53 protein-coding genes are annotated in these 52,487 nt (G+C 64.0%); 31 read left to right on the forward strand and 22 right to left on the reverse strand.

Annotated elements, in window-relative coordinates; genetic code table 11:
- Nucleotides 1-145 precede the first annotated feature (145 nt).
- The 4 genes from AC1VWL_RS09635 to thpR all read right to left on the reverse strand — a co-directional run bounded on the left by AC1VWL_RS09635 (nucleotide 146) and on the right by thpR (nucleotide 3,100).
- On the reverse strand, nucleotides 146-1,474 hold the full coding sequence (locus AC1VWL_RS09635) for a virulence factor family protein (protein ID WP_482986558.1): 1,329 nt from the start codon (nucleotides 1,472-1,474) through the stop codon (nucleotides 146-148).
- Between the two features lie 82 nt (nucleotides 1,475-1,556).
- The gene (locus AC1VWL_RS09640; protein ID WP_482986524.1) at nucleotides 1,557-1,754 is read right to left on the reverse strand and encodes an oxidoreductase-like domain-containing protein; all 198 of its coding nucleotides are present in this window, start codon (nucleotides 1,752-1,754) and stop codon (nucleotides 1,557-1,559) included.
- Between the two features lie 62 nt (nucleotides 1,755-1,816).
- Nucleotides 1,817-2,416, reverse strand: a complete 600-nt coding sequence (locus AC1VWL_RS09645; RefSeq protein ID WP_481533246.1) for an HD domain-containing protein — start codon at nucleotides 2,414-2,416, stop codon at nucleotides 1,817-1,819.
- A gap of 96 nt (nucleotides 2,417-2,512) precedes the next feature.
- Nucleotides 2,513-3,100 carry an RNA 2',3'-cyclic phosphodiesterase gene (gene thpR / locus AC1VWL_RS09650; protein ID WP_282265419.1) on the reverse strand — a complete coding sequence of 196 codons (588 nt, stop codon included), beginning with the start codon at nucleotides 3,098-3,100 and terminating at the stop codon, nucleotides 2,513-2,515.
- A 276-nt stretch (nucleotides 3,101-3,376) separates the two neighbouring features.
- Between thpR and AC1VWL_RS09655 the strand changes: the two genes are divergently transcribed.
- A complete protein-coding gene (locus AC1VWL_RS09655; RefSeq protein ID WP_482986525.1) occupies nucleotides 3,377-4,474 on the forward strand; it encodes a tetratricopeptide repeat protein in 1,098 nt (365 codons plus the stop codon).
- 34 nt (nucleotides 4,475-4,508) lie between these two features.
- Here the strand turns inward: AC1VWL_RS09655 and AC1VWL_RS09660 are convergent, their stop codons facing one another.
- On the reverse strand, nucleotides 4,509-4,841 hold the full coding sequence (locus AC1VWL_RS09660) for a zinc ribbon domain-containing protein YjdM (protein ID WP_481533244.1): 333 nt from the start codon (nucleotides 4,839-4,841) through the stop codon (nucleotides 4,509-4,511).
- Nucleotides 4,842-5,179: 338 nt separating this feature from the next.
- Here AC1VWL_RS09660 and AC1VWL_RS09665 point away from each other — a divergent pair, with 338 nt between their 5' ends.
- A complete protein-coding gene (locus AC1VWL_RS09665; RefSeq protein WP_482986526.1) occupies nucleotides 5,180-6,556 on the forward strand; it encodes an Hsp70 family protein in 1,377 nt (458 codons plus the stop codon).
- A 198-nt stretch (nucleotides 6,557-6,754) separates the two neighbouring features.
- On the opposite strand, the gene AC1VWL_RS09670 is transcribed toward AC1VWL_RS09665, so the two are convergent.
- Genes AC1VWL_RS09670 through AC1VWL_RS09680 form a run of 3 tightly spaced genes read right to left on the reverse strand, consistent with a single transcriptional unit; the run spans nucleotide 6,755 to nucleotide 8,780 of the window.
- Nucleotides 6,755-7,645 carry a DUF4097 family beta strand repeat-containing protein gene (locus tag AC1VWL_RS09670; RefSeq protein WP_482986527.1) on the reverse strand — a complete coding sequence of 297 codons (891 nt, stop codon included), beginning with the start codon at nucleotides 7,643-7,645 and terminating at the stop codon, nucleotides 6,755-6,757.
- An 11-nt stretch (nucleotides 7,646-7,656) separates the two neighbouring features.
- Nucleotides 7,657-8,208 carry a hypothetical protein gene (locus tag AC1VWL_RS09675; RefSeq protein WP_482986528.1) on the reverse strand — a complete coding sequence of 184 codons (552 nt, stop codon included), beginning with the start codon at nucleotides 8,206-8,208 and terminating at the stop codon, nucleotides 7,657-7,659.
- On the reverse strand, nucleotides 8,208-8,780 hold the full coding sequence (locus AC1VWL_RS09680) for an RNA polymerase sigma factor (protein WP_481533240.1): 573 nt from the start codon (nucleotides 8,778-8,780) through the stop codon (nucleotides 8,208-8,210). The genes AC1VWL_RS09675 and AC1VWL_RS09680 overlap by 1 nt, the downstream gene beginning before the upstream one ends.
- Nucleotides 8,781-8,917: 137 nt before the next feature.
- Between AC1VWL_RS09680 and AC1VWL_RS09685 the strand changes: the two genes are divergently transcribed.
- From AC1VWL_RS09685 to AC1VWL_RS09700, 4 genes are all read left to right on the forward strand, one after another.
- Nucleotides 8,918-10,183 (forward strand): alkaline phosphatase family protein, encoded by a 1,266-nt coding sequence (locus tag AC1VWL_RS09685; RefSeq protein WP_482986529.1) that lies wholly within the window; start codon nucleotides 8,918-8,920, stop codon nucleotides 10,181-10,183.
- 19 nt (nucleotides 10,184-10,202) lie between these two features.
- A complete protein-coding gene (locus tag AC1VWL_RS09690; RefSeq protein WP_482986530.1) occupies nucleotides 10,203-10,784 on the forward strand; it encodes a mechanosensitive ion channel domain-containing protein in 582 nt (193 codons plus the stop codon).
- A 163-nt stretch (nucleotides 10,785-10,947) separates the two neighbouring features.
- Entirely contained in the window at nucleotides 10,948-12,207 is a 1,260-nt protein-coding gene (locus AC1VWL_RS09695; RefSeq protein WP_482986531.1) for a sugar transporter, read from the forward strand.
- A gap of 91 nt (nucleotides 12,208-12,298) precedes the next feature.
- Nucleotides 12,299-12,817, forward strand: coding sequence for a GNAT family N-acetyltransferase (locus tag AC1VWL_RS09700; protein WP_482986532.1), 519 nt, complete (start codon nucleotides 12,299-12,301; stop codon nucleotides 12,815-12,817).
- Between the two features lie 249 nt (nucleotides 12,818-13,066).
- Here AC1VWL_RS09700 and AC1VWL_RS09705 read toward each other — a convergent pair whose 3' ends face one another.
- Entirely contained in the window at nucleotides 13,067-13,330 is a 264-nt protein-coding gene (locus AC1VWL_RS09705; RefSeq protein ID WP_282265397.1) for a DksA/TraR family C4-type zinc finger protein, read from the reverse strand.
- Nucleotides 13,331-13,491: 161 nt separating this feature from the next.
- A complete protein-coding gene (locus AC1VWL_RS09710) occupies nucleotides 13,492-14,046 on the reverse strand; it encodes a DUF2058 domain-containing protein (protein ID WP_481512592.1) in 555 nt (184 codons plus the stop codon).
- A gap of 69 nt (nucleotides 14,047-14,115) precedes the next feature.
- Between AC1VWL_RS09710 and AC1VWL_RS09715 the strand changes: the two genes are divergently transcribed.
- Entirely contained in the window at nucleotides 14,116-14,613 is a 498-nt protein-coding gene (locus tag AC1VWL_RS09715; protein WP_482986559.1) for a M48 metallopeptidase family protein, read from the forward strand.
- A 66-nt stretch (nucleotides 14,614-14,679) separates the two neighbouring features.
- Nucleotides 14,680-15,390 (forward strand): rRNA pseudouridine synthase, encoded by a 711-nt coding sequence (locus AC1VWL_RS09720; protein WP_482986533.1) that lies wholly within the window; start codon nucleotides 14,680-14,682, stop codon nucleotides 15,388-15,390.
- A gap of 200 nt (nucleotides 15,391-15,590) precedes the next feature.
- On the opposite strand, the gene AC1VWL_RS09725 is transcribed toward AC1VWL_RS09720, so the two are convergent.
- From AC1VWL_RS09725 to sstT, 3 genes are read right to left on the reverse strand one after another with little or no spacing between them, the layout of a single operon-like run.
- Nucleotides 15,591-15,893 carry an AzlD domain-containing protein gene (locus tag AC1VWL_RS09725; RefSeq protein WP_482986534.1) on the reverse strand — a complete coding sequence of 101 codons (303 nt, stop codon included), beginning with the start codon at nucleotides 15,891-15,893 and terminating at the stop codon, nucleotides 15,591-15,593.
- Complete coding sequence (locus AC1VWL_RS09730) at nucleotides 15,890-16,636, reverse strand: AzlC family ABC transporter permease (protein WP_482986535.1); 747 nt, start codon at nucleotides 16,634-16,636, stop codon at nucleotides 15,890-15,892. Before AC1VWL_RS09730 ends, AC1VWL_RS09725 begins: the two co-directional genes overlap by 4 nt.
- On the reverse strand, nucleotides 16,636-17,841 hold the full coding sequence (gene sstT / locus AC1VWL_RS09735) for a serine/threonine transporter SstT (protein WP_482986536.1): 1,206 nt from the start codon (nucleotides 17,839-17,841) through the stop codon (nucleotides 16,636-16,638). The genes AC1VWL_RS09730 and sstT overlap by 1 nt, the downstream gene beginning before the upstream one ends.
- A gap of 123 nt (nucleotides 17,842-17,964) precedes the next feature.
- Between sstT and AC1VWL_RS09740 the strand changes: the two genes are divergently transcribed.
- Nucleotides 17,965-19,536, forward strand: coding sequence for a phospholipase D family protein (locus AC1VWL_RS09740; protein WP_482986537.1), 1,572 nt, complete (start codon nucleotides 17,965-17,967; stop codon nucleotides 19,534-19,536).
- Nucleotides 19,537-19,771: 235 nt separating this feature from the next.
- Here the strand turns inward: AC1VWL_RS09740 and AC1VWL_RS09745 are convergent, their stop codons facing one another.
- Complete coding sequence (locus AC1VWL_RS09745; protein WP_482986538.1) at nucleotides 19,772-20,788, reverse strand: HDOD domain-containing protein; 1,017 nt, start codon at nucleotides 20,786-20,788, stop codon at nucleotides 19,772-19,774.
- Between the two features lie 711 nt (nucleotides 20,789-21,499).
- Here AC1VWL_RS09745 and AC1VWL_RS09750 point away from each other — a divergent pair.
- The 15 genes from AC1VWL_RS09750 (at nucleotide 21,500) to AC1VWL_RS09820 (ending at nucleotide 36,113) form a co-directional block, all read left to right on the forward strand.
- Nucleotides 21,500-21,838, forward strand: coding sequence for a non-heme iron oxygenase ferredoxin subunit (locus AC1VWL_RS09750; RefSeq protein ID WP_481534538.1), 339 nt, complete (start codon nucleotides 21,500-21,502; stop codon nucleotides 21,836-21,838).
- On the forward strand, nucleotides 21,835-22,143 hold the full coding sequence (locus AC1VWL_RS09755) for a recombinase-like helix-turn-helix domain-containing protein (RefSeq protein WP_481534537.1): 309 nt from the start codon (nucleotides 21,835-21,837) through the stop codon (nucleotides 22,141-22,143). The genes AC1VWL_RS09750 and AC1VWL_RS09755 overlap by 4 nt, the downstream gene beginning before the upstream one ends.
- 36 nt (nucleotides 22,144-22,179) lie before the next feature.
- Nucleotides 22,180-23,226, forward strand: coding sequence for a Rieske 2Fe-2S domain-containing protein (locus AC1VWL_RS09760; RefSeq protein ID WP_481534536.1), 1,047 nt, complete (start codon nucleotides 22,180-22,182; stop codon nucleotides 23,224-23,226).
- Nucleotides 23,223-23,993: an SDR family oxidoreductase gene (locus AC1VWL_RS09765; protein ID WP_481534535.1), complete on the forward strand. Its 771-nt coding sequence runs from the start codon at nucleotides 23,223-23,225 to the stop codon at nucleotides 23,991-23,993. The genes AC1VWL_RS09760 and AC1VWL_RS09765 overlap by 4 nt, the downstream gene beginning before the upstream one ends.
- Before the next feature lie 13 nt (nucleotides 23,994-24,006).
- Nucleotides 24,007-24,801 (forward strand): IclR family transcriptional regulator, encoded by a 795-nt coding sequence (locus AC1VWL_RS09770; RefSeq protein WP_482986539.1) that lies wholly within the window; start codon nucleotides 24,007-24,009, stop codon nucleotides 24,799-24,801.
- A 97-nt stretch (nucleotides 24,802-24,898) separates the two neighbouring features.
- Entirely contained in the window at nucleotides 24,899-25,852 is a 954-nt protein-coding gene (locus tag AC1VWL_RS09775; RefSeq protein WP_482986540.1) for a VOC family protein, read from the forward strand.
- Nucleotides 25,849-27,054: an NAD(P)/FAD-dependent oxidoreductase gene (locus tag AC1VWL_RS09780; protein WP_482986541.1), complete on the forward strand. Its 1,206-nt coding sequence runs from the start codon at nucleotides 25,849-25,851 to the stop codon at nucleotides 27,052-27,054. Before AC1VWL_RS09775 ends, AC1VWL_RS09780 begins: the two co-directional genes overlap by 4 nt.
- A 149-nt stretch (nucleotides 27,055-27,203) precedes the next feature.
- On the forward strand, nucleotides 27,204-27,725 hold the full coding sequence (locus AC1VWL_RS09785; protein ID WP_481534531.1) for a cupin domain-containing protein: 522 nt from the start codon (nucleotides 27,204-27,206) through the stop codon (nucleotides 27,723-27,725).
- An 11-nt stretch (nucleotides 27,726-27,736) separates the two neighbouring features.
- Nucleotides 27,737-28,600 (forward strand): alpha/beta fold hydrolase, encoded by an 864-nt coding sequence (locus AC1VWL_RS09790; RefSeq protein WP_482986542.1) that lies wholly within the window; start codon nucleotides 27,737-27,739, stop codon nucleotides 28,598-28,600.
- Nucleotides 28,597-29,391: an SDR family oxidoreductase gene (locus tag AC1VWL_RS09795; protein WP_482986543.1), complete on the forward strand. Its 795-nt coding sequence runs from the start codon at nucleotides 28,597-28,599 to the stop codon at nucleotides 29,389-29,391. The genes AC1VWL_RS09790 and AC1VWL_RS09795 overlap by 4 nt, the downstream gene beginning before the upstream one ends.
- Nucleotides 29,392-29,485: 94 nt before the next feature.
- A complete protein-coding gene (locus AC1VWL_RS09800) occupies nucleotides 29,486-30,292 on the forward strand; it encodes an aspartate dehydrogenase (protein ID WP_482986544.1) in 807 nt (268 codons plus the stop codon).
- The gene (locus AC1VWL_RS09805) at nucleotides 30,289-31,782 is read left to right on the forward strand and encodes an aldehyde dehydrogenase (protein ID WP_482986545.1); all 1,494 of its coding nucleotides are present in this window, start codon (nucleotides 30,289-30,291) and stop codon (nucleotides 31,780-31,782) included. The genes AC1VWL_RS09800 and AC1VWL_RS09805 overlap by 4 nt, the downstream gene beginning before the upstream one ends.
- 71 nt (nucleotides 31,783-31,853) lie before the next feature.
- Nucleotides 31,854-33,497 (forward strand): thiamine pyrophosphate-binding protein, encoded by a 1,644-nt coding sequence (locus AC1VWL_RS09810; RefSeq protein WP_482986546.1) that lies wholly within the window; start codon nucleotides 31,854-31,856, stop codon nucleotides 33,495-33,497.
- 285 nt (nucleotides 33,498-33,782) lie between these two features.
- Nucleotides 33,783-35,087 carry an MFS transporter gene (locus AC1VWL_RS09815; protein WP_482986547.1) on the forward strand — a complete coding sequence of 435 codons (1,305 nt, stop codon included), beginning with the start codon at nucleotides 33,783-33,785 and terminating at the stop codon, nucleotides 35,085-35,087.
- Nucleotides 35,088-35,174: 87 nt separating this feature from the next.
- Nucleotides 35,175-36,113 carry a SphA family protein gene (locus AC1VWL_RS09820; protein WP_481534524.1) on the forward strand — a complete coding sequence of 313 codons (939 nt, stop codon included), beginning with the start codon at nucleotides 35,175-35,177 and terminating at the stop codon, nucleotides 36,111-36,113.
- Nucleotides 36,114-36,200: 87 nt separating this feature from the next.
- On the opposite strand, the gene AC1VWL_RS09825 is transcribed toward AC1VWL_RS09820, so the two are convergent.
- Nucleotides 36,201-36,491 carry a hypothetical protein gene (locus AC1VWL_RS09825; protein ID WP_482986548.1) on the reverse strand — a complete coding sequence of 97 codons (291 nt, stop codon included), beginning with the start codon at nucleotides 36,489-36,491 and terminating at the stop codon, nucleotides 36,201-36,203.
- A gap of 104 nt (nucleotides 36,492-36,595) precedes the next feature.
- Between AC1VWL_RS09825 and AC1VWL_RS09830 the strand changes: the two genes are divergently transcribed.
- Both AC1VWL_RS09830 and AC1VWL_RS09835 read left to right on the forward strand, forming a co-directional pair.
- Nucleotides 36,596-37,405 carry a carboxylesterase family protein gene (locus AC1VWL_RS09830; protein ID WP_482986549.1) on the forward strand — a complete coding sequence of 270 codons (810 nt, stop codon included), beginning with the start codon at nucleotides 36,596-36,598 and terminating at the stop codon, nucleotides 37,403-37,405.
- Between the two features lie 298 nt (nucleotides 37,406-37,703).
- Entirely contained in the window at nucleotides 37,704-40,439 is a 2,736-nt protein-coding gene (locus AC1VWL_RS09835; RefSeq protein ID WP_482986550.1) for a bifunctional diguanylate cyclase/phosphodiesterase, read from the forward strand.
- A gap of 201 nt (nucleotides 40,440-40,640) precedes the next feature.
- Here the strand turns inward: AC1VWL_RS09835 and AC1VWL_RS09840 are convergent, their stop codons facing one another.
- On the reverse strand, nucleotides 40,641-41,276 hold the full coding sequence (locus AC1VWL_RS09840; protein WP_282265376.1) for a LysE/ArgO family amino acid transporter: 636 nt from the start codon (nucleotides 41,274-41,276) through the stop codon (nucleotides 40,641-40,643).
- Nucleotides 41,277-41,409: 133 nt separating this feature from the next.
- On the opposite strand from AC1VWL_RS09840, the gene AC1VWL_RS09845 reads away from it, so the two are divergent.
- Both AC1VWL_RS09845 and phaZ7 read left to right on the forward strand, forming a co-directional pair.
- Nucleotides 41,410-42,315, forward strand: coding sequence for a LysR family transcriptional regulator ArgP (locus tag AC1VWL_RS09845; RefSeq protein ID WP_282265371.1), 906 nt, complete (start codon nucleotides 41,410-41,412; stop codon nucleotides 42,313-42,315).
- Between the two features lie 106 nt (nucleotides 42,316-42,421).
- Nucleotides 42,422-43,561 (forward strand): extracellular native short-chain-length polyhydroxyalkanoate depolymerase PhaZ7, encoded by a 1,140-nt coding sequence (gene phaZ7 / locus AC1VWL_RS09850; protein ID WP_482986551.1) that lies wholly within the window; start codon nucleotides 42,422-42,424, stop codon nucleotides 43,559-43,561.
- Nucleotides 43,562-43,570: 9 nt separating this feature from the next.
- Here phaZ7 and AC1VWL_RS09855 read toward each other — a convergent pair whose 3' ends face one another.
- Nucleotides 43,571-44,323 (reverse strand): transporter, encoded by a 753-nt coding sequence (locus tag AC1VWL_RS09855; RefSeq protein ID WP_481534520.1) that lies wholly within the window; start codon nucleotides 44,321-44,323, stop codon nucleotides 43,571-43,573.
- Nucleotides 44,324-44,571: 248 nt separating this feature from the next.
- Complete coding sequence (locus AC1VWL_RS09860; RefSeq protein WP_482986552.1) at nucleotides 44,572-45,495, reverse strand: M14 family metallopeptidase; 924 nt, start codon at nucleotides 45,493-45,495, stop codon at nucleotides 44,572-44,574.
- A gap of 239 nt (nucleotides 45,496-45,734) precedes the next feature.
- Between AC1VWL_RS09860 and AC1VWL_RS09865 the strand changes: the two genes are divergently transcribed.
- Complete coding sequence (locus AC1VWL_RS09865; protein WP_405051683.1) at nucleotides 45,735-46,058, forward strand: glycine zipper 2TM domain-containing protein; 324 nt, start codon at nucleotides 45,735-45,737, stop codon at nucleotides 46,056-46,058.
- A gap of 67 nt (nucleotides 46,059-46,125) precedes the next feature.
- On the opposite strand, the gene AC1VWL_RS09870 is transcribed toward AC1VWL_RS09865, so the two are convergent.
- A complete protein-coding gene (locus AC1VWL_RS09870; RefSeq protein ID WP_482986553.1) occupies nucleotides 46,126-47,010 on the reverse strand; it encodes an acyltransferase in 885 nt (294 codons plus the stop codon).
- Nucleotides 47,011-47,605: 595 nt separating this feature from the next.
- On the opposite strand from AC1VWL_RS09870, the gene AC1VWL_RS09875 reads away from it, so the two are divergent.
- Complete coding sequence (locus tag AC1VWL_RS09875) at nucleotides 47,606-48,496, forward strand: diguanylate cyclase domain-containing protein (protein ID WP_481534517.1); 891 nt, start codon at nucleotides 47,606-47,608, stop codon at nucleotides 48,494-48,496.
- A gap of 169 nt (nucleotides 48,497-48,665) precedes the next feature.
- On the opposite strand, the gene AC1VWL_RS09880 is transcribed toward AC1VWL_RS09875, so the two are convergent.
- Nucleotides 48,666-49,016, reverse strand: a complete 351-nt coding sequence (locus AC1VWL_RS09880; RefSeq protein ID WP_482986554.1) for a hypothetical protein — start codon at nucleotides 49,014-49,016, stop codon at nucleotides 48,666-48,668.
- A 48-nt stretch (nucleotides 49,017-49,064) separates the two neighbouring features.
- On the reverse strand, nucleotides 49,065-50,024 hold the full coding sequence (locus AC1VWL_RS09885; protein ID WP_482986555.1) for an MBL fold metallo-hydrolase: 960 nt from the start codon (nucleotides 50,022-50,024) through the stop codon (nucleotides 49,065-49,067).
- A gap of 205 nt (nucleotides 50,025-50,229) precedes the next feature.
- Between AC1VWL_RS09885 and AC1VWL_RS09890 the strand changes: the two genes are divergently transcribed.
- Nucleotides 50,230-51,210, forward strand: a complete 981-nt coding sequence (locus AC1VWL_RS09890; protein ID WP_482986556.1) for a tetratricopeptide repeat protein — start codon at nucleotides 50,230-50,232, stop codon at nucleotides 51,208-51,210.
- Between the two features lie 49 nt (nucleotides 51,211-51,259).
- Here the strand turns inward: AC1VWL_RS09890 and AC1VWL_RS09895 are convergent, their stop codons facing one another.
- Nucleotides 51,260-52,300 carry a S66 peptidase family protein gene (locus tag AC1VWL_RS09895; protein ID WP_482986557.1) on the reverse strand — a complete coding sequence of 347 codons (1,041 nt, stop codon included), beginning with the start codon at nucleotides 52,298-52,300 and terminating at the stop codon, nucleotides 51,260-51,262.
- Between the last annotated feature and the right edge of the window lie 187 nt (nucleotides 52,301-52,487).

Genomic DNA, 52,487 nt, shown 5'->3' on the forward strand with positions numbered 1-52,487 from the left:
GGGGGGTTGGTCCCCCCGTTTTTTTTCCCTGTCCCACTTTTTTTTTTTTTGGTGTGGGGTGGGGGGGCCGGCTCCCCCCGCGTTCGGGTGCTTTGTTTCCCAACCCGCGTGGGGGCCTCCCCCCCCGCCCCCACAACAGCCCGCATCAAGGCCGCTGCACGTGCTGCAAGATCGCCTTGGCCAGGCCTTCGTAATCGCCTTCAAAATGATGATCGCCAGGCAGCTTGATCAACTGCGCGCTTCCCGCAGGCAACTTCGGGCACAGTGCATCATCGTCGTCGGCGCCATAGATGCACAGCGTGCGATCGGCGGCCATGCGGCGTACTTCAGGCGCGATCGGCAGGCCGTCATCGCCGCCGCTGGAGATCCAGTTGCTGACATGGAATTCATAGTCGGCACGCTCGCCCATCGACATCAGCGCGCTCATGCGCAGCATCTGCGCGGTGGCTGGCGGCAGCTTGTTGATGGCCGCAGGCAGCACATCCGCGCCCTGCGAGAAACCGATCAACAGCAGCTTCGGTCGCTGCCAGTGATTGGCGTAATAGCGGGCGATGCGGTCCAGGTCCGCCGCAAACCCCGCCGGGGTACGTTCGCTCCAGAAGTACCGCAGCGAGTCCACGCCGACCACCGGAATACCTGCCTGTGCCAACGCACCCGCCACCTCCTTGTCCAAACCGGCCCAGCCACCATCACCGGAGACGAACACCGCGAAGGTGTCGCCCTGCCCGCTGGCTGGCACTTCCACCAGCGGCAGGCCGTCCAGATCCTGCGGCACCGCAGGCAGGCTGACGCCGTGCTGCGCACCCAGTACCCGGGCCGCGGCGACTTCGCCGGGTATGGCACTGCCAGCGCGGGTTCGCGCGAACTCGCGCGCCAAGGGCACGCCAGCGCCGAAAGCCGCTACAGCCGCTTCGGGACAGGCCTGGCCCTTGCCTGCAGCTGCGTTCAGCCAAGGAAAGCGCAACGGCTGCGGCAACAGTGCGCGGCCATTGATGGCATCGCCGCAGGTCATCGTCGCGTTGCGCAGCTGCGGGCAAAAGCCTTCGGTCAGCAAACCAGCGAATACATCCGGTTCGGCCTGGGTGGCCACCGCATACGCCAATGCCGCGCCGGCACCATCACCGCCAAGGATCGGCAAGCGATAGGTGGGCACGTGGTAATACGCCTGCACGTAGCGCGAAAAATTCTCCACATCGCCTGCCGAGAAGCCGCACTTGCCCCCTTCCTTGGCGAGCACCTGATAGAGATGGCGGGTGTCGATGTCGACCACCATCGCCCCGTCATCGCGCAAGGCCTGCAGCCGCGCCAGATGCTCAGTAGAGGCCCCGCCATCACCGAACCACAGCACCACGCGTTGCGCCGGCCCACTGGGCAGCAGCACCGGCACCTGTTCGAATCGGCCATGGCTGACCTGCTCCGCTGCAATGGCAGGCATCGCCAGCAGGCCCAGCACCAACACCCCCATCCCCCACATCACACGTGCCATGTACAGGTCTCGATAACGGTGCCGCAAAGCCTACGCCCATGACAGGCGGAAAGATGTCGAAAGCGCCGACTCAGGGCTGCGCTTCGGGGTGGCGTGCAATCCATTCGGCCAACCTCTGCCGGTAAAGCAGCAGCTCGTCGGTATACAGATCCAGCACGCAGAGCGGGCAGCCGCTGCCACAGCACTCGTTCGGACCCGGTGCTTCCGGCGGTTGCGGGCGCGGATCGGGGTCTGGCGTTGCAGGAACTTGGGCAGGTAATTCGTTCATTACAGGGGCCGGTTCGGCCCTATCAGCAGCAGGACAACCCGCATTTTAGCCAAAGCGCCGACTCAGGCCGTGACTCGGCGCAGATTGGCCCGCGCCGCCGCATCGTAGCGTTCATGGAAGAAATCGCTGAAGAAGATACGCGGCTGCGCCAGCACCTTTTTCAGGAAACGTCGCCGGTTGAGCCGGAACAGGAAGCCCGGCACCTTGCCCCGGTACTCCTCGGCAATGCCAAGGTCATAGGCATCAAACACCGCATCCGGCGCCCCCAGGATCGCCATGTCACTGTCCAGGAACAGCGCGGCATCCGCATCCAGCCCGTCTCCGCTGAGGCTGCCATGACGCGCCGTCAGTTCGATCAGCGCCATCACCCGTGCCACATCCACTTCGGCATCCGGCAGCCAACGTTCAATACCGGACGCGGCAAGCTGGGCCGAGCGCGCTTCGTTGTCACCACGCCCCGCCTCGTAGATCGCGTCGTGGTAGAGCACCGCCAGCAGCACTTCCAATGGCTGCTGCCAGCCGGGGCCAGCGGCGACATCGCGGTAGTGCTGCAACAGCGCCTGCACATGGGCGAAGTTGTGATACGCCCGCGGCGGCTGTGCGTAAGCGGTTTTCAGCTCGGCCAGCAGCGGCGGCGGCAGGGTCTGCAGCAGGTCGTTCATGCCTGCATCTTGTCACGAAGTGGCGGAACACGCGTGGCGGCAATCCAATGCAGGAGTCCGCCGAAAGGCGTTTGCGCAACTCATGCCACGCCTCGCTCAGCCCAGTTGCCAGCGGCCTTCGATCTGGTAACGGCCCTGGCCGAGGAAACTGCGCACCAGCACGAATTCGCGCACGAACCAGCGCAGCGGCTGTACCGGCTGGATCGGCAGACGACGGCGGTCGTACAGCAGGGTCATATGCGGGGTGAAACGGGGGTCCAGCTTGCCCCCTACGCCCTGCAGGCAACGCGCCAGCTCCTCGTGCAGGCCGTTCAACAACTCGGCACCGTACTCGCTGCGCAGCACGAAGGGGTTCTTCACGCTGCCGGCAAAGCTGCCCACCTGATCAAAGCAGACCTCGAACTCGGGCATGCGCACCCGCGCTGCCGCCTGCCGCACCTTGGGCAGCAGGCTCGGTGGCAGACCGGCGTAGTCACCCAGATGATGCAGGGTGACGTGCAAGCGCTCCGGCGCCAACGGATGCCCGAGCAGGCCATGTTCCTCGCGCAGGCCACCGGCCAACTCGGCAACCCGCTCCGCCGTGAGCGCATCAGGCATCACCGCGAAGAACAGGCGTTCGGTTGGAATGTCGCTGCCCAGGCCCAGGGTCATCTGGGCCTCGGTGGAGGAAAGCTGCTTCGTCATGGTCTGGTATCGAAAGCCGGCTGCCGTACCCGCTCCATTGCGGCGGCCACTACTGTCTGGGGCCGCGGATACTAGCAGACCCTGCCGGCCGCGGCCCGGCCATGGCGAAAATTTCACCAGCGCCCGGCGAGCCACGCCGCACAAGGGCTGCCAATGGTTATCCACATGTTTGCACAGGGCTGGTCCACACCCGCTGTGGATTTGTCCCCTGCCTGCTTCCATCCCCCCGCAACAGGCCTACACTGGGCAGGCCGCAGCAAACTCCGGGTGATCGCCATGATCGGTTGGAATGCATTGGTCCTGTACGCCGCCAGCAGCCTGGCCTTGGCCGCGCCGCCCCCGGCGCCCCCTCCGGCTGTGCCAAGTCCGGAGCAGGTGATGGCCATCCCCCCGGAAATACGCGCGCAGCTGCAGGAGCGGGTCATCAAGACCACTAACTCCCCGGAACAGCGCCTGCACCGACTGGTTGAGCTGGTATTCCGGCCAGAGGGACTGGGCCTGGCTTACGACACCGAGGCCACCCTCACCGTGGCTGAGACCTGGCAGCAACGGCGTGCCAATTGCCTGTCCTTCACCCTGCTGTTTGTCGCCTTGGCCCGCGAGATCGGCCTTGAAGCACGCATGCAGGAGGTTGGCCAGGTGGTGTCCTGGTATGAAGACCAGGGGCTGATCTTCAACGCCGGCCACGTCAATGTCGGAATGCGCGTTGATGGTCGCCAGGCCACCCTGGATCTGGACAGCAACGTGCTGTACGACCGCCACGGTCCGCAGCCGATCAGCGACAGCCGCGCGCTTGCCCATTTCTACAACAACCGTGGTGCCGAGCAGCTGGCTGCGCACGATTACGTCACTGCACGGGCCTATTTCGACGCGGCATTGCGGATGGATCCGCGTTTTGTAGCGGCGTGGAGCAACCTTGGTGTACTTGAGTCGCGCGAGGACGACCTCGACGCTGCCGCCAAAGACCTGGATACAGCGCTGTCGATCAACCGTTTCCACGCCCCGGCCCTGCACAATGCCACCAAGCTCTACCAGCGCATGGGCGACAGCCGCCGCGTGGCCCAGATGCAGTCGCGCCTGGAACAGGTACGCAAGCGTGATCCGTTCTACCAGTTCATGCAGGGCACCAGCGCCGAGCGCGACGGCGACTACGCCTTGGCCGCGCACTACTACCGTGAAGCAGTACGGCTATATGGCAATGCCCATCAATTCCACTTCGGCCTGGCCCGCGCCTACTTCCTGGGCGGCAACAACCGGCTGGCGATGAAGGAGATGAAACGCGCCCGCGACCTCGGCGGCGACCCGATGCGGGCGGTCTACCAGAGCAAGCTGGACGGAATCCGCAGGCTGGAAGCGCGCCACGCGGCGCGCTGAACGCACACCGCGGGCGGCTGCGACGCGAGCCGGCTCAGGCCTTGCGCAGGAAGCAGGTCTTCAACACCAGACCCTTGATCTTTTCCGAGTTGCCCTCGATGTGCTCGGCATCGTCCTCGACCAGACGGATATTGCGGATCACCGTGCCCTGCTTGAGCGGGATGGACGATCCCTTGACCTTCAGGTCCTTGATCACGGTGACGGTGTCGCCAGCCACCAGCACATTGCCGTTGCTGTCGCGCACCACCAACGTGGATTCGGCCGCTTCACCGGCGGTCCATTCATGGCCGCAATCGGCGCAGATCCACAGCGCGCCGTCGGCATAGACGTTTTCCAGCGAACACTGCGGGCAGGAAGTAACAGACATGGGGGACTCCCGTACATTGATTAACCATCCATTGTAGCCGTTCAGCCCACAGCCGCTCCCAGCAGCACCGGGCACGCAGCAGGAAACGCACCGCGCGCACGCCCATCTCCACTCGCGACAAGCCACGATTCGCCACCCGTTGGGCCGGGTCGACCATCCGGGCAGCGCGGCGAGCATCTTCATTCAGGTGGCGCGTACATGCCGGAAAATCGTGACGCGGTTCGTGGTAGCGCAGGCCTCGCGCCCACCAGCAGCCATTCACGACCTGCATGTGAAGCCAGCCGCGCGGCGGCGTAGTAAAGTGCGCGGCCGATTCAGCAGCAAGACGCGCAGCCATCATGAAACTCGGCATCGATTTTGGCACCAGCAACTCGGCCGCCGCCGCCCATATCGACGGCAAGGTGGTCCCGGTCAGCTTTGGTGAGGCCCAGCAGTTCCGCACCACGGTGTACTTCCCCGAGGTGATGCGCGACCCCAACGACTTTGAACTGACCCCGGCACTGGAAGCGCAGGTCGATGACCTGATCGAATCCGGCCGCCGTGACGCCCGCGCGGTCGGCAACACGCGCAGCCATGAGCAGCTGCGCAGCGACGCCATCCGCGTGGTGCGCCGGCAGTGGATGGAAGAACGCATCCGCGAACCGCGCAGCTCCACCACCCTGCTGCAGAACGCGGTCTATGGCGACGAGGCGCTGGAAGCCTATTTCGAGGAGAACGAAGGCAACCTGGTGCAGAGCCCGAAATCGATGCTGGGCTACAACCTGCATCCGCGTGCCAAGCAGACCATCACCGGCATTGCCACGCACATTCTTGAGCACATCCGCTTGACCGCTTCTCGCCAGCTGCAGCGCAACGTGCGCAGTGCCCTGCTTGGTCGGCCGGTGCAGTTCCGCAGTTCGATCGGCGCCGCCGGCAATGACCAGGCGCTGGATATCCTGCGCAGCGCTGCAATGGCCGCAGGCTTCGACGACGTGGATTTCCTCGAAGAACCCGCTGCTGCGGCCATGCATTACCACGCAGTCAGCACAGACCGCCACGAAGCGGTGATCGTCGACGTTGGCGGCGGCACCACCGATATCGCCCATGCCAGCGTTGGTGGCAACGCCGCGCCACAGATCCACCGTGCCTGGGGTATTGCCCGTGGCGGTACCGATATCGACCTTGCGCTGAGCCTGGCCGGCTACATGCCGCTGTTCGGCCGCGGCATCACCCGCGTGCCCGCACACCACTATGTGGAGGCCGCAATGGTGCAGGACATGACCCGCCAGCGTGATTTCCGCCAGCACAACTACGACGCGGTGGAACTTCCCTATGGCCCGCGCCTGCAGGCACTGCAGGACACCGGCAATACCGCGCGCCTGTACCGCGCGGTGGAACACTGCAAGATCGCCTTGAGCAGCCAGCCCAGCCACCACAGCATGCTGGACTTCATCGAGGCAGGACTGTCGGTGGACATCGATGCACCACATCTGACCATGGCTGCCGGCGGCTATCTTGGCGAGCTGGAAGCGCTGTTGCAGCAGGTACGTAGCGATATCGGCCACGACCCGGCGGCGGTGTTCCTGACCGGCGGCATGTCGCGCGCCGGCTACATCCAACGGGCCGCAGCCGCCGCCTTCCCGACTGCGAAGCTGGTGCACGGCGACCCATCGTTCGGCGTGGTGCAGGGCTTGGCGTTGGCAGCAACAACGGATGGCGCTGCTGCAGGTTTGTAGTAGCGGCGTAAGCCGCGAGGCTGGGGATCCAGAAGCCCAAAAGCATTACCCCTCCCCAGCCCTCCCATTTGCTACGCAAAAGGGAGGGAGCAGAAGCATTGCCCCTCCCCAGCACTCCCCTTTGTTACGCAAAAGGGAGGGAGTAGAAGCCTTACCTGCCCAGCCCTCCCCTTGCCCATGACACAGGGAGGGAGTGAGTCAACGATCCAGACTCACCCGCACGCCTCCGGAATGCGACTGGATGGAGATATCGCCATCGCCGCCGCCGATCCGCGCATCCAGGCTCTTGCCAGGACCGTAACGCGGGCTCTCCACCTGGCCGACGTCGGAGCGGATGCTGCCGCTGAAGGTGCTGACCTTCAGCTGCGCCGACGTGCTGGCCGGCAGGCTCAGTGAAACCGAGCCACTCACCGTCTCCAGATTGACCCGGCCGCCCGGTTGCAGGCCCGCACTGCGCACGCCAAGGCTGCCGGATACCGACTCGGCGCTGAGCCGCTGTACCTTGGCCAGGTCCAGGGTGATGCCGCCCGACACGCTGTTGGCCGAGACCTCACCGCCGCTGCCACCGGCCGCATTGATGCCACCGCTGACCGTCCGGGTCTCCAGCCGCGAGGTCTGCAACTGCGAGCGGATCGCGCCACTGACCGTGGTCAATTCCGCCTCACCAGCGCGCCCATTGGCGGTGATGCTGCCGCTGACGGTGCTGCTCTGCAGGCGACGCAGGTCAACATCAGCCACATCCACGCCCGCACTGACGGTACTGGTCTGCAACTGCGCAGCGCGCGGCACCCGCAGTTCCAGCACCGCACCACGACTGCTGCGACTGTTCTGCGGGTAGACCACCTTCAACGCCACACGATTGGCGCTGCTTTCCACATCAAGCCGCTGGCCCTCGCCGAGCGATCCGGTCAGCTGTACTTCGTTGCGGTCCCAGCCTCGGACGGTAACCGAGCCGGCCACATTGCTCAGTTCCACGCGGCCGCCGCTGGACAAGGGCAGATTGCGATTGACCGCAGTCTGCGCGAATGCGCTGGTCAACGGGGCCAACAGCAGTGCGGTGGCGATCAGATGGCGCATGCAAGCTTTCATCAGGTGCTCCTTCAAGTCGAAAGTCCGGTCGGGTTGACGCCCTTGCGGGTGAGTTCAAGCCGCAGCGCGTAGGTGCGCTGCAACTGGCCAAGTAGAAAATCGGCGTCGGGGCTCTGCGCGATGGCGCTGCGGATGCTGCCCGCGCTTTCATCCAGTTCACGCAGCGCCGGCTGCAGCTCGGCGGCAACCTCGTCCTGCGGAATCGTCGCCATCGCCTGCCGGTACTGGTAGGTGATGGTGTTGGCCTGATGCTGCAATGACGATTCCTCGACGGCGACGGATGCCGCGGGCTGCTGCGGCAACAACAGCATGCTGGCCACGCCAACCAGCGCAACGACCACCGCAGCAGCGGCATAACGTGGCCAGTGACGATATGCTCTGCGCCGCGCCGGCACGGCGTTCACTGATATGGCGGGAGCGGCAACTGCCGGCTCGGTACGCGGGCCCTGCTCCAGTTCCGCTGCGATGCGCTGCCACACCGCGGCAGGCGGCACCCGCTCGCCTGGCAGTCCACGCAAGCGCTGCGCCAATGCATCATCGTGATCGTTTTCGTAGTGATTCATCATGCGTCTCCAAGCCGCGTGCGCAACAAACTGCGTGCACGATGCAACTGGGCCTTGGAACTGCCGACAGCCATCTGCAGTTCCACGGCGATTTCCTGGTGTTTCCAGCCTTCAATGTCATGCAGTACCAGCACCGCGCGGGCGCGTGGCGGCAAGGTCAGCAACGCACGCTCCAGGTCCATGCCAGTGGCGTGGCAGCGGGGGGTGTCGGCCATTTCGGCCAATAGATCCATCCCCGATTCGCCTATATCCAGCGATTCAAACGTTGTCGCGCGCAGCTCCATCAGCGCCGTGTTCACGGCCAGGCGATGCAACCACGTGGTCAAGGCGCTCTCGAAGCGGAACTGCGGCAGCTTGCGCCAGGCCTGGATGAAGGTCTCCTGCAGCACATCCTCGGCACGCGCCGCGTTGCCGCCGCACAAGCGCCACAACAGTGCGTACAGCCGCGGCGAGTGGCGCCGGTAGATCCGTTCATAGGCGCGGGTGTCGCCATCCGCGGCGGCACGGGCCAGCACGGCGTCGTCGTCGACGGGCGATGAGGGGGCGGTGGCGGTCACGGTGGCGTTGAGCATATCCATTGGATGCGGCAGGCAGCAAAAAGGTTTAAAGCCGACGCGATTCTTTGCCGAAGCGGCCCACAGCAGCGCAGCGACTGGCAGCAATGGCCGCGCTGGCCGACAATCGGCGCTCGTCAAACCGTTGCGATCCCATGTTGCGTATCCCCGCTGTCCTGCTTTGCGCCGCCCTCGCCCTGGCCGGTTGCACCAGCGCTCCCGCCCCCATCGATACCCCGCCAGCCGCGGCCCACATGCCGGAGCAGGCACTGGCCCCGGTGATCCTGATTTCCATCGATGGTTTCCGCAATGACTATCTGGAGCGTGGCCTGACCCCGACGCTGAGCACGATGGTGGCCGCTGGCGCACGCGCCGAATACATGCGTCCGTCGTATCCCTCGATCACCTTCCCCAACCACTACACACTGATCACCGGCCTGCGCCCGGACCACCACGGGGTGATCGCCAACTTCATGACCGACCCGGCCATTCCCGACGTGCGCTTCAGCATGTTCGACCCGGCCACGGTCCGCGACGAGCGCTGGTGGGACGACGGCAAGCCGCTGTGGACCAGCGTGCGCGAACAGGGTGGACGCGCCGCGGCGATGTTCTGGGTCGGCTCGGAAGCGCCGGTGCATGGCGCACGTCCCGAGTTCTGGCGGCCGTTCGACATCAAGGTGAGCTCGCAGCAGCGCGTGCAGCAGGTGCTGGAATGGCTGGCACTGCCTGCCGCGCAACGCCCCCACTTCATCACCCTGTACTTCGACAAGGTCGACACGCAAGGCCATCGCTACGGCCCGGATTCCGCCGAACTGAACAGTGCCCTGGGCGAAGTGGACAGCGCGATTGGCGAGCTGTTGGCGGGTGTCCGTGCGCAGGGCCTGCAGCAACAGGTCAACATCGTGGTCACTTCCGACCACGGCATGACCGCTACCAGCCCAGCCAAGCAGATCTTCCTGGATGACATCGTCGATGTGAGCAAGCTGGATTTTGGCTGGACCGGCGCCTACGCCTCGTTCAACGCCCTGCCCGGCGGCGAGATGGCCGCCCAACAACTGCTGGCCGGCAGCCACCCGCATATCCAGTGCATGACCCGTGAGCAGATCCCGGCGCGCTTCGAATATGGCCACCACCGCCGCGTGCCCGCCTACATCTGCACCGCCGAGCTTGGCTGGCAGGTCACCACCCGCCAGGCCGAAAAGCGCAAAGGCCACGAGCTGCTGGGTGAGCATGGCTACGACAATGCCCTGCCGGACATGTATTCCCCATTCATCGGTTATGGGCCAGCCTTCGCCCCAGGCGTGACCATCGCCCCCATCGACAATGTCGACGTCTATCCATTGCTGGCCCGCCTGTTGAACATCACCCCGGCCCGCAATGACGGCAATCCCCGCCATACCGACGCCGCGCTGAAGCACTGACGCACCGCAAGGAATCCGCATGAAGCACTACCTCCCCGCCTCGATGCAGCAATGGATTGAACCCATCAACACCGGCCTGAGCATCCTGCTGATCCTGGTCGTGGCCTGGCTGCTGCGCCTGCTGACCCGGCGCCTGCTGGCCCGGCTTGGGCGCCATTACACGCTGCCGGCGCAGATCGAGATGGCGATCCGGCGGCTGTCCAATTTCGTCATCGGCACGGTGGCCCTGGTCGCCATCCTGCAGGCCCTGCACGTACAGGCCAGCGTGCTGTGGACGGCCTTCACCGGCTTTGCCGCGGTCGGCGCGGTGGCGTTCTTCGCCGCCTGGAGCGTGCTGTCCAACATCTTCTGCACCTTCCTGATCTTCACCACCCGGCCGTTCCGCCTGGGTGACCAGATCGAGCTGCTGGAGAACGGCGAAAAGCCCGGCCTGAAGGGCGTGGTCACCGATATCAACCTGATCTACACCACCTTGCATGAGGTCGGTGGCCCGGTCGATGGCACCTTGATGCAGATTCCCAACAGCCTGTTCTTCCAGCGCGGCCTGCGCCGTTGGCGTGGTGGCGATTCCAGCACGGTCAGCCAGCAGGGAGACGGCTGAGGAAGCCCGAACAGCAGCAAACAACACCCGAGCATTGGCTCCGTGATCCCCGCCAAGGCGGGGATTGCCTTGGCTCCGGCCCACAGCGTTCCGCTCGCGTCCATGTCAGCCGTGCGAAAATCGCCGTCATTGAGCGACCGGCCCGGTCGCAAGCCCGCACGCAATGTCCGCCTCTCCCGATACCTCATGCCCTGCCCCGCAGGCAGGCGACGCTTTTGCCGTTGCCAAACGCCACGACCAGCGCTCCGACCGCCAACGCTGGCTCAGCGTCATCGCCCTGGCCTTGGCAGCGTTCGTCTTCAACACCAGCGAATTCGTCCCGGTAGGCCTGCTCAGCGACATCGGCGCCAGCTTCGGCAAGCCGATCGAGCATGTCGGGCTGATGCTGACCATCTACGCCTGGGTAGTCGCACTGACCTCGCTGCCATGCATGCTGCTGACCCGCAGCATGGACCGCCGCAAGCTGCTGCTGGGCGTGTTCGCATTGTTCATCGCCAGCCATGTGCTGTCCGGCGTGGCCTGGAGCTACCCGGTGCTGATGGTCAGCCGCGTTGGCATTGCGCTGGCGCATGCGGTGTTCTGGTCGATCACTGCCTCGCTGGCGGTGCGCGTGGCGCCACAGGACAAGCGTCCGCAGGCCCTCGGCCTGCTCGCCACCGGCACGTCGGTGGCGATGGTGCTGGGCATTCCGCTGGGTCGCATCGTCGGTGAATTGCTGGGCTGGCGCATCACCTTCATGGCCATCGGTGGCGTCGCATTGCTGGTGATGCTGGTGCTGGCACGGCTGCTGCCGGCCCTGCCCAGCCAGAACAGCGGCTCGGCCAGCAGCATCCCGCTGCTATTGCGTCGGCCTGCCCTGATGGCCTTGTACCTGCTGGTGATGGTGGTGGTCTCCGCCCAGTTCACCGGTTACAGCTACATCGAACCGTTCGTGCAGAAGATCGGCGGCTTCAATGCACACGTGACCACGTTGGTGCTGCTGCTGTTCGGCGGCATGGGCTTCATCGGCAGCGTGCTGTTCTCGCGCTATGGCCTGCGCTGGCCGCGGGGTTTCCTGCTGGGCGCGATCGGCACCCTGGCTGCCAGCCTGTTGCTGCTGCGCACCGGCCTGCACAGCAGCTGGCTGCTGTATGCGCTGGTTTCGGTGTGGGGCGTTGCGATGATCAGCTTTGCGCTGTCGATGCAGTCCAAGGTGTTGAACCTGGCCTCCGACGCCACCGATGTGGCGATGGCCTTGTTCTCCGGCATCTTCAACATCGGCATTGGCGCCGGCGCGTTGATCGGCAGCCAGGTCAGCCTGCAGCTGGGCATGCAACACATTGGGCTTGTCGGCGGCCTGATCGCCACGGCTGGCTGGCTGTGGTGCCTGTTCGCGATGCTCCGCTGGAGCAGCAGCTTCCGTCTGGGCGGCGCAACGCACTGAGCTGCCGCAGCACAAAGGTTTACAGCGTGGCGGCTGCAGGTATGCTTCCGTCCACGCCGCTGCTTCCGGGGGCGCGCTACGGGGGAAGTACGTGGATCAGGACATCACTTTGCGTGACGCCAACCTCGCCGATGCAGAGGCGCTGAGCGCGCTGGTCACCCCGTTGGCGCGACACCTGCTGGACGCCGGCAGCGGTGCCAGCGCACATGCTTTCCTGGCCTCGCTGACTCCTGCCAGCTTCGCTGATCGGCTGGTCGACAAGGAGTTCGCGCACTACGTGATTGAAGATGCAGGTGCACTTGTCGGCATGATCGCGATGCGCGGCGGCAGCCACATCCATCACCTGTTCGTGAGCCGCAGCAGCCGCCAGCGTGGCATCGCGCGACGGCTCTGGGAGCATGCACTGCGCATACACGGCCGCCGCGAGTACACGGTCAACTCGTCCGAGATCGCAGTGCCGGTGTATGAGCGCTTTGGCTTTGTCAGCAAGGCTGCGCCGCAGACGGTCAAGGGTGTGCGCTTTGTGTTGATGGAGCGACCGCGATTGGTGCCGCGCGTTGTGCAGAAGCAGTACTTGAACGCCGTGCTGCCCGGACCGGGAAAACGCTGAGGCTTTGGGCTTTGGGCTTTTGCTTTTTTTGCCGTCATCCTCGCGAAGGCGGGGAGCGCCCCGGCTCTGGCTCCAGCCTTGGCCTTCGGCATTGATTCGGACCGGAATTGCCGCGTAACTCCAAAGCGCAAGCAAATGCAGAGCGATCCCCGCCTTCGCGAGGATGACGAGCAGGAGCAGGGCTGAAACGACAGCCAAAGCCGCAAACCGCAGCGACGACCACAACAGGCACAAACACAGCCATCGTTCCTAGCGCAGCTGACTGTCCTTGCTGCCGCGCCGGTTATAGCCGGCAAACGCCTCGTCCTCGTCCTGCGCCTGCTGGCAGGCAATGCACAACCTCACGCCGGGCACGGCCTTGCGCCGTGCTTCTGGAATCGGCGCATCACATTCTTCGCAATGTTCCAGCCCCGGTCCGCTGGGCATGCGGCTGCGCGCACGCTTGATCGCGTCCTCGACGGTGGCATCAATCTGATCCTGAACGGCGGTATCACCCGCCCAACCGGTAGCCATGTCCTGCCTCCACGTACAGCAACACAGGCAAACTGCCGCCTCCGTGGACACAATTCAAGGGCTGGCGGCCAGACGTACAGCTGCCTGAACAGGATCCGCCAGCATATTGCTACCCGCTCACTGCGGGCGCCGGCCCGCGCCAAGCCGCGCGAACCAACCTCTCACCACATCAGGTCGTCTGGCACCTGGAACTGGGCGTAGTAGGCGTCATCCTCGGCGTTGCCGGTGGAAATCGGCGTGTCCGCACTCTGGCCGTGGTCGAGCACGATCAGGCTGGCGTCACGCTCGCGTACTTTCTCCGCCGCCATGCGCGGCAGCAACTCGAAGCTGTCACCGTGCCGGGCGATCACCAACGCGCCATTGGCCAGCTGGGTACGCAGCGCCTCGGTGACCAGCATCGTGCGAATCACTGCGCCGTCGTTGAAACGGTATTCCAGCTCGCCGGCGCGGGGCAGCTTGCGGTCGGCGATGATCTGCCGGGCCTGCGCGCGCAGTTCGTCGGCGCGCCGCTGGGCGTTGTGCTCGGCGGCCAGTTGGCGGTCTTTCTCGGCCTTTTCGGCACGGGCGCGATCGGCCTCGCGCTGGCTTTCGGTCGCGTTGACCGGACCTTTGCCGTGACGCGCCTTGACCTGCTCACGCGCCACCTGCGAGACCTGCGATTTCTTCACCAGGCCAGCCTTGAGCAGCTGTTCCTGCAGTGGATTACCCTTTGCCATCGTCGTTGTTCATGGTTCTGTTGCCGAGGCTGCCATCATAGCGGCCTGCCCGGTCCCGCCCAAATGCCCATGCTTCCGCTGAAATACCTGAATGGCTATCCCGAACACCTGCAGCAGCGCGCCCGCGAGCTGCTGGACGCGGGCAAGCTGGGCGAGGCCGTCCGCAAGCGCTACGCCGAGCCCAATCCGGTGCGCAACGACCGCCAGCTCTACGACTACGTGCAGGCCATCAAGGAGCGCCACCTGCGCCAATCGGTGCCGCTGGGCAAGGTGCTGTATGACGGCAAGCTGCAGGTGGTGAAACACGCGCTGGGCACGCACACCGCCATTTCCCGCAACCATGGCGGCAAGCTCAAGGCCAGCCGCGAGATCCGCATTGCCAGCGTGTTCCGCGAGGCCCCGGCCGAGTTCCTGCGGATGATCGTGGTGCATGAGCTGGCGCATATCAAAGAAGCCGACCACAACAAGGCCTTCTACCAGCTGTGCCTGCACATGGAGCCGGATTACCACCAGCTGGAGTTCGACCTGCGCCTGTACCTGACCGCCTTGGAACATGAACCCGACTGAGCCGATCATCGCCCCGGCCTCGCCACAGCGCTACACTCCCCGCCCTTCGTAGAACCCATAGCCGCCATGAACACCCCGATCCGTCTCGACAAGCGCGTTGCCGCGCAGCTGCAGTGCTCGCGCTCGCAGGCCCAGCAGTACATCGAAGGCGGCTGGATCAGCGTCAATGGCGTGGTCGTGGAAACCCCGCAGACCATGGTCAGCGAGGAAATCATCACCCTGGCCGCCGAAGGCAGCACCGAAGCCGCTGAAGCCGCCACCTTCCTGATCAACAAGCCGGCCGGCTGTACCGCAGAACAATTGTTCGCGCTGCTGGCAGACGACAACCGCTTTGCCGACGACGCCTCCGGCATCCGTTCGCTGCGCCGTCATTTCCAGCGCCTGGACTACCTGATGCCGCTGGATGATGCCGCCAGCGGCCTGGTCGTGCTGACCCAGGATTGGCGCGTGCGCCGCCACCTGCAGGAATCCGGCGCCAGCCTGGAACAGGAGTTCGTGGTCGAGGTCAGTGGCGAACCGACCCCGTGGGCGATGCCCAGGCTCACCCATGGCCTGGTCTACGAAGGCCGCAGCCTGCCGCAGGCCAAGATCAGCTGGCAAAGCGAGCAGCGCCTGCGTTTCGCGATCAAGGACGTGCGCCCGGGCCAATTGCAGTTCATGTGCATCCAGGTTGGCCTCAAGGCCGAACAGATCCGTCGCCTGCGCATCGGCCGCATCGGCCTGAGCAAGATGCCCGAAGGCCAGTGGCGCTACCTGGCAGCCGAGCAGAAGTTCTAGGCCAAGGCCAGCCTGGGCTTTGCAGCAGCGGCAGCGTCCTGCACCTGCAGTTTTGTGGGGGGCGGGGAAAACCCCCCAGCGTGGGAAAAAAACCGCCCACAAAAAACACCGCCACAACCTTTTGGGCTTTGGAGGGCCACCGGCGCGGGCCCCACGCCGGGGGTGGGGGGGCGCCGCCGCGCCCACAGCCGCCAGCTGGTTCACAGCAGTCGGATCAGTGCCGCGGCCGTCGCACCCACAATCACCACCAGCAGAAACGGCAGCCGCAGCATCAGGGCGACCGCCGCGGCCAGCAACGCGCCAATGCGCGCATCGAAGGCCAGCCCCTGCCCGGCCGACACGGTGTTCATCGCGGTCAACGAGGCCAGCAGGCCTATCGTCAGGCAGCCTGCAACGCGGTTCATGCGCGGTGATTCCAGCCAGCGCAGTGGCACCAGGTAGCCAGCGAACTTGATCGCCCACGCGGCAGCGCAGCCCAAGACGATCCACGCCCACAGCGTCATGGCGCCGACTCCTGCTCGACCTTGGTTGCGACGTCGACCTTGGGCGCGACATCGGGCTCCAACCCCTCATCCGCCGGGCCATGCCCAAACCAGCCCCAAACCGCGGCCACTGCCGCAGCCAGGAGAATCGGCACCCCCGGCGGCACCCACGGCAGCGCCAGCACCGTCACCAAGGCACAGACCACGGCAATCGCCACCGGCTCGCGTGAACGTAGTCGCGGCCACAGCAATCCCAGGAAGGCCGCCACAGCCGCACCATCCAAGCCCCACTGGCGCGGGTCACCCAACGCATTGCCAAGCAATGCGCCAAGCAGGGTGAACAGGTTCCAGCACAGGTAAACGCCCAGCCCCGCTACCCAGAAGCCGCGACGCTGTTCCTGCGGCTCCGTCTGGCTTGCGGCGGTAGCCGCTGATTCATCAATGGTGACCTGCGCCGCCAGCGGCCTCAGCCAGCCCCGCGGGCGCAACATGCGGTTGATCTGCGCGCCATATACCGCGTTGCGGATACCCAGCAAGGTGGCGGCACCGAACGCCGCCGCGCCTGCGCCGCCAGCACCAATCACGCCGATGAAGGCGAACTGCGAGCCACCGGTGAACATCAACAGGCTCAGCGCGGCGGTCTGCGCCACGCTGAAACCCGACGCCACCGCCAACGCACCAAACGAGATGCCATACAGACCGGTCGCAATCGCTATCGAAACGCCGATGCGTACCGCTGGCGTGACGCGCCCGGCCATTGCCATCAGGCGCGCCCGCGTGCCTGTTCGGCCGCCGCGACAAACACCACGTCGGTGGACGAATTCAAGGCGGTTTCAGCCGAATCCTGCACCACGCCGACAACGAAACCGACGCCGACCACCTGCATGGCAACTTCATTGGAGATGCCGAACAGGCCACAGGCCAGTGGAATCAGCAACAGCGAGCCACCCGGCACGCCGGAGGCGCCGCAGGCACCAATAGCGGCAACCACGCTGAGCAGCAGCGCGGTCGGCACATCGACCGCGTAGCCCAGGGTATTCACCGCCGCCAGGGTCAACACGGAGATGGTGATCGCCGCACCGGCCATGTTGATGGTCGCGCCCAGTGGCACCGCTACCGAATAAGTGTCCTCATGCAGGCCGAGCTTGCGGCACAACTCCATGTTGACCGGAATATTGGCCGCCGAGGAACGGGTGAAGAACGCAGTGATACCGCTCTCGCGCAGGCAGCGCAGCACCAAGGGATAAGGGTTACGGCGGGTCACCACGGCCACGATCAGCGGATTGCCGACGAAGGCCATGAACAGCATCGCGCCGATCAGCACCGCCAGCAGATGCAGGTAGTCCTTCAATGCGCCCAGACCGGACTCGGCCAACAACGAGGCAACGATACCGAACACGCCCAGCGGCGCCAGCTTGATCACCAACCGCACCACCCAGGTGATGGCATCGGAGAAATCACTGACCAGGTTGCGCGTGGTCTGGCTGGCGTGGCGCAGGGCCAGGCCCAGACCCACCGCCCAGGCCAGCAAACCGATGTAGTTCGCGTTGAGCAGTGCGTGCACCGGGTTGTCGACGATCTGCATCAGCAGGGTATTGAGCACCTCGCCTATGCCGCCCGGCGCGCTCATGGCGCTTTCAACCGTCTTCAAGGTCAACGTGCTGGGGAACAGGAAGCTGGCCGCCACGCCAACCATGGCCGCGGCCAGGGTGCCAATCATGTACAGCACCAGGATCATCCGGATATGGGTCTTCTGCCCCTGCTGATGATTGGCGATGGAGGCCGTGACCAGCACCAGCACCAGGATCGGTGCAACCGCCTTCAGCGCGGAAATGAATACCGTACCGAGCAGGCCGACAGCGGTGGCAGCGGCAGGCCAGGCCATCGCCAGCACGATGCCGGCGATCAGGCCAATGACAATCTGCAGCACCAGACTGGGCGCTCGGAAGGAGGAAGAACGTTCGGTCATCACAGGGCTCGCGGCAAACGCAAACCCCGATTCTCGCCCAACGGGGGCGCTCCCCGCACCCCCGGAACGTCATGGAATCAGGACAAACTGACGCCTGATCACGAACACCGCTAGGATGCGCCCATGGAAAACAAGCATCGCCCCAGACGCCTGCTGCGGTTCCTGGCCTATCTGCTGGCCTTTGTGCTGCTGTTGATGGGCAGCGGCCTGCTGCTCGGCGACCACCTCACCCCGAAGGCAGTCGGTGCGCCTTCACACGCCCTGCCGCTGCAGGCACAGCAGACCTTGATCGACCGCCAACTGCGACCGCTGCTGGCCGAACATCCGGGCAAAAGCGGCGCGGTTTACCTCTCCGACGGGCTCGAAGCCTACGCCGCACGCGCCATCATCACCCGCCAGGCCGGACGCAGCCTGGACCTGCAGTACTACATGTGGCACGACGACATGCTCGGCCACCTGCTCGCCCATGACGTCTACCAGGCCGCCGAACGCGGCGTGCGCGTGCGCCTGCTGCTGGATGACATGAATGCCGCCGGCCTGGACCCGCAGATGCTGGCGCTGGACAATCACCCCAACATCGAGATCCGCCTGTACAACCCATTCCGCAACCGCGATGGCCTGTGGCGCCTGCTCGAAATGGTGCAGCGGGTTTTCAGCATCAACCACCGCATGCACAACAAGGCATGGATCGCCGATGGCCGCGTCGCCATCGTCGGCGGCCGCAATATCGGCGCGGAATACTTCGATGCACGCCCGGACGTGAATTTCCGCGACCTCGACCTGCTGCTCGCCGGCCCGGTCGCCAGCGAAGCCAGCACGGTATTCGATGACTTCTGGAACAGCGACGCCGTGGTGCCGATTGCAGCCCTGCACTACAGCACCGACCAGCAGATGGCCAACTTCATCAGCCAGGCCGAGCTGGACGCCCGCCAACAGGAAGCCGGACCCTATCTGCAGCGCGTGCGAGCGCATTTCACCGATGCCTATCTCAGCAAGCAGTTGGACCTGCATTGGACCGACGGCGTGAGCATCCACTCCGATCCCCCTCGCAAGCCCAGTGGTGGCGACAGCAGCCAATGGCTGGTCACCCGGCTGGTAGAGGTACTGGGCAGCGCGAAACACAAGTCCTTGTTGATCTCGCCTTACTTCGTGCCCGGTGCGGTCGGCACCAAGGGCTTGATCCAGCAGGCCGAGAACGGCGTGCAGGTCGGCATCATCACCAACTCGCTGGCGGCCAACGACGTAGCCGCCGTGCACAGCGGCTACATGCATTACCGGCGCCCGTTGCTGGCTGGCGGCGTGCAGCTGTACGAACTCAAGGCCCGTGACCACATCGAGAAGGCATCCACCTTCGGCAGCAGCGGTGCAAGCCTGCATACCAAGGCCTTCGTCATTGATGATCGCCGCGGCTTCGTCGGTTCGTTCAACCTCGACCCGCGCTCGGCCTACCTCAATACCGAAATGGGCGCGCTGTTCGATGACCCGGTGCTGGCCGCGCGGTTGCAGCAGGAATACCTGCGCCTATCCAGTGCAGAGCTCAGCTACTGGGTCTATCTCAACAAGGACCACGAACTGCGCTGGCTGGACCGCAACAATACCCCTCCAATCAGCCTGCGTACCGAACCGGACACCAGCCTCATGCAGCGCACCAGCACGCGCATGATCAGCTGGCTGCCGTTGGAGTCGCAGCTCTGAACCACGCCATCGACACACTACGCGATATCCGCCCAACCGTAGCCCGAGCAAGCGCTGGGCACCAAGGCCGATGGCGGAAAGCCTGACAGATCACCAAGTCCTCGCCACCGGGGTGGGCTGCGCTTACCCGGGTTACGTTACTGGACCCGCGGTTGTATGCCATGTCGGATAGCAGCAACCGCATTGCGACCGACGGAGAGGCCGCCCCAGCCCGCGTCGCCCTCGCCTGGACACTTCATTCCTGCACGCCATCAGCCTGGTGCATGCGCTTCCATAGCCACATCGCCACATGCTCGGGTAGCTCCACGGCGAGCGCCGCGCAGGCATCTGCCTCGCTCATCAAACCCTGCGCATGCAGCATTGCCGCGCTGGCCGCAAGTTGACCAACCTGCAATGACCGCGCCAAACCTGTCGCTGCACCTGCATCCACCTGCTTGAGTGCCTGCACGATGGGCGCCGACAACTTCCAGTGTTCGGCAATCCGCACTGCGGTAGGTACCCGGCACCGCGCCAGCACTTCCAGCAGGGTTCCCGGCTCGCGCATGCGTAACGGCGGTTTGGCCAGCACGTCTGCGGCTGCCTGCATCGCCATGGCCGCACTAAGCCCCAGCAGCAAACCAGCCAACTGTGCCGCAAACCCGTCCTCGTGCTCGACACTGCGCGCATGATCGGCCGCAGCCAGTGACACCCGCAAGGTGTGCTCCCACAGCAGCCGTGCGAACTCTGCGTCCTCTCCCCTGGCCGACTCCATCACCGGCTGTACCAGCGCAGCGGAAATGATCTGGCGGATACCATCGTTGCCGATCAGGGTCACCGCCCGCTCAATGCTCTGCACGTCCTGCTGCTGCAGTCGATAGAGTGAACTGTTGGCGATGCGCAGCAGCGTGGCTGCCAATACCGCATCGCTACCGATGATGCGGGCGATTGAACGCGACGAGGCGGCGCTGTCATTGACGCTCTGGATCAGCTGCGGCAGCAGGTTCGGCCGCCGTGGCGTGTAGCGCGAAGACATGTCGGCACGACTCAATGCCGCCACCACATCATCAACCACCGCCCGCTGCACCCGCAGCTCATCGGCCCCTGCATCGGCGCTCCCTAGCGCAGCGAGCACAAATCGCCTCTGCAGATCTTCGGTGCAGACCAGCGGGCGGGCCTCGGACACGGCGCCGTCCTTCCCCGCAGCCGGAATCGAATACGCGCGTCGCTGCGGCTGCGCCGATTCGTCATTGCCGCGCAGCCAGAGCCAGACCAAGCCTCCGACCACAACCGCTGCAAGCACTGCCGAAATAATCACCATGAGAGAAACAGATAGGGTCCGCGCGGAGAACTGCCCTATATATCGGCTCGCAACCGACTTCCTTTAGCGCCCACCGCCGCCGCGAGTACAAGAATGAATAAAACAACACTGCCAAGCCCACTCCAGTTTCTACTCAAGCCCACCCCTTTTAAGACAAATCCCAAAGAAACCCGGCAATAACCAATTCTATATTCAACCGAACAGATTGGTTCTCATTCAAAACCATCAGGCGCCCACATTGCGCAGCCTTGGTCATTTACCGACCCAGCCATACCGATATTCCCCAGCACTACGCAGGATCACCAATACGCACCTCCAGCATCCAGCCCCCTGGGTTCCAGCACGCGCGCAATACGCAATACAAACGGGCGCCTTGTAACACGCAAAACAGGGCAGAACCTCTTGAATCAAGGCATATGAATGGCGATTTAGTTTCACCAGTCAAACCAATGCTGCCAGCCTCCGGGGCACACACCACCCACTTCGCAAATTCAAAGTAAATAAAACACGCCAAGTATCGAATCTGTGAATACCAGCACATGTAAACGGCCACTTTCCTTATTGCAGCCAAACCAGTGACTGCTATGTTGAATTGTAGTTTCTGTAATGAGATTTAGTTTCAAATATAAAACCTCACCCTCAACACCGATGAGCGGGCAGAACAACATGACGTGGAAAACTGTTTGTAATCAGTCGCAGGTACGCGACGAATATCCCTTCGCGACCAAGGTCGCTGGCAAGGAAATCGGCATATTCCTGGTGAATGGCGATTACTACGCCCTGGAAGATGTCTGCCCGCATGCCTATGCCCTGCTGAGTCAGGGATTCGTTGAAGACGGCAAGGTCGAATGCCCACTGCATGAGGCGGTGTTCGACATTCGCAGTGGCCGCTGCCTGCGCGAACCTGGCGGCCGTGACCTGCGCACTTATCCGTTGCGGATGCAGGGCGAGGACATACAGATCGATCTGTCCAGCATCGACGCGGGCCTGGAGCACGTCGCATGAGTATGCAACTCGACTTCAATCCGCAGCTCAAGCAGTGGCAGAAGCCGCTGCCTACCAATGATCCGGGCGCAGGCACCATCGAGCAGCCCGGCCGCTACGACAACATCGTCTGGCAGACCCGTACCCGTGCTGCCAACGAGCACGAACTGCGGCTCGTACACGCGCTTGAGCAAGCCTTCAGCAACGGTGCCAGCGAGGTCGCCGATCTGGTCCAGCAGCTCAACGAGTTAGGCGTTTACGACTCCGGCGGCAAAGCCTGGACCGAAGTCTCGTTCCATAAAGCCTTTGCCGCTCTGGGCTATTGATCCTGCACACGCAACGCATCCTGGGAGGGAGCATTGATGGCAAGCAAGACAGCGATTGAAGCGCACCTGCGCCGCGGCCTGCGCGAACTGTGGTACCCGGTCGTCGCGAGCTGGGAAGTATCCAATGCCCCGCTGGGCATCACCCGCCTGGGTGAAAACATCGTGCTGTGGCGCGATCACGGCGGCCGCGTGCATGCACTGGAAGATCGCTGCCCACACCGCGGCGCACGTTTATCGATGGGTTGGAACCTGGGCGAACGCATTGCCTGCTGGTATCACGGCGTCGAGGTCGATGGCAGCGGCACGGTCAGGGATGTACCCGCGGTGAGCGCCTGCCCGCTGGTAGGCAGCCAGTGCCTGCGCAGCTACCCGGTGCAGGAACGGCATGGCGCGATCTTCCTGTACTTCGCCCTCGATCCGCAGGCCGAGGTGCCACCGTTGCTCCTGCCTGAGGAACTGGAGGACGGCGCCCAGTACAGCAACTTCCTGTGCACCGCAGGCTGGCAGTGCGGCTACCAGTATGCGATCGACAATGTCATGGACCCGATGCACGGTGCCTACCTGCACGCGGCCTCACACTCCATGGCCGAAGGCGACCGCAGCGCCGAAATGCAGGTGGTTCCCACCAACACCGGCTTCATCTTCGAGAAAACCGGCCAGCGCGGCGTCAACTTCGACTGGGTCGAATTTGGTCACAGCGGCGCGTTCTGGCTGCGTCTATCCATCCCCTATCGAGCGCAGTTCGGGCCAGGTGGTCCGTTCTGGATCGTGGGCATGACCGTGCCCGTGGACGAGGCCAATTGCCGGGTCTTCTTCTGGCGGATCCGCAAGGTGCAGGGGTGGCAGCGCGATGTCTGGCGCTTCATGTACCGCACGCGCCTGGAGCAACTGCACTGGGACGTGCTGGAGCAGGATCGCTTGATTCTGGAGAACCTCGCTCCCGGGGCACGCAACCAGGAGTTCCTCTATGCGCATGATGCCGGGCTGACCCGGGTGCGCCGCGCAATGCAGAAGATGGCAGAGCGCCAGCTCGACCACCAGTCGGCGCTGGCACCCGCTGCAAACGAGGCAGCGCACGCATGAGCAAGGCTGTCGTCAAACACCTCTTGCTGGACGGACGCAAGGTACTGGTCACCGGCGCCGCACGCGGCTTGGGCCTGAGCTTCGCCTCGGCAATTGCCCGCGCCGGTGCGCGGGTAGTGGTGGCCGACGTACTGGATACCAGCGGCGCGCTGCAGCAGTTGCGCGCGGAAGGCGCGCAGGCTGATGCGGTGGCGATCGACCTCGCCGATCCCGCGTCCGTGGACGCCGCCGTCGCCGAGGCCGCGCGACTGATGGGTGGAATTGACGGCCTGGTCAACAACGCCGCCATTGCCACCGGCATAGGCGGGCCGTTGATGGACGAGCTGGCGACCGAGGTCTGGGATCGAACGCTGCAGGTCAATGTCCGTGGTACCTGGTTGGTCAGTCGCGCCGCCCTGCCCCATCTGCGTGCATCCGGCAACGGCAAGATCGTGATGCTCGCGTCCGATACCGCCCTATGGGGTGCACCGCGTCTGTTGGCCTATGTGGCAAGCAAGGGCGCCGTACTGGCAATGACCCGATCCATGGCGCGCGAGCTGGGTGCCGACGGCATCTGCGTCAACGCGATTGCGCCGGGCCTGACCCGCTGCGAGGCCACCGAGTACGTCCCGGCTGAACGTCACGCGCTGTACCAGAACGGCCGCAGCCTGCCACGCGCGCAGTTCCCGGCCGACATCGACGGCACGGTGCTGTACCTGCTTTCAAACCTCTCTGATTTCGTCACCGGGCAGACCCTGCCCGTCAACGGCGGCTTTGTTTTCAACTAGAAGGATGGCGGAAATGTTATCGCCCCAGGCAACATCGCTGAAAGAACAGAACCGCTACATGGTGCCGGCGCTGGAGAAGGGCCTGAACATGCTGCTGCTGTTTGGCCAGAACCGAGGTGAACTCAGCTTCACCCAGGTCTGCCAGCGCACTGGGCTACCCAAAGCCTCGGTGTACCGCACGGTGCAGACACTGGAACAGATGCGTTTCCTCACCCGCAATACCGCCAGCGGCGGCTATAGCTTGGGCATCAGCGTGTTGCGCCTCGGCTTTGACTATCTGTCATCGATGGACATCGTGCAGATCGGCCAGCCGGTGATACAGCGCCTGCGCGACACGAGCAGCTACTCCGCGCACCTGTGCGTGCTGGATGGGCGCGACATCGTGTACGTCGCGCGGGCAAGCGCGGTCGGCGAGATCGGTTCGGGCGTCGGCGTCGGCACCCGCCTTCCCGCGCACTGCACCGCCATCGGCCGGGTGTTGCTGATGTCCCTGCCAGAGCAGGAGGTAAGCACATTGTTCCCGGAGCCAAATTTTTCTTTCACCTCCGAGCAGGGCCCGAAGACACCGCAGGAACTGATCGACCTGCTTGGCACCGACAGCGCTCGCGGCCACGCCATCAGCGAGTCGTTCTATCAACCCGGCGTGTCATCGGTGGCCTATCCGCTACGTGATCGCGAAGGCAACGTACTGGCCTCGATCAGCGTAATGGTTCCGCGCTCGGTGCTGCCACCGGACCTGAAGCTGTCGTTGAGCATGCAGGTAAAGAAAGCCGCGCTCGAAATCGAGGGATTCCTGCACGCGTCCTAGCTGGATCGATGCTGGATCCAACCGATACCCATAGCTGTCGCCGTTTGCCTGTCACGCTGGCCTCACCGCCCCGTCACCACCCTTTGGAATGGTAGTCATGCAGATCATCGGTATTGAAGAATACGAGTTTGGAGTCGAGAACCTTGCGGACTGCGAGCGCTTCCTCAACGATTTCGGCCTGAGTCCAGTCGCCTCCGCGCGTTGCAGCAATGGCTGCCACAGCGTGGAAACACTGGACGGCTCACGGGTAACGCTCTACCCGCTGGACGATCCAAGGCTGCCCCAGGCCATCGAGCCTGGATCCACCCTGCGCAGGGTAACCTGGGGTGTCGCCTCCGCAACAGCCCTGCAGCACCTGGCCGAAGCATTGGTTGGGCAACCGGGCTACTCGCTTGATGCCGAAGGTGTCAGCTGTCGTGACCCCAATGGCATGACCCTGCAGTTCCGGCTCAGCACCCGACGTCCGGTGGAACTGCAACCCTCGCCACCGATCAACCAATGGGGGGATGTGCGGCGCGTGGATCAACCCAGCCCGGTATACGAGAGAGCAACGCCAATTGGCATCGGTCATGCGGTGTTCTTCGTCGATGAACTTGAGTCCGTGGAGCGTTTCTACCGCGAGAAACTTGGCTTCCAGGTCTCCGACCGCTATGTCGGCCGCGGCGTTTTCCTGCGCGTTTCCGCCCGCGCCGGCCACCATGACCTGTTCCTGCTGCACCGCCCGGGCAAGGCGCGCGGGCTCAATCATGTCGCCTTCACCGTGCGCGACATCCAGGAAGTCTTCGGCGGCGGACTGGCGATGAGCCGTGCTGGCTGGGCTACCTTCCTCGGCCCCGGCCGACACCCGATCTCCTCTGCTTACTTCTGGTATGTGCGCAGCCCAACCGGCGGCGCTTTCGAGTTCTACACCAATGAAGATCACCTGACCGAAGCGTGGACGCCACGCGAACTGCAACACTCGGTTGAATCATTCACCGAGTGGGCAGTCGAAGGCGGCATTGATGCCAACACCCGCCGCCAACTCCGCGCCAGGGAAGTGCCCGTCGCATGAACACTATTCGCGACATAGTCATCGTCGGCGGCGGCCAGGCAGCGGGTTGGGCAGCAAAGACGCTGCGGGACCTGGGCTATGCCCAGCGCCTGAGTGTGGTCGCCGATGAACCGCACGACTTCTACGAGCGCCCGCCGTTGTCCAAGGATGTGTTGAGCGGTGAGCGCGAGCCGGCGCAGTTGCGTCTGTTCCCACAGGACACGATTGACGCGCTGAACCTGCACTGGCACCGACCGCGTCGCGCTTGCGTCATCGAACGGCAGCCGCAGAACGTGATTCTGGATGACGGAACTTCACTGCCATACGACCGGCTCCTGCTTGCTACCGGCAGCCGCCCACGCCTGCCTGATCCCCAATGGGCGCAGCTTGAAGGCGTCGTCGTGCTACGCAGCGCAGATGATGCACTCCTGCTGCGCCAGCGCTTGCACAGCTGCCGGCGCATGGCCATCGTTGGTGGCGGCTGGATTGGACTGGAAGTTGCAGCGATGGCGCGTACGCGCAGCATCGAAGTCGTCATCTACGAGCGCGGAACACACTTGTGTGGTCGAAGCATAGGTGCGGACGTTGCCGAGCGTCTGGCCAGCCTGCATCGCGAGCAGGACATCACCTTGCGACTGCAATGCGGCGATCTGTCTCTCACGCAAACAATTCAGGGTGTGGAGGTGCGCACAGAAGCCGATGCACTTGTCTACGACACGGTACTGGTTGGCGCTGGCGCACAACTCAATACCGAGCTGGCACAGGCGGCTGGCCTGAAGGTCGACCACGGCATCGTCGTGGATGGCAGTGGCCGCACCAGCGATCCGGCCATCTACGCAGCAGGCGATGTTGCCCAGCATCCGGTACACGGGCTCTGCGTGCAGTCCTGGGCCAACGCGCAGAACCAGGGCATTGCCTCGGCCCGCGGCCTGTTGGGTCTGGACGCAAATTACGACGACGTTCCCTGGCTCTGGTCCGATCAGCACGGCATGAACATCCAGATCCTCGGCCTGCACTCGCAGCACAACATCAGCGTTCACCGCGCCAGCGCCGATGGCCGGGACATCTACTTCCAACTTGACAAGCAGAGTCGTCTGCAACACATGGTCGCCTTCAGCGACCCGCGCGCCATCAAGCTCGGGCGACGCTGGATGGCAACCTCACGCCCATTGAATGCCAGTGACCTGGCCAACCCGAACTATGACTTGATGACGTTGCGCTGACCGCGCGCCGCCGTCGAACAACACCTATTGACGTGCTCGCGCACAGCGGGCCCGGCAGCGCTTTGCCCAGCGATCAGCGCTGGGAGAACCCGGCACCCTCCGACGACGACATGCCGGCCACCGTTTGTTGAATGACATGGAGATCGACAATGAGTAAGCCAGACGTCGCTATACGCGCACAGAGCACCGTCAGTCTTGATGAGCGCATGCAGCCGCGTATCGCGCGCTACCAGAGCCGCAGCTATGACTGGGACGCATTGAAGTTCCAGGCCGATTTCGACCCCAAGTACCGGCGTGCACAGATGCGCTACATGGGTACCGGTGCAACCGGCGTTGGCGCGGACAACAACACCGTCCCTTCGGACAGCTTCACATTCTCGACGATGGTGCTCCCAGCCCAGTGCGAAGGTCCGCTGCACCTGCACGATGATGTCGAAGAGGTGTTTTTCATACTGCGTGGAAAGATCATGTTGACGCTGGAGGAAAACGGCGAACGCTTCGAAACCGAACTGACCGAGCGCGACCTCATCTCGATCCCGCCGGGCATCTACCGCGGCCTGTTCAACCACGGCCAGGAAGAAGCCCTGATGTGCGTGATGCTGGGCTCGCCCAAACCGCGCATACCGACCTATCCGGTGGATCACCCGCTGTCCAAGATCAAGCGCAACTGAGGCCAACAGCAATGTCAGCTAGCGCATCCCGTATCGCCTCGCCCAGCGAGTCGCTGCACTGGCAGCAACGCTGCCAGATCGTGGCAGGACGCAGAATCAGCTTTCGCGAATGCGGCAGTGGGCCCGCGGTGGTATTGCTGCATGGCATTGGTTCCGGCGCTGGATCATGGCAGCTGCTGTCGACGCTGCTGACGCAGCGTGTACGGGTCATTGCCTGGGATGCCCCAGGCTACGGCGATAGTGATGCCCTGGCCGAACCGCAGCCCAAGGCAAGCGACTATGCCAATGCTTTGCACGGTCTTGTGGATGCGCTTGGTCTGCACAGGTTCGTACTTGTCGGGCATTCGTTGGGAGCAATGATGGCAGCCGCCTATGCGGCCGCCCATCCGCAGCATGTGCATGTGCTGCTGCTTGCAGATCCCGCCCAAGGCTATGCCAATGCACCCGCGGCTGCACGCACGCGTGCGTGCAGTGAGCGGGTACAACTGCTGGCCAACTTGGGCCCTGAGGAGTACGCCTTGCAACGTGCCCCGGGTCTGTTGCGCCCGCATCCCGCCGCTGAAGCCCTGTCGGCCGTGCAGGACTCAATGCGGCGCCTGCGCCCAGCCGGCTTCGGGCAGGCCTGCGCAATGCTGGCTCACGATGACATCTGGCGTTATCTGACGAAGTGGTCCGGCACCACGCGTGTGGTCAGCGGTGACATGGACAAGATCACCCCACCGGCTGACGTCAGCGCTCTGGCACTACGCCTCAAGGCCCCATTGCGCTTGCTGCCGGGTGCCGGCCACGCCTGCTACCTGGACGCTCCTGCGTCCTTCGCCAAAACCGTGCTGGAAGCCGCGCGCGGCATACCCCTTGCCAAAGGAACACCATGAAATTCGAAGTCCAGGGACGCACTGCGGTAGTCACCGGCGGCTCATCCGGCATTGGACTGGAGACCGTCCGCCTGCTGCTGGCGCACAGTGCACGCGTGGCCTTCTGCGGCCGTGACGCGCAACGACTGACAGAGGCCGAAAGCAAGCTCCGCCGTGAGTATCCTGATGCCGAGCTGCTGGCCTACAGCGGCGATGTTCTCGACCGCGCCACCATGCACGACTTCGCCAATGCGGTGCATGCGCGCTTTGGCGGCACCGACATGCTGATCAATAACGCCGGCCAGGGCCGCGTAGCTTCGCTGGCCGAGACCGTCGAGGAGGATTGGCTTGACGAAACGCGGCTCAAGCTGTTCGGTGTCCTGCATCCATTGCAGGCCTTCCTACCGCAGCTGGAAGTCAGTGACTGCGCCTCGGTGACCTGCGTCAACTCGCTATTGGCACTGCAGCCGGAGCCGCACATGATTGCCACCTCCGCTGCCCGCGCCGCCTTGCTCAACCTCACCCATTCTCTGGCACAGGAGCTGATTGCCAAAAGAATCCGGGTCAACTCCATCCTGCTGGGCATGGTCGAGTCCGGCCAATGGCGGCGCCGCTATGAAAGCCGCAGTGACACCGATCTGGACTGGAACGACTGGACCGCTCGTATCGCCGCGCGACGCGGCATCCCCATGGGCCGCATGGGTCGCCCGCATGAGCCCGCGCGTGCCCTGCTTTTCCTGGCATCACCGCTGGCTTCCTACACCACCGGCAGCTGCATCGATGTGTCCGGTGGTTTCAACCGCCAGGTCTAAGCCGCCGTCAGCCGCGTGGCCCAAACCCAACAGCCTCGTTTCGTGATGGCCGCCGCTCGATCTGAAATCCGGTTTCACAAGGAGCTCTCCCGCAATGACCCGCACCTGCAGTAAACGCATCCTGTTGATCGGCTACGGCGCCATGGCGCGTGAAGTCGTCGCGCGCTTGCCCGATGGCGTAAGCGTGGCTTGGGTGATCGTCCCCGCTGAGTTCAGACGAGACATAGCCGCTGAACTGGAACCACGGGGCATCGCTGTGCTTGAGGATATCAAACAGTTGGACGCGGTACCGGACCTGGTCCTGGAATGCGCCGGCCATGCAGCGCTTTCCGAGCATGGCGTTCCTGCATTGCAACGCGGATGGCGGCTGGCCGTAGTCTCGGTAGGCGCACTGGCCGACACAACGCTCTACCAGCAGCTGCTACACGCCGCTCGCAGTGGTGGTGCGACCCTGCAGCTGCTCTCCGGCGCCGTCGCCGGCATGGATGGACTCGCCGCTGCTCGTGAAGCCGGCCTGGACGAAGTGGTCTACATCTCACGCAAGGGAACTGCCAGCTGGCGCGGTTCGGCCGCCGAACAGATGATCAACCTCGACAGTGTCACCGAACCCACCGTGTTCTTCGAGGGCACCGCCGGCGAGGCGGCACATGCCTTCCCTGCAAACGCGAACGTGGCTGCGACCATCGCGCTCAATGGCATCGGCATGGACGCGACCCGGGTGCTGCTCATGGTGGACCCACACACCCGCCGCAACACCCACCGCATCCATGCGCGCGGCGGTTTCGGCGAGATGACGATCGAGCTGGCCGCGCATCCGCTCCCCGGCAATCCGAAGACATCGATGCTGGCTGCGCTCAGTGCGGTACGCGCTTGCCGGCAGCTACTGGAGCCGCTGGCATGAGCATCCACAACGTGGCACCGCTGATTGAACATGACATCCCGGTGGGCGGGCAATGGCGCCAGGGTGGCGGCACGCTGATGCGCTCACTATTCCCTGCCGACCAGAGCATCAATGCGCAACTGCATGCAGCCGACCTCAACGATGTCGAGTACGCGATAAACGGTGCCGAGCTTGCGTGGCGCAACCCGGCGTGGCGGGAGCAACCGGCGCACCAACGTGCGGCAGTCCTCCACCGCGTCGCCGACCTGATAGCCGCCCAGCGCGAACCGCTTGCACGCCTGCAGACCCGAGACAACGGCAAGCCGCTGGCAGAATCCAGGGCGCTGGTGGACAGCGCATCAGCCACGGCGCGCTACTTCGGCGCTGTCTGCGAAACCCTGGATGGCGAACTTCCCAGCCCTCGCAGCGCGGACTTCATCAGCTTCAGCTGCTACGAGCCGATCGGCGTGATCGGCGCGATAACGCCGTGGAACTCCCCCATTGCCAGCGAGATGCAGAAGATCGCGCCGGCCCTTGCTGCTGGAAACGCAGTGGTACTCAAACCCGCCGAAGCAACACCGCTGGCAGCATTGGCGCTGGCCCGGCTGTTTGAACAAGCCGGTTTGCCCGCCGGCCTGCTCAGCGTGCTACCCGGGCGAGGCTCCATCATCGGCGAGGCCATTGCCCGGCATCCGCTGGTGCGCAAGATATCCTTCACCGGCGGCACCAGCACCGGCCGCCATCTTGCGCATGTTGCCGCCGACAAGCTGATTCCGACCTCGCTTGAGCTTGGCGGCAAATCTCCGACCATCGTGCTCGACGACGCCGACATCGAACTGGCCGTTCAAGGTGTTGCCTACGGCATCTACAGCTCGGCAGGGCAGGCCTGTATCGCAGGATCCCGTTTATTTGTGCACCGCTCCCGCTACGCCTCCTTCATCGAGCGTCTGGAGGAAGTTGCGCGTGGCCTGCGCATTGGCCATCCCGAGCACGACGGTGTGCACATTGGCCCCTTGATCAGCCATGCCCATCGCGACAGCGTCGCCGCTTATGTAGCGTCCGCATTGGGCGACGGTGGCCGCCTGCGCTTTGGCGGTTGCGCCCCGGCTGACAGCAACCTGGACATGGGCAGCTATTACCTGCCTACCCTGATCGAAGACCTGCCCGCGAACGCCCGCGCCTGCCGCGAGGAGATATTCGGCCCGGTCCTGATCGCACAGCCCTTCGACGACGAAGACGCCTTGATCGCACAGGCCAACGACAGCGTGTTTGGACTGGCAGCCGGTATCTGGACCAGTGACTACCGCCGCGCCCTGCACCTTGCCAAAGGCCTTCAGGCAGGAACGGTGTGGATCAACACCTACAAGAAATTCTCCATCTCAACACCGTTCGGTGGCTTCAAGGAGAGTGGACTGGGCCGCGAAAAAGGCCGCCAGGGCCTGCTGGCCTACATGCAGCAGAAGAGCATTTATCTGGGACTTGAACGTACCCCAATGGGATGGAGCCGATGAGCAGCGAAGCCATGACAACCGAGCAGATCACACCTTCCACTGATGCAGGCCTCCACGCGGAGCCAAAGTACATGGACAGCAACGAACGCATTACCGTTGCCGAAGCCATTGTCCGCGTGTTGGAAGCCTATGGTGTAAATGCCGTGTTTGGCGTCATCTCCATCCACAATCTGCCCGTGGCCGACGCCATTGGCCGACGCAGCAGGATCCGCTTCGTCCCCGCGCGGGGCGAAGCCGGCGCTGCCGCGATGGCCGATGGGCACGGCCGTCACAGTGGCTTGGGCGTCGCCTTGACCAGCACCGGCGCGGGTGCCGGCAACGCTGCCGGCGCGTTGATGGAGGCACTCAATGCCGGCACGCCACTGCTGCATATCACCGGCCAGGTGGAACGTGAGTACCTGGACCGCGATGCCAGCTTCATCCACGAAACCCGCGACCAGATGAGTCTGCTGCGCGGCTGCTCCAAGGCAGCATTCCGCATCCTGCATCCCGAACAGGCGGTCGCCATCACCCAGCGTGCCATCCAGGAGGCAATGCGCCTGCCGGCAGGGCCGGTCAGCATCGAAATTCCCATCGATGTACAGGCCGCCAGGATCGAAGTGCCGTGCAGCATCCAACGCCTGCCGCTGCCGATTCCCGCACTCGATGTCGCTGCAGTGACGGACCTGGCCACGCGACTGCAGCAAGCCCAACGCCCGATGCTCTGGGTAGGTGGCGGCGCCATAGGCGCCACCGGTGCGGTGCTGCGCTTGGCCGAGTTGGGTGTTCCGGTTGTATCGAGCACCCACGGTCGCGGCATCCTGCCGGACAGCCACCCGCGCAGCCTGCGTGCATTCCACAACGCCACCGACGTCGCCCGCCTGCTGGCGGAGAGCGATCTGTTGATCGTGGCCGGCTCACGCCTGCGCAGCAACGAGACCGCCACCTACAGCCTGTCGCTGACGACCAAGCGCGTGCAGATCGACATCGACCCCGCGGCCTGCAACCGCAGCTACCCGATGGAGGCCTTCGTGCTAGGTGACTGCGCACAGGTATTGGGGCTGCTGGCCGATGCGTTGCAGCCGACGCCCAAGCACGACCCGCTACGCGATCACGACATCTGCTCGGCAACCATCGCCGCAGAGTACGCTTTGCGCGAGCAACTTGGCCCTTACGCAACATTGTCGGATGCGGTACGCAGTGCGCTGCCCGATGACGGCATCTTTGTCCGCGACATCACCATGTCCGGCAGTACCTGGGGCAGCCGCCTGCTTAACTTCCAGCAACCGCTGCAGAACATCCATTCACTGGCTGGCGCGATCGGGCTGGCCCTGCCTACCGCCATCGGCTGCGCCATCGCCAACCCGCAGCGCAAGGTCCTGGCACTGATCGGCGATGGCGGCCTGATGCTCAACATCGGCGAATTCGCCACCGCTGTGCAGGAGCAACTGGACGTGGTGTTCCTGATCATGAACGACGGTGGTTACGGAGTGATGCGCGGCATACAGCAGAAGTACTTCGGCGACCGCCAGTACTACAACCAGCTGCATGCACCCGATTTCCATGCACTGGCTGCAGCGATGGGCATGCGCGCGTGGAAGCTGGACGACAGCAGCAACTTCGATGCCGTGCTGCACGCGGCCATCGCCCACCCCGGGCCAGCATTGGTGGAAGTGAATATGGATGCGATCGGGCCGTTGCACTTCTCCGGTCCGCCACAGAAGAAACTGTACTGAAACAGCGCTGCGGCGGCGGTGTTACCCCAACAACGCCCGCGCACCACGCGTTGCCCACACTGGAGACAGTCCGCCAGCTGCAGCGGCGTACTGCCCGAACACACTTGTTCCGGCAGCACACGGGCAACCTGAGGTCGCCAGCCAAATGAAGGCTACACAGCTTTCGAGATGCGATCACAACTCGCACAGCTTGCGCAGCACTGCCCGGAATCTACCAACACAAACGCAGCTGCCAGCTGTTCCCCTGTCACGCGAGATGCGCCACCAACGCAAAGGAGAAGTGCAATGCAAGCACGAAGTGCACGCTGGTTCGGCGTCACCACGCTACTGGTGATCGTCGCCATTTCATTCATCGACCGCATGAATATCGCGTTGATGGTCACGGACATGCAGTTTCTGCAGCACTTCGGCATGGTCGCCGAGGACCGTGCCAGCCAGGCAGCGCTCAGCACCGCGTTCATGGTTGGCTACGGGCTGTCGGCGTTCGTGCTGACGCCCTTCTGCGCGGCACTGCTCGGAGTGCGTCGCAGCTTGATACTCGGACTGATCCTGTGGGGAGGTGTCACCTTGCTGTCGCCTTCATTCGACAGCTACGCGATGCTGCTGCTCTCGCGCGTACTGCTGGGTATTTCCGAAGGGCCGCTGTTCGGCCTGGCCTCCTCCTACATCAAGGCCTACTTCGAAGGCCATGAGAACGGCAAGCCAAACTCCCTGGTCAACATGGGAACGGGCCTGGGACTGGCCATCGGCATGCCGCTGATCAGCAGCCTGATCGCCATGCTCGATTGGCAGGGTGCATTCCACGTGCTTGGCTTGATCAACCTGCTGATCGGCTTGCCGCTGGTGCTTGCCTACATCCATATGCCCAAGCTGGCGGTCTACCAGCAACGCCTCGACTCGGTGCGTGACATGGTCGCGCAGGTGCGACAGATATTCAGCGGTGCATTGCAGACACGGCACCTGCTGATGATCACACTATTGACCGCCGCCTACCTGGCCTACCTCTGGGGCAGCGTCAGCTGGTTGCCCACCTACCTCAAGGAAGCACGCGGCTTCGCCCTGCGCGAGATGGGCTGGCTCGGTTCGCTGCCGCAGTACGCGATGATAGTCGGCGTGTTGCTCAGCGGCTTTGTCATCGATCGTATTCCTCGCAGACAGGTACCGCTGATCTTCGTGGTTGGCAGCGTCGGCGTTGCCATGGCGGTACTCACTGCGCTCAACGTCAACGACAAGTACCTGGCGGTGGTGAGTCTGGTGGTTGCAGGCGTATTCTGCGGCATCCAGACCCCGCCCTTGCCCAGCACCGTGCAGTACTACTCGCAGCCACAGCACGTGGCCAGCGCGATGAGCATCACCAACGGAACCGGTGCGTTGGTATCCGCGTTCATGCCACTGGTGATGGGCAAGGTGATGATGCTGATGTCTGACAGCGGTGCCTCGCAGCATGCAAGTTTGAGCGCGGGGTTTGCCGTACTCATCGGCACCCAACTGGTGATCCTGATCTGCGGCTGGGCGCTGTGGTTACGCGAACGCCGCAGCGCAACAGCGCGTGCGATGCCGACATCGCAGACCTCCCCCCGCAAAACCTGAGGCTGCGAAGCCCCTATCGCTGCCAGTCAACGGCGCACGAAAGCACGAACCTCACCGCTATGCCACCGTCCACAAGGAGCATCAAGCATGGAAGATCGCACTCGCCTGCCTGTGTTTTTTACCGCAATGCTGCTGATCGCATCACCCGTCCACGCCGCGGACCTCGCCCTGCCGGGGGTGAATACCGGCGCGACCAGTTTCGAGGACGGCGGCGGCGGCATAGGCCACTTCTTCCAGACCAGCAACAGCCGCTTTGACGCCAACCGCAGCTATGACGCCAGTGGCGAGAAGCGCCCGATCAACTACGATCGCGCGCTCTGGATCGCCCGCCTGCACTACGCCTACACCAGTCCACAGCAAGCCTTTGGTGGCAATCTTGGTGCCGAGGTCATCGTACCGTTGCTCGACCTTGATCTCGAACTTGGCCCAGCCCACATGCGCGGCAGCGGCATCAGCAACCCCGGTATCGGCGGCTATGTGCAGTGGCGAGACAAGCGCCTGCTGGGCAGGCGGCTTGACTCACGGCTTGCACTGGGGGTGACGCTGCCAATTGGCCACTACGATCGCGATGCCACGGTCAATGCTGGCGCCGACTACTACAGCTTCAATCCGTACTACGCCTTCACCTGGCGCGGCAGCGACGCATGGGAAATCAGTGGCCGCTTCATGTATCTGTGGAATGGCAGCAGCAACGATCCGGAAACTCGCCTGCAAACTGCCTTCGGTGAACCGGTCCGGCGTGTGCAACCTGGCCAGGCATTTCACTACAACCTGAGTGCGTCCTATGCGTTGAATGCGCACTGGCGGGTGGGCGCGGCCATGTATCAGCTGCAGCAGACCAGTGCGGATCGCATCAATGGCCATGCCCAAGCCGACTCGAGGGAACGCCTGTTCGGCATCGGCCCGGGCGTGCAGTGGCGCGGCGGGCCGCACCGTTTCATCGGCAATGCCTACGCCGAAGGCTTGGCCAGGAACCGCGCCGCAGGCTCACAGCTGGTCCTGCGCTACATGTACGTGTGGCGCTGAAGTGATAGGCGCAGGTGGCTCTACGCCCTGACCCGGCGGGGTTCGGGCGTACAGCCGCTGGCACGGACACACGGCAACGGAATCAGCTTATTCCTCCTGCTTGTGCAGACGTACGCCCATCGGCCCCTGTAGCGAACCATCCTCGTTGACGGTGAACTCCAAGGCTTCGCCATTGCCGTCCGCCGCATCCACTTTCAGCCTGTCACCCTCACGCCTGTAGTGGCTCCGTTGTGACTTACCCAGCGTCTGCACCGTGACCTTGCCATCGGACGCGAAGGTGTAGCTCACCAGCCCCATGCCGTCGCTCCAGGTTCCGCTCAGCCCCTGGCTGCAAGCAGCCAGCAGTGTCGCCAACACAACGATCAGCACCTTCCTCATGCACCACTCCAATAACTCCCACCGCACCAGCGATGCTTCGGCAGGCATTCTGGCACAGGCCCAATCACGCTAGGCTAGCGCCGTTCACAACGGAGTCCGGCACCATGGTTCGTACCCTGACATCGCTTTTCCTGTCGATCCTGCTGCTGGGCTGCAGCACTGTGCCTGCCGCAACTGCAAACGCCAGTGCCCAGGCACAAGGCCAGTTCGTTGCCCGCCAACTGAGCTTTGAAGGCCGTGAATTCCGCTATCAGGTGTTCGTGCCGGCCACCTCCGCAACCGCTGCCGGCGCCCGTCCCTTGTTGTTGTTCCTGCATGGCTCGGGCGAGCGTGGCGACGATGGACTCAAGCCAACGCTGGCCGGCGTGGGCCCATGGCTTACGCAGAATCGCGATACCTTCCCGGCGCTGGTGGTATTTCCGCAGGTACCGGAGGGTGAGGAATGGCGCGGCCGCAATGCGCGCATGGCGCTGGCCGTGCTGGACGCGGCCAGCGCCGAGTTCGCAGCTGATCCGCGACGGATCTATCTCAGTGGCATTTCGATGGGCGGCTACGGCAGCTGGGAGCTGGCCTTGACCCGCCCCGACCAGTTCGCCGCGCTGGTGCCGATATGCGGTGCGCTACGCGCGCCACGTGCCGACCGACCCGGACTGATGGTCGACCAGGTTGCGACGGAGCAGGACCCCTACCAGAGCACCGCCACCCGCCTGCGCCATGTCCCCATCTGGATATTCCACGGCGCCTTGGACGAACTGGTGCCCACCACTGACGACCGCGCCATCGCCGCCGCCAGCCAGCGATCAGGCGCGAACTTCCGCTACACCGAGTACCCCGACGTTCACCACAACGCCTGGGACCCAACCTACCGCAATCCGGCAATGTGGGAGTGGTTGTTCAGGCAACAGCGGCCTTGACCGTCCCAGCTGCCTGGGGGCGCAACGCCCCCCCTCATACCCAGGCCCGGGCCGCTGCGCAGCCGGCCTGCACGCTCGCGGAACCGAACCGTGGTAGCGTGATTGAAATCACACATCCACCGATCCTCCTACACCTGTCCTGCACGGCAGAAATCGGACAGTTGCAGGCAATACTTCCCGCATCATCCTGCTCCCAGGTACACGGAGTTCGCGCCATGAAAGGGCCACACCATGCCTGCAATCCTGCAGGTAAAGCGGTGTAATGCGCTAAGCTGGAATGGAAACCGGAGACTCACGCTTGGCAACTAACGCATCGGCAACGCTGGACCCGTTGCCGCGCACCCGTGGTCTGCATTCCCGGTTGCACCTTCTGATTCTGGCCACGCTGCTGCCGCTGCTGGTGATCGGCGCTTTCGCAGTATGGAATGCGGCGCGCGACTACCGCCAAAGCTCCGAGCAGCGTCTGCAGGAAACCGCCACCGCGCTTGCGCGCGGCGTGGATCAAGGCATCGAGGACAACGTCAACCAGCTGCGCCTGCTATCGCTGCTGGCACCCCAGTTGCGCGAGACAGCGCCCGAGCTGCAGGCATGGGCACGCGAGAATCCAGATATCCGACTTATCCAGGACGACAGCGAGGATGCCCGTACGTTGCCGACCGGACTGCTGTACGACGCACGTCGCGAAGGCAAGGTGCAGGTCTCGAACCTGTTCACCAACGCCAGAACCAGCACCCCGGAAGTGGCGATCGCCCTGCCCTTCGAGGAGCCCGGCAGCACCCGCGTCCTGACCATGGTGCAGCCCTCCAATCGCCTGATCGCCAGCATCATGGGCAGCGGCAACGACCAGCAGCTGCTGGCTGCGGTCGTCGACAACAACGGCGTCATTGCCGCGCGATCGCTTTCGCCGGAACGTTACATCGGCAAGCAGGTGCCCGACTGGCGGACGCTGCAGCGCAGCAGCGGCCAACACGGGCTGATCGATGCCAGCAGCAAGGAAGGCACGCCGGTGATCTTCGCCTTCCACAGGCTGCAGGCCGCACCGGGCTGGACGCTGGTGGTGGGAGAACCACAACAGAGCTTCCAGGCCCGCTGGCTACAACCGCTGCTCGGGATCATTCTCGGTGGCATCGTCGCAGCCGTGATCGCCCTGCTTTGGGCCAACGCCATCGCCCGCAGCATCCTGCTGCCGATCCGCGCCCTGGTCCAGCGCAGCCATGGCGTCGTCGACAACCTCGCCCCCCTGCCCGATCCACACCCGTCCAACATCCGCGAAGTGCGCAGCCTGCAGAGCAGCCTCAGCGGCACTGTCGATGCATTGAAGAAGAGCGCCGATGAAGCGCGCGCCCTGACCCGTGACCTCAAGGCCAGCGAGCAGCGTTACCGCGCCGTCGCCGAGGCCGGCGCTCTGGTGCTGTGGCAATCCGATCGCAATGGAACGGTGCTCTCGGCCACCGGTTGGCGCGAGCTGACCGGCCAACCCGATGACCATGCGCTCGGCAAGGGCTGGCTGCGCCGGGTCAACGAAAACGACCTGCCACAGATAGAAATCGCATTGGAGCAGAGTTTCACCGCCACCAAAGCGGCCTCGCTGGACGTGGAGTTCCGGGTACTGGATCTGTACGGGAAGTGGCGCTGGCTACGCGCCCGCGGTGCCCGCATCGGCCACAGCCTGAGCAGTTGGGCCGGCGTGCTGGAGGACGTGGACGCGCGGCGGCAGGCGCAGGCTCGCATTGCCTACCTGGCCCAGCACGATCCGCTGACCGCATTGCCAAATCGCACCATGCTGTTCGAGAAGCTCGACCAGGCCTTGATCGCCGCCCGTCGCGGACACCATAGCGCCTTGTTGCTGCTCGACCTGGACCGCTTCAAGGACGTCAACGACAGCCTCGGCCACCCCACCGGCGACCGCCTGCTGCAGGAAGTCGCCCAGCGCATCCTCGGCTGCGTACGTGGCAATGACCTGGTCGCGCGACTGGGGGGCGACGAGTTCGCCATCCTGATGGCATCGGAAAGCCGCATGCCTGAGGCCGCCGCCACGCTGGCTGCGCGCTTGGTGGAAGAACTGGGCCGCAGTGTCGAACTGGAGAACCACCAGTTCGCCATCAGCACCAGCATCGGCATCGTCCTGATCGACAACCATGCCAACGCCGCCGACACCTTGATGCGCAACGCCGATCTGGCCCTGTACCGGGCCAAGGACGAGGGCCGCAGCTGCTACCGTTTCTTCGAGGCGGAAATGGATACGCGCATGCAGCGCCGCCGGCAGCTGGAGACCGAACTGCGCGCGGCCCTGCAGCAACAGCAGTTTGAGCTGCACTACCAGCCGCTGGTGGACCTGCGCCTGCGCCAGGTCGCCGGTTTTGAAGCGCTGCTGCGCTGGAATCACCCGCAACGTGGCCTGCTTGAACCCAGTGAGTTCCTCGCCTTGGCTGAAGACATCGGCATGATGCTGCCGCTGGGCGCATGGGTGCTGCGCCAGGCCGCCCGGGATGCCAGCCAGTGGCCGGAGCAGATGAAGATCGCGGTGAACCTGTCGGTATCGCAGCTGGCCCAGCCCGATCTGGCGGAAGGCGTCGAGCAGGTATTGGCAGAAACCGGGCTGGCGCCGGCACGGCTGGAACTGGAGATCACCGAGAACGCACTGATCACCAACATCGAGGCCGCGTCTGCACAGCTGCTGCAACTGAAGAAGGCCGGCGTATCGATCGTGATGGACGACTTCGGCACCGGCTACTCCTCGCTCGGCTACCTGCGCGCGTTCCCGTTCGACAAGGTCAAGATCGACAAGTCCTTCGTCCGCGACCTGGGTGAACAAAGCCAGGGCAGCGCCATCATCGGCGCGGTATCGCACCTGTGCGAAAAGCTGGGCATCAGCACCACCATCGAAGGTGTCGAAACCCAGGCGCAACTGGACCAGCTGAAGGAAGAGCACTGTGCCGAGGGCCAGGGCTATGTGTTTGGACGACCAATGCCGTTGGCAAAGGTGGAGGATTTCATCCTCCAGTGGCCGGCACGCTGGAACCCGGCCACCTAGCCGCCAACGCTTGCAAGGCCGCAGCCCGGGTAAGCACAACTTACCCGGGCCTGTTGCCGGTCAGTCTGGGAGAACGGCAGGTTTCTGCTGCCTGGTGTGTTGCACTTGCCCGGGCGATATTGATGCGACTGCCAAAGCGTCGATCCGACCGGGTCCGGGTATGACCCGGCCGCCCCCAAAACGACCGGATGAAGCCTGGCCTCAGTTGACCCCGCGGATCGCCAGGGTCAAGGCCAGCACGCTGAGGATCACGGCGATGGTGCCGTCCAGAATGCGCCAGGTGGAGGGCTTGGTGAACAACGGCGCCAGCATCCGCGCGCCCAGGCCCTGCACCGTCAGCCACACACCGCTGGCGGTCACCACACCGATGGCGAACGCCATGCGCGACTCGCCGAAGTTGTCGGCGATCGAACCAATGACCATCATGTCCAGCCAGAAATGCGGGTTGATGATCGAGAAACCGGCCGCCGCCATCAGGGCTGCACGCAACGACTGCTCGCCGTTGTCATCCAGCTTCATGCCACCGCCACCGGCCACCGCACGCCGCGCCGACTGCGCCGCATACCAGGTCAGGAAGGCAACACCGCCCCACAGCAGGACGGTTGTCAGCCACGGCAGCTGAGCGGTCAGCTGCCGCAGGCCGGCCACGCTGGCCATGATGAACACCGCATCGATGGCGAAGCAGGTAGCAATGATAGGAATCACGTGCTGGCGCATGATCCCCTGGCGCAGGATGAACGCACTCTGCGCGCCGACGATGGCGAACAGACCGATACCGATACCGGCACCACTGAGCCAGGCACTGCCGGCAGCTTGGGCGGAAATAACCGAAAACATGAGGAAAAACCTTGCTACATGGGGGAAGGACGCAGCGGGAGAACCCACCGGTACGTCCGGACGCGGTAATTGTCGCAATGCAGCAATGAAAAGTAGAGCTAAACTTCGTTAACCATCATTAGCAGAACTTAATATGCGCATCGATCATGCCCAGTTGCGGGCACTGGCCGCCGTCATCCGCGAAGGCAGCTTCGAACGCGCGGCGCTGTCGCTGAACGTCACCGCCTCGGCGGTATCGCAGCGGATCAAGGCGCTGGAGGACAGGGTCGGCAAACTGCTGATCAAGCGCACCATCCCCACCGAGGCAACAGCGGAGGGCCAGGTGCTGGTACAGCTGGCCGAACAGACCGCGCTGCTCGAGCGCGACGCCTTCGAGCGCATCGGCCTCAGCGACGCCGAGTTGCCACGCGCCAGCATCCCGGTCGCGGTCAACCACGACAGCATGGAAACCTGGTTCCCGGAGGCGGTGCAGAATTTCTCCCATAGCACCTCCACCACCCTGGACCTGCACACCGAAGACCAGGACCACACCGTTGCCCTGCTGCGCCAGGGCGCGGTGATGGGTGCGGTCACCACCTTGTCCGAGCCTGTGCAGGGCTGCCAGATCCATGCGCTGGGCAGCATGCGCTACGCCGCCACCTGCACCCCCGAGTTCCATGCCAGGCATTTCGCCAAGGGCGTGACCGCACAGGCGCTGGCGCAGGCACCGGTGTTGGTATTCAACCGCAAGGACGACATGCAGGCCCGCTATGCACGCCGTCTGGCCGGGGTCGAACAGCCGCACAATGCGCCGACCTGGTGGATCCCCTCCACCCGCGCCTTCGTCCACGCCAACCTCGGCGGACTGGGCTGGACCATGAACCCGCTGCCACTGGTGCGCCGGCACCTGGAGAGCGGGCGCCTGGTCTACGTCAAGGCGCGCGCCTGGGAGGACGTGCCGTTGTATTGGCAGCACTGGAAGGGCGAGGTCAAAACCATGGCCTTGCTGACCCGCGCCATCCTGCAGGCCTCGGCCATGCTGATACGCAAGCGCAGATAACGCGGGGCCTGTGCTGCACTGCAAGTTTCCCTAAAGGACACTGCCTGCCCCGGCGGCCCGGGCGGATGCTGCATGGATCAACCCGCACACCTACCGGAGCCGCCAGATGTCGAGCAAACGATCTGTCCCCGTCACTTCCTCGTGGCTGCTCAGCGCCTTGGCCGCGCCGTTGGCGGGCGCCATGTTGATGCTGGCACCCACCAGCGCCAAGGCCCTGGAGTGCGGCAGCAACAACGGTTACACCTGCACCGGCACGGCGAACCAATACGCTGGCGGGTTCAATCCCGGTGTCGGCCAGGGCGGCTTTGGTGGCGGCAGCTGTACCGCCAGCAAGACTCCGGTGGTGTTCATTCCCGGCAATGGCGACAGCGCCATCAGCTTCGACATGCCAGCCGGCGCAGTCGCCGGCTACAGCACCCCGCCGCGCTCGATCTACGCCGAACTGAAGGCTGCCGGCTACAACGACTGCGAACTGTTCGGCATCACCTACCTCAGCGCCAGCGAGCGCGCGGCGCCGCAGTACAACTACCACGCACCGGCCACCTATCAGACGATCAAGACCTTCATCGACAAGGTCAAGGCCTATACCGGCAAGAGCCAGGTCGACATCGTCACCCACTCGCTGGGCGCGACCATGGCCCTGGCCTCGATCAAGTACAACGCCAACCAAGGCAGCGTGCGCCGCTTCATCAATATCGCTGGCGGATTGCGCGGCCTGCAGACCTGCCGCAGCACCGGTTATCAATCGACCCTGGCGCCTACCTGCAACGCCGAGGCCTATGTCTTCCCGTACAACTACTACACCTTCGGCCTGTACCCGAGCACCGGCGTTGCCTACTACGGTTACAACCGCTGGACCGGCAGTGGCAGCGGCAGCCTGCGCACGTTCCCGGCCACGTACACCGGCATCCGTTTCTACACCATCACCGCCGGCTCGCGTGACCAGGTGCATTGCTTCACCACCAGCTACAGCGCCGGCTGTGCCGATGGCGCACTGTTCAACAGCGACACCAATGTCTATGCGCAGGTCGACATCGGCGCAGGCAGCAGCGCCTACAGCTTCGACTGGGATTGGAGCGATGGCAGCCCTTACAACTTCGGCGGCGGCGACACCAGCAGCGGCGTCGGCCATTTCCGCTCGAAGAACAACGCCGGCCTAATCGTGCGCAACATGCTCACCAGCGACTGCACCAGTAATTGCGCAGCTGGCTACAGCGGCGTATACGGCCCTGCGGTCAATCGCTGAACCACGCTCTCAATCGAAGGACATCGACACGCCGACGCCGCCTTGCCAATCGGTGGTGTCGGCATCCAGCCCGCGCAGGAACGATGCATCCAGTTGCACGCGCGGGCCCACCATCCACGTCACACCGGCACCGGCCGCACGCATGTACTGCGCGCCGGTGCCGTAGCCGGCTTCGACATAGGCCGACAACTGCGGCCGCAAGGCGAAACCATAGCTGGGCGAGAACAACCAGCCATTGCCACCATCGCCCCATTGCCGGTCGATGTAGAACGCCAGGCTGCTCTCGCGCGGCAGCGCCCATGCCACCGTCATGCCCAGGTCGTAGTCATGCCCCGCATCACCCAGCGGTGCCCTGCCCCAAGGCAGGCTGGCCCCTGCTTTGAAAGCCATTGATAGCTGTTCGTTGACCAGCGCTGGTGCCCACTTGAGTGCCGCGCTGCCGTCGCCGCCGCCGCTGTCCTGCACCCGAATACCGGGGCCGCGCTGCCGCAGCTCGCTCCAGCTATCTGCGCCGAACTGCAACTCCAGCGTATCGGCAAGCCCGACCCGCAACAGCGTGTCTGCGGTCCATGTGGTGGTGGTCAGGCCAGCACTGCGATCGCGGCTGGCATCGGGCAAGCCCTGCTCCCAGACAACGACGCGCTTGCCAACCGTACTGGTGGAAAAGCCGATGCCTGGACGGTCGAATTCCGGTGCGTCTTCGGCCTGAGCCTGGCCACTGGGCAAGGCGAACACTGCAAGCAGCAGGGACGAGGTTTTCATGCCCGCCATGTTCCATACGCGGCTGGGTGGTGATGTGAAAGATCATGGGCGCTACCGGCATGCCCAGAGAGCGCAATGGTGCATGATCGCCCGTTCGGGCTGTTGCGGCGCGTGCTTCCCGGGTGCGCTTCGCTTGCCCGGGCTACGGATGCTCCGGGGACGCCACTTTGGTTGGTGGCGAGGCCACAAATGGAAAGCCCACCCGCTTGCGCCGGGTGGGCTTTCATCAAACCTGCCGAGCCAAAACCTCAGCGATGCGCCAGCGCGTAATCCAGAGCGCCGATCACCGCCGCCACCTGGGCATCATTGCACTGCTGCGGGGTAGCCTTGGCACTGTCCGGATAGACTTCGGTGGTGGTCGTGTAGCGCGCACCGCTGACACTGGCGCACAGGCCGAGGGCCTTGAGGGGGTATTCGATCACGCCTTCGGCCACCACCTTGGAACCGATGATCTCGCCGTGCTCGTCGGCCGGGGCCAGATGGGTCACCTTGGCGACTTCGGCATTCACCGCCTGCTGGAACAGCGGCTGGCGGTTCTCGGTGTCATCCACCAGATAGAAGCCGTCAGGAATCTCGCCCGGCTCGAACGGCTTGCCGTCGCGCGCGGCCAGCGCCGGACGGAACTCGGTTTCGTCGGTGTCGGTGGTTTCGTGCAGATCGATATGCATCAGCACACGCCCCTGCAAGGGGGCGACCAAGGCCATCAGCGCTGCCGATTCCTGTGCCGGGCTGTTGTCCACGAAAGAGCGGTTCGGATCCAGCGCCGATGCATTCCAACGCTGGATACGCTCATAACCCCACGGACTGACGCAGGGGGCGACCAGCAGGTTGCAGCGGCCGGCATAGCTGTCCGCATGCTGATCGACGAACTGCAGCGCGCCCTGCACACCACTGGTCTCATAACCGTGTACGCCACCGGTGACCAACATCACCGGCAAGGCCTCGTCCCAGTTCTGGCTGCGGATCGCAAACAGCGGGTAACGGCCCGATGGGTAATCCAGCTCGCCGTATTGCGTCACCTCAAACCGATCACGCAGCGCGTCGATTTTTTTCAACACCTCATCTGCATAGCTGCGCTGCACCTGCTGCTGTTCCAGCCACTGCGCGCGCTCCTGCTCGCCCCATGGCTTACCGGGAGTACCAATGGGATAGAAAGCGGCATCAATGCTCATGCGCAGATCTCTTCAATACGGAGGATGGCGCGCACTGTACACCCAAGCCGAGGAAGCTTCAGGCTGCACGGCGGATTGCATGAACGCAGGCTCAATTGCGCTAGTCACCTTTCACCTCGGATTTCACTGCGTGGGTGCAGGCTGGACGCACATTGGCGCAAAACTGCGCTGCCAATAACAGGAGTACCGACATGGGCAAGTTTCATATCACCCTGGCCTCGGCCGTTGCCGCGAGTGCAATGCTTCTCTCCGCCGGCGCCAACGCACAGACCTATGGCCCCCGCGATGAAGGCCGCCGCTTCAACGACGGTAGCCGCGTGGTCTGCAACAAGGTTGAGGTAGCCAACAATGCGCGCGACCAGAACCGGGTTGCCGGCACCGCCACCGGTGCTGTGGTCGGCGGCCTGCTCGGCAACCAGGTCGGCAAAGGCAATGGCCGCAAGCTCGCCACGGTGGGCGGCGCGGTAGCCGGCGGCCTTGTCGGCCGCAACGTGCAGGGCCGCAACCAGGAGCGCAACGGCCAGCGAGTGGTCGAGACCCGCTGCGAACGGGTTTATCGCTGACGGATCCAGCACCCTGCAAAGCAACAAAGGCCCCGTCAGGGGCCTTTGTTTTCAACGATGGTGGTGATCAAGCCTTGCTTTCGAGCAGACGGGCGATGTCCTCATCCTTCTGCAACCACAAGCCATTCATCCATTGCTGGAACTGGGCGCGGAAGTTGCGGTCTTCCTGGTAGTTGCGGCCGATGAACTCGGCGGGGATCGGCAACTTGCGCACCAGCACCTTCACTTCCGGCAGGCGGTTGGCCATCAGGTCCATCATCGAAGGGATGCCCTTGGGGTAAACGATGGTCACGTCCAGCAAGGCATGCAGGCCCTTGCCCATCGCGTCCAGCACGAAGGCCACACCGCCGGACTTTGGCTTGAGCAGGTGCTTGAACGGCGAGGTCTGCGCGGCGTGCTTGGCAGCCGTGAAGCGGGTGCCTTCGACGAAGTTCATCACCGACACCGGAATGCTGGCGAACTTCTCGCAGGCCGTGCGCGTCACTTCCATGTCGCGCCGCCCCAGCTCCGGGTTCTTGGCGATCTGCTTGCGGCTGTAGCGGCCCATGAAGGGGAAATCCAGCGCCCACCAGGCCAGGCCCAGCACCGGCACCCAGAACAGCGAGCGCTTCAGGAAGAAACGCAGCAGCGGGATGCGACGGTTGAATACTTTCTGCAGCACCAGGATGTCGACCCAACTCTGGTGATTGGCCAGCACCAGGTAATGCCCATCGCGCTCCAGGCCCTCGGTGCCGCTGACCGTGAAACGGGTCGCGGTGAACGCATGGATCATTGCACTGTTCACCGCGATCCAGCTTTCAGCCAGCCCGGTCAGCAGCGGATTGCAGGCGCGGCGCACCGACTTCAGCGGCAGTACCGCCTTGAACAACGCCACCACGAACAACGGCAGGCAATGGGCCAGCGTATTGATCACGATCAACGGAAAAATCAGAGCTACACGCAACCACACCATGGAGTAACCGCGGGGAGCAACCCCAGAACCCAAAGAAGCACAGGGTAGCAAAACCGTCGCGTCAGGATTCATCTCGAACGGTTGGCAGGACCCGGCAACATCGCGCAATGCCCGGCAATCACCGCCATTTCCGGCCACTGGAAGTTGCCGGTCCCGCACCGCTCGGTGCCTTGGAGTCCGCCTCCAGCAGCTGCATCCGGTGGACTGCCACGGATGGGAATGCCCCAGACCCAGATGCCTGCAACGGCCGGCGGCTGATCGGCTGCCCCCTGCCGGAGCCACATGCGCTTGCGGAAGCAAGTATCGATGGCGGTCCCGTCCCAAGCGCCGTCAAAGCCGTGGCGAGTGCCTGACAGGAGGGCTTGGCAGCTACCAGGCTTGGCCGCCCGGCGCATTGGTCAGCACGCCAGCGAATCGGACTGGGGCTGGCAGGCGTGCCATTGGCTCCGCGCATTCAGGATTTATCCGTCATCAACGGCCAGCCCCCTCCCCTGTCCTTGGAGTAGCTGCGTGCAGATCGGAGTGGGTCGCGCCCCGACATACGCAGTAATCTGGACGCGGCATAATCCCAACCTTCGTATTTGCCGTATTGCCCATGCCCTTCAAGTTGCCGCCGCTCGGCGAAGTCCTGGATCTGCTACCCGACGCAGTGTGCATGGTTGCCCCCGATGGCGAGCTGCTGATGGTCAATGCTGCTTTCGAGACCATCTTCGGTTACACCCCTGCAGAGGCCAAAGGCCGACAGATCATGGATCTGGTACATCCGGAAGACCGCGCCGCCACCGAGCAGTCGGCACTGGACGTGATGGAAGGCCGGCCACGCTCCAACTTCCGTAACCGCTACATCCGCAAGGATGGCAGCGTGGTCGACATCCAATGGTCGGCCAAATGGCTGCCGGAATACGGCATCCGCATCGGCGTCGGCCATGAGGTAACCGCCCTGCGTGGGATCGAACGACAGCTGGAGCATCTGGCCAGCCACGACACATTGACCGGCCTGCCCAACCGCTACCACCTGCGGCGCGAGCTGGAAGCGGCGCTGGAGCGTGCGGCGCGTGACGGCAGCGGGCTGGCACTGCTCTACATCGATCTGGACGGCTTCAAGGCCGCCAACGACCGCTATGGTCATGAAGCCGGCGATCGCCTGCTGCGTGATGCCGCCCGCCAGCTACGCGATGGCCTGCGCCAGAACGACCTTATCGCCCGCGTCGGCGGCGACGAGTTCGTTGCCGTGCTGCCGGCCTGCGCCAGCCCCAGTGATGCCCTGAACATCGCTACTGCCCTGCGTGCGCGGCTGGCCTTGCTGCAGAGCCTGGGCAGCGACACGCCACAGATAGATGCCAGCGTGGGCGTGGCCTGCTTCCCCGCCGACGGCAATGACGCCGATGCCCTGCTGCGCCATGCCGATGCCGCCATGTATGCCGCCAAGGCGAAGAAGCGCCTTGCCAACTCTGCTGCGGATCGCGCCTCCAACCCGATTTCCTGATCCAGGCAGTTCTTCCAGGACCGACGCAGTGTGCGTGGAGCAGCGATGACTTCGGCATCCCAACGGCCATCTGGCGGGAGGATGCCGAACCGGCTTGCAGCATGAACGCAACGTTCCCGGAACCCAAACTGTGCATGGAATGGGTTCCAGCTGCATACGTGACTGGACGCTACTCGACTGACTGGATCCGGATCCCGGCATTGGAGGCCCGACCTCTCAACGCAATGATCTCATCAGCATCCAGGCCGGCAACCCTGTCCTTCACCCTGGCAATACCAAAGCGTTGCAATTCCGGATTGCCCGCCACCTCGTAGGCAGAATTCACACCCTCCAGATTGATCTGAAGCATGGCGACCAGGAGCTTCTGCTTTTTCGAAGCACTGACTGACTCGACCATCCGTTCCCAACTGGACTCAGCCGCCGCATCGGAAGACGCGTCCAATCGAATGGCTTCCTTGGCCAAGGCGCTACCTGCAACCAGGACGCCGATGCTGAGAACAGCAAGAAATCGACTTTTCAAAAATGATCTTCCATGAAGTTGATATCGCTCCCATTTTGCATCACGCCGTTACTTCCAAGGCATTTCGCCCTTGGTCACCTTGGCACTGAGTTCCAACGATGCCTCACCTGGCAGACCCGGATAGCGCTGCTTCATCGCCGCAATCAGCGCACCCGAATCCTTGGCCTTTGCCGCTTCCTCATCGAAGGCGCGGATGTAGTTGGCGGTGAACTCAACCGCCGCCAGGTCCTGTGGCGCACCTTCGGCATAGTGGCCGGGAATCACCCGCGCCGGCGCCAGGTCCTTGATCTGCTGCAGCGCGGCCAGCCAATCCTGACGCGACTGCGGCGTCTGCGTATCGGCCATGAACACGTGCGAACCGGCATCCACCAGCACACCGCCCATCACCGTACTGATCGATGGCACCCACAAGGCCGTGCGCTGCGGGCTGGCGCCGTCCAGGCCGATCACCTTCAACTCCTGCCCCTCCAACTGCAGGCTGTTGCCCTGCAGGGGAGAAGGCACCAGCAACTGTTTGGGCGCATTGGCACCCAGCTGTGGCCCCCAGATCTTCAGCTTCTCATCCTTGCTGGCCTGGATATGCGCGATGGTCTGCGGGGTGGCCAGGATCTGCGCATCGGGGAATGCAGCGTGCAAGGTCTCCAGGCCAAAGTAGTAGTCCGGATCACCGTGACTGATGTAGATCGTCGTCAGCTTCTTGCCTGACGCCTTGATCATCTCGACCAGCTTGGCCGCATCAGCAGTGGAGAACTGCGCATCGACCAGCACCGCATCGCTGGCACCGGTCAGCAGTTCCGAGGACACCGCAAAGATGGCGTCCGCGCCGGGATTGAACACTTCCACATTCAAGGCTTGCTGGGTGCCTTGCGATGACGGGTCCATGGCCGGCGTTGCGGCCGGGGGGGCTGCGGTAGTCGCGCCGTCTGGCGTTGCTGGCTTCCCGCAGCCGGTCGTTGCCAGCGCTATCGCCACCACCAATGTCATGTACTTCAAACCTTTGTCGTTCATTGCGCTGCTCCAGCAAGCCATGGATGAAAACCGCCACGCACGATACAGCCAACACTCAAAGCACGAACGCGCATTGCCGACGATGCTGGCAATACCGCTGTTATCCGCACGTTAAAGCGCGCAACTGCCGGTCGCATCCCGTACCCCGCCTGCGCAGCATACGGCGCGCATGCGATCATCCATTCCCCCAATACCGCTGCCCGCAATGACTTCCGAACAGCCTGATCTTGAAAGCATCCACAACCGGGCCTACCTCGCCGTCGATGAGGGCGAACTGCAAAGCGCAACCCGGGATTTCGACCTGTTGCTGCAGCACCATCCAGACAACCCGTTCTATCACTACATGCGCGGGCTGGTGTTGAAGTACCAGATGGAATGGGCCGGTTCGTTGCGTGACAACCTGCAGGCAATCGCGTTGGCGGAAGAATTCAGCCAGGCCCAGCACTGGAACGCGGCCATCGCGGCGACCGGCCTTGGCCAATGGACGACAGTGCGCGAGCTATGGGCCGCCTGCGATATCACCCTGCCCGAAGGTGAAGGCCCCATCGACGGCAACTTCGGTGTCGCCGTGGTACGCCTCAATCCCTGGAGTGCCGGCGAGACGGTGTTCATGCGCCGCATCGACCCGGTGCGCGCACGCATCCTCAACGTGCCGCTGCCGGAGAGCGGCCACCGCTTCGGTGACATCGTGCTGCACGACGGTGCCCCCACCGGCGCACGCTTCGATGGCGAGCGCGAGGTGCATGTATTCAACGAACTGGAGCGACTGGAGCCGTCCGAGTTCCAGACCTTCGTGGTGTTCGTGCGCGCGGACAGCGCCGACGACATCGACGCGCTGCTGCGCGCCAGCGCACCCGGCATCGGCTATGCCGAGGATTGGACCCGCAGCATCCGCCATTACTGCCTGCGTTGCAGTTACGGCGCGCCGCACAGCCATGCACAGGAACCGAACGAAGATGGCGAAGCGCAATGGCAGCCCGAACGCAATCTCGGCATTGCCGCGCAGAGCCGCCTCTCGGTCGAGAAACTGTTGAAAGACTGGGCCGCCGGCAACGCCAGTCGCCATCTGGACGCGATCGAAACCCGCGAGTTGCCGCAGCCGGTGCGCGAGGACGGCCATGCCTGGTGGTTGTCGCCGGAGGATGAAGATCAGGACGAAGACGCGCAAGGCGACGAAGAAGAATAAGCCCGGTGCAAGGACGACGTGCGCGCACCGCGCCACGTCGTCGCGCGCATCACGCCCCGCTCAGCACCGGCGCCAGCAGACGGAAGGTCCCGGCGTCGGCATCCATCCCGACCTTGCCGCCGATCGGCACGATGAACTGCTCCTTGATGTGGCCGATCATCGCGCCGCGGTAGGCCGGAATCTTCAAGGGCAGGATGTAGTCATCGAAGATCTGGTCCAGGGTCAAGGACCCATAGCCGTCACCCGGCGAACAATCGGTGCACTCACCAAAGATGAAGCCGTTGATCTTGTCCAGCGCGCCCATCAGCTTCAAGGTGCTGAACATGCGGTCGATGCGATACGGCGCTTCGGCTACGTCCTCCAGGAACAGGATCTTGCCCGTGAAATCCGGCAGATAAGGCGAGCCGGCCAGTGCGGTGAGCACGGTCAGATTGCCACCGATCAACTCTCCTTCCGCCTTGCCACCGCGGATGGTCAGCGTACGGTTGTCGCGCGGCACCAGTTCATCGTCGCTCTCGCTGCGGTTCTGGTACTGCATCAGCTCGCGCTTGAAGAACAGCCGATCGAATTGGTCGACGTTGAAGCGATTCCAGCTGCCTGCGCCGATCTGGCCGTGGAAGGTCACCAGCCCGGTCTTGGCCTGGATCGCGCAATGCAACGCGGTAATGTCCGAATAACCGAGCAACACCTTGGGATTGGCGCGGATCAGGTCGTAGTCGAGCAGCGGTAACAGCCGTGCGGCGCCAGAACCGCCGCGCACGCAGATGATGGCCTTGACGTGCTTGTCGCCGAACATGGCATTGAGATCGCCGGCGCGCTCGGCATCGGTGCCGGCCAAGTGGCCATGGCGCGCGGCGTAATGCGCGCCGGTCTTGACCACAAAGCCCAGCGCCTCCATCGCCTCGCGCGCCAACTGCAGGCTGAGCCGCTCGCTGCTGGCCGAGGACGGGCTGACCAGCCCCACCGTGTCGCCCTTGTTGAGCCCGGCCGCCAGCAGCTGCCCGCGCGCGACCGCCAATGCGCCCTGCATGCCGATCAGCGGCAAGGCCGCCGCCAATGCCGTACCGCCAATGAAACGACGTCGATCCATGTTGCTACCTGTTCCCGGGATGTCGCCCCAAGAGTAGCAGCGCGCCGCTCCACCTGTAGTGGGGGGGGGGGGGGGGGGGGGGGGGGGGGGGGGGCGGGGGGGGGGCGCGCGCGGGGGGGGCGGGGGGGGGGGGGGCGGGGGGGGACCGGCGCGCGCCGCGGCGGGGCGCGCGGCGCGCGGGGGGGGG

This window comes from Stenotrophomonas sp. STEN063 (assembly GCF_056854515.1).

Coding starts and splice junctions, on each gene's coding strand:
- AC1VWL_RS09635 (WP_482986558.1), bottom strand. CDS start 1,474: ATGTGGGGGATGGGGGTGTTGGTGCTGGGCCTGCTGGCGATGCCTGCC.
- AC1VWL_RS09640 (WP_482986524.1), bottom strand. CDS start 1,754: ATGAACGAATTACCTGCCCAAGTTCCTGCAACGCCAGACCCCGATCCG.
- AC1VWL_RS09645 (WP_481533246.1), bottom strand. CDS start 2,416: ATGAACGACCTGCTGCAGACCCTGCCGCCGCCGCTGCTGGCCGAGCTG.
- thpR (WP_282265419.1), bottom strand. CDS start 3,100: ATGACGAAGCAGCTTTCCTCCACCGAGGCCCAGATGACCCTGGGCCTG.
- AC1VWL_RS09655 (WP_482986525.1), top strand. CDS start 3,377: ATGATCGGTTGGAATGCATTGGTCCTGTACGCCGCCAGCAGCCTGGCC.
- AC1VWL_RS09660 (WP_481533244.1), bottom strand. CDS start 4,841: ATGTCTGTTACTTCCTGCCCGCAGTGTTCGCTGGAAAACGTCTATGCC.
- AC1VWL_RS09665 (WP_482986526.1), top strand. CDS start 5,180: ATGAAACTCGGCATCGATTTTGGCACCAGCAACTCGGCCGCCGCCGCC.
- AC1VWL_RS09670 (WP_482986527.1), bottom strand. CDS start 7,645: ATGAAAGCTTGCATGCGCCATCTGATCGCCACCGCACTGCTGTTGGCC.
- AC1VWL_RS09675 (WP_482986528.1), bottom strand. CDS start 8,208: ATGAATCACTACGAAAACGATCACGATGATGCATTGGCGCAGCGCTTG.
- AC1VWL_RS09680 (WP_481533240.1), bottom strand. CDS start 8,780: ATGCTCAACGCCACCGTGACCGCCACCGCCCCCTCATCGCCCGTCGAC.
- AC1VWL_RS09685 (WP_482986529.1), top strand. CDS start 8,918: ATGTTGCGTATCCCCGCTGTCCTGCTTTGCGCCGCCCTCGCCCTGGCC.
- AC1VWL_RS09690 (WP_482986530.1), top strand. CDS start 10,203: ATGAAGCACTACCTCCCCGCCTCGATGCAGCAATGGATTGAACCCATC.
- AC1VWL_RS09695 (WP_482986531.1), top strand. CDS start 10,948: ATGTCCGCCTCTCCCGATACCTCATGCCCTGCCCCGCAGGCAGGCGAC.
- AC1VWL_RS09705 (WP_282265397.1), bottom strand. CDS start 13,330: ATGGCTACCGGTTGGGCGGGTGATACCGCCGTTCAGGATCAGATTGAT.
- AC1VWL_RS09710 (WP_481512592.1), bottom strand. CDS start 14,046: ATGGCAAAGGGTAATCCACTGCAGGAACAGCTGCTCAAGGCTGGCCTG.
- AC1VWL_RS09715 (WP_482986559.1), top strand. CDS start 14,116: ATGCTTCCGCTGAAATACCTGAATGGCTATCCCGAACACCTGCAGCAG.
- AC1VWL_RS09720 (WP_482986533.1), top strand. CDS start 14,680: ATGAACACCCCGATCCGTCTCGACAAGCGCGTTGCCGCGCAGCTGCAG.
- AC1VWL_RS09725 (WP_482986534.1), bottom strand. CDS start 15,893: ATGACGCTGTGGGCGTGGATCGTCTTGGGCTGCGCTGCCGCGTGGGCG.
- AC1VWL_RS09730 (WP_482986535.1), bottom strand. CDS start 16,636: ATGGCAATGGCCGGGCGCGTCACGCCAGCGGTACGCATCGGCGTTTCG.
- sstT (WP_482986536.1), bottom strand. CDS start 17,841: ATGACCGAACGTTCTTCCTCCTTCCGAGCGCCCAGTCTGGTGCTGCAG.
- AC1VWL_RS09740 (WP_482986537.1), top strand. CDS start 17,965: ATGGAAAACAAGCATCGCCCCAGACGCCTGCTGCGGTTCCTGGCCTAT.
- AC1VWL_RS09750 (WP_481534538.1), top strand. CDS start 21,500: ATGACGTGGAAAACTGTTTGTAATCAGTCGCAGGTACGCGACGAATAT.
- AC1VWL_RS09755 (WP_481534537.1), top strand. CDS start 21,835: ATGAGTATGCAACTCGACTTCAATCCGCAGCTCAAGCAGTGGCAGAAG.
- AC1VWL_RS09760 (WP_481534536.1), top strand. CDS start 22,180: ATGGCAAGCAAGACAGCGATTGAAGCGCACCTGCGCCGCGGCCTGCGC.
- AC1VWL_RS09765 (WP_481534535.1), top strand. CDS start 23,223: ATGAGCAAGGCTGTCGTCAAACACCTCTTGCTGGACGGACGCAAGGTA.
- AC1VWL_RS09770 (WP_482986539.1), top strand. CDS start 24,007: ATGTTATCGCCCCAGGCAACATCGCTGAAAGAACAGAACCGCTACATG.
- AC1VWL_RS09775 (WP_482986540.1), top strand. CDS start 24,899: ATGCAGATCATCGGTATTGAAGAATACGAGTTTGGAGTCGAGAACCTT.
- AC1VWL_RS09780 (WP_482986541.1), top strand. CDS start 25,849: ATGAACACTATTCGCGACATAGTCATCGTCGGCGGCGGCCAGGCAGCG.
- AC1VWL_RS09785 (WP_481534531.1), top strand. CDS start 27,204: ATGAGTAAGCCAGACGTCGCTATACGCGCACAGAGCACCGTCAGTCTT.
- AC1VWL_RS09790 (WP_482986542.1), top strand. CDS start 27,737: ATGTCAGCTAGCGCATCCCGTATCGCCTCGCCCAGCGAGTCGCTGCAC.
- AC1VWL_RS09795 (WP_482986543.1), top strand. CDS start 28,597: ATGAAATTCGAAGTCCAGGGACGCACTGCGGTAGTCACCGGCGGCTCA.
- AC1VWL_RS09800 (WP_482986544.1), top strand. CDS start 29,486: ATGACCCGCACCTGCAGTAAACGCATCCTGTTGATCGGCTACGGCGCC.
- AC1VWL_RS09805 (WP_482986545.1), top strand. CDS start 30,289: ATGAGCATCCACAACGTGGCACCGCTGATTGAACATGACATCCCGGTG.
- AC1VWL_RS09810 (WP_482986546.1), top strand. CDS start 31,854: ATGGACAGCAACGAACGCATTACCGTTGCCGAAGCCATTGTCCGCGTG.
- AC1VWL_RS09815 (WP_482986547.1), top strand. CDS start 33,783: ATGCAAGCACGAAGTGCACGCTGGTTCGGCGTCACCACGCTACTGGTG.
- AC1VWL_RS09820 (WP_481534524.1), top strand. CDS start 35,175: ATGGAAGATCGCACTCGCCTGCCTGTGTTTTTTACCGCAATGCTGCTG.
- AC1VWL_RS09825 (WP_482986548.1), bottom strand. CDS start 36,491: ATGAGGAAGGTGCTGATCGTTGTGTTGGCGACACTGCTGGCTGCTTGC.
- AC1VWL_RS09830 (WP_482986549.1), top strand. CDS start 36,596: ATGGTTCGTACCCTGACATCGCTTTTCCTGTCGATCCTGCTGCTGGGC.
- AC1VWL_RS09840 (WP_282265376.1), bottom strand. CDS start 41,276: ATGTTTTCGGTTATTTCCGCCCAAGCTGCCGGCAGTGCCTGGCTCAGT.
- AC1VWL_RS09845 (WP_282265371.1), top strand. CDS start 41,410: ATGCGCATCGATCATGCCCAGTTGCGGGCACTGGCCGCCGTCATCCGC.
- phaZ7 (WP_482986551.1), top strand. CDS start 42,422: ATGTCGAGCAAACGATCTGTCCCCGTCACTTCCTCGTGGCTGCTCAGC.
- AC1VWL_RS09855 (WP_481534520.1), bottom strand. CDS start 44,323: ATGAAAACCTCGTCCCTGCTGCTTGCAGTGTTCGCCTTGCCCAGTGGC.
- AC1VWL_RS09860 (WP_482986552.1), bottom strand. CDS start 45,495: ATGAGCATTGATGCCGCTTTCTATCCCATTGGTACTCCCGGTAAGCCA.
- AC1VWL_RS09865 (WP_405051683.1), top strand. CDS start 45,735: ATGCTTCTCTCCGCCGGCGCCAACGCACAGACCTATGGCCCCCGCGAT.
- AC1VWL_RS09870 (WP_482986553.1), bottom strand. CDS start 47,010: ATGGTGTGGTTGCGTGTAGCTCTGATTTTTCCGTTGATCGTGATCAAT.
- AC1VWL_RS09875 (WP_481534517.1), top strand. CDS start 47,606: ATGCCCTTCAAGTTGCCGCCGCTCGGCGAAGTCCTGGATCTGCTACCC.
- AC1VWL_RS09885 (WP_482986555.1), bottom strand. CDS start 50,024: ATGAACGACAAAGGTTTGAAGTACATGACATTGGTGGTGGCGATAGCG.
- AC1VWL_RS09890 (WP_482986556.1), top strand. CDS start 50,230: ATGACTTCCGAACAGCCTGATCTTGAAAGCATCCACAACCGGGCCTAC.
- AC1VWL_RS09895 (WP_482986557.1), bottom strand. CDS start 52,300: ATGGATCGACGTCGTTTCATTGGCGGTACGGCATTGGCGGCGGCCTTG.